Consider the following 57,671-nt stretch of genomic DNA (forward strand, 5'->3'; position numbering starts at 1 on the left):
CTCCAGGTCCTCACGGATCTGGTGGTAGACGACCTCGGACTCGTACTGGGCGGCGACGCCGGCGACGAGCCGGTCCTTCTCCGCCTCCGGGATGCCGAGCTTGTCGTAGGTGTTCTTGATGTCCTCGGGCAGGTCCTCCCAGGAGGCCGCCTGCTTCTCCGTGGACCGCACGAAGTACTTGATGTTGTCGAAGTCGATCCCGGAGAGGTCGGAACCCCACCGCGGCATCGGCTTCTTGGAGAAGATGTCGAGCGCCTTCTGGCGGAACTCGAGCATCCACTCGGGCTCGTCCTTCAGGCGGGAGATGTCGGCGACGACCTCCGAGGAGAGGCCGCGCTTCGCGCTCTCGCCCGCGGCGTCCGAGTCGGCCCAGCCGAACTCGTAACGGCCGAGGGCCGCGATCGTCTCCTCCTGGGTGAGCTCGTTGCGCACATCAGGAGTGGTCGTCATTCGGACTGCCTCCCTTTCGGGGACCGTGGTGGCGGGAGGGTCGCGGTGCGCGCCCCTCCCCTGTCCCGTGCCCGTGCGAGGAGTTCGGGATCCTCGAGCGGGACGTGTGTGGTGCACGCGGCGTCGCCGCGTGCGATGGTCGCCAGCCGCTGCACGTGGGTGCCCAGCAGCTCGGCGAAGGCCGTCGTCTCGGCCTCGCAGAGCTCCGGGAACTCGGCGGCGACGTGCGCCACCGGGCAGTGGTGCTGGCAGAGCTGCACACCGAACCCGCCGTTGCGGGTCTGCGCAGCGTAGCCACGGGCGCTGAGCACCCGGGCCAGCGCCTCGGCGCGGTCCTGCGGGGTCGCGGGCGAGGTCACCGTGGTGACATCCGCACCCAGCAGGTCGTGCACCCGGCGGCGCGCGAACGCGTCCACCGCCTGCTCCCCCGCCGTCTCGGCGAGGAAGCGCAGGGCCGAGGAGGCCAGGTCGTCGTAACCGTGCCCGAACCGGACCCGGCCGGAGTCGGTGAGCAGGTACTCCTTCGCCGGACGCCCGCGCCCGCGGGGCCGCGAGGACCGCGACGGTGCGCGGGCCTCGGCCTCGCCGTCGGCGATCAGGGCGTCCAGGTGCCGCCGGACGGCGGCCTCGGTGAGCGCCAGCTCGGCCGCCACGACGGCGGCCGTGACCGGGCCCTGCTCCATCAGTACCCGGGCCACCGCGGCCCGGGTGCCCGACCCGGAGGCGGGCAGGACGGACTCGGCCCCGTGCCCGCAGGCCGGGTCCGTGCGCGTCTGCGCTGTCCGCTCCGTTTTCACAACACCAGTGTTGCGGATATCGGCCGGCATCGCAAAAGGACCCCCCTCGCGACCGGGGACGCCGTGACCGGGCTCACCCACGCAGGCCCCGGGAGGGCCGAGCCGGGCCGGCACGCCGCGTACACGGGGCGTACCCGGCCGGGTGCGGGCCGGTGACGGGGAGCCGGGGACCACCCGACTAACCTCAACACCCATGGTGAGGCCCGAGGTCGCCCCGGCCGGGCGCGAGGACCGCGCGAGCGACGGCTCGGCGCACGACGGCGCGCCGGACGTCGCCCGGACGGACGCCGGCCCCGCGGCCGACGGGCCCGCCGGGCGGACCGGCGCCGTGGCCGCGGGACCGCCGCGCCGCCGCCGGGGAACCCGTCCCCGCCGCGGGCTGCGCGACCAGGCGCGGATCGCGCGCCGGCTCGGGCTGACCGGCTCGCTGCTGATGGCCTACAGCGCGCTCGGCTCGGGCGCGTTCCCGGTGCCGAACCCGCTCAACGGGCTGCGGCTGATCGGCCTGCCCGCCCGCAACGTCACCCTGGCCATCGCGGTCACCTACGCCGGCCTGCTGATGGTCGTGACGTCGTGGGTGTGGATCGCCCGGATGCTGACGTCGAAGGGCGCGCACCACCCGGCACCGGAGCGCCGCGAGCTGGGCCGCACCGCGATCCTGTGGGGCCTGCCGCTGGCCCTGGCGCCGCCGATGTTCACCAAGGACATCTACAGCTACCTGGCGCAGAGCGCGACCCTGGCCCGCGGCATCGACCCGTACACGATCGGCCCGGCACAGGCGCTGGGCATCAGCGACCCGCTGGTCGGCGGCATCCCGACGATCTGGCGGGACACCCCGGCGCCGTACGGGCCGCTGTTCCTGGGGCTGGGCCGGATCATCACCGCGTTCAGCGGGGAGAACGTCGTGCTCGGCATCTTCGAGCACCGGCTGCTGGCGCTGGTCGGGGTCGCGGCGATGGTGTGGGTGCTCCCCCGCCTGGCCCAGCGCTTCGGCGTCGACGAGGGTCTGGTCGTGTGGCTCGGCGCCGCGAACCCGCTGGTGCTGTTCCACCTGGTCAGCGGCATCCACAACGAGTCGATCATGCTGCCGCTGCTGCTGCTCGGCCTCTGGGTCGCCCTCGGCCGCGACGACACCCCGCTGCCCTGGTGGCGCATCTCCCTCGGTGCGGCGCTGATCGTCGGGGCCGCATCGGTGAAGCTGCCCGCCCTGCTGGCGCTGGGCTTCGTCGGCGTGCACCTGGTCCGCCGCGCCGGCGGGCGCTGGAAGGACTGGGTGGCGATCACCTCCTGGTTCTCGGTGATCGCCGTGGTCGTGCTGTCGGCGTTCAGCTTCGCCACCGGCCTGGGCTTCAACTGGCTCAAGGGCCTGTCGGCGCCGAGCGCGATCCGCAGCTGGTTCTCCGTCAGCACCGACCTCGGCATGATCGCCGGGCAGCTCGGGCGGGTGCTCGGGCTCGGCGACCACTCCGACGCCACGCTGGACCTGGCGCGCAACATCGGCTGGGCCGCCGTCGCCGTCCTGGTGGCCTACACACTGCTCAAGACCGCCCGCGGGAAGCTCGACCCGGTCACCGGCACCGCCGCCGGCCTCGGCGCCGTCGTGCTGCTCGGCCCAGTCGTGCACCCCTGGTACCTGTTCTGGGGTCTCATGCCGCTGATCACGACGAACAAGATGCCGCGCTACCGGCGGGCCATGCTCGCGTTCTCCGCGGTGATAGCGCTGCTCGTCCCGCCGACCGGCACCGACTTCATGTTCCGCGCGTTCCAGCTGCCGCTGTCGGTCATCGCCGGGCTGGTGATGTTCGCGCTGTCGCTGGTCGTCGTGCGGTACGCGCTGCGTGCCCCCACCGGCCCCGCAGGTTCGGCCGGTTCCGCCCCCGACCACACCGCGGCCGCGTGAGCGCCGCGCTGGAGGCCCGCGGCCTCGTCGTCCGCTACGGGACCACGACGGCCGTCGACGGCGTCGACCTGGACCTGGCCCGCGGCGAGGTGCTCGCCCTGCTCGGCCCGAACGGCGCCGGGAAGTCGAGCACCGTCGAGGTCTGCACCGGCCTGCTCCGCCCGGACGCCGGGACGGTGCGCGTCCTGGGCCGGGACCCGCGCGACGAGGCCGTCCGGCCCCGGCTCGGCGTCATGCCCCAGGGCGGCGGCGCCTACCCGGCCGTACGCACCGGGGAGATGCTGCACCTGGTCGCCGACTGCGCCGCCGACCCGATCGACCCGAACCTGCTCATCGACGTGCTCGGGCTGCGCCCGCACGCCCGCACGCCGTTCAAGCAGCTCTCCGGCGGCGAGCAGCAGCGCCTCGCGCTGGCCTGCGCGGTCGTCGGGCGCCCGGAGCTGGTGTTCCTCGACGAGCCGACCGCCGGGCTGGACGTGCAGGCCCGCCACCTGGTGTGGGAGCTGGTCGACGCGCTGCGCCGGGACGGCGTCGGGGTGCTGCTGACCACGCACCTGATGGAGGAGGCCGAGCGCCTCGCCGACGACGTCGTGATCATCGACCACGGCCGCGTCGTCGCGCACGGGTCGCCGGCTCAGCTCACCGCGGGCGACCAGACCGAGCTGCGGTTCCGGGCCCGGCCCGGGATGGACACCGGCGGGCTCACCGACCGGCTGCCCACCGGCTACGCCGCCGGCGAGACCGCACCCGGGCGCTACCGGGTGCAGGGCCGGATCGACCCGGGCGCGCTGGCCGCGATCACCGGCTGGTGTGCCGACCAGGGCGTCATGGCCGACGACGTGCAGGTCGTGCGGCGCAGTCTCGAGGACGTCTTCCTCGATCTGACCGGACGGGAGCTGCGGTCGTGACCACCTTCGCCGAGGGGACCTTCACCCCCGCACCCGGGCGCGGCTCACTGGTCGGGATGCTGCGCGCGCAGGCCGGGCTCGAGACCCGCCTCGCGCTGCGCAACGCCGAGCAGGTCCTGCTGACGCTGCTCATCCCGGCCGTGCTGCTGGTCGTGCTGGCCCTGGTGAACGTGCTGCCCACCCCGGAACCGCGGGTGAGCTGGGTGTTCGCGTCGATGCTGGCGCTGGCCGTGATGAGCTCGGCGTTCACCAGCCAGGCCATCGCGCTGGGCTTCGACCGCCGCTACGGGGCGCTGCGCCGGCTGGGCGCGACCGCGATCCCCCGCTGGCTACTGGTGTGCGGGCGGCTGACCGCCGTCGGCGTCGTCGTGGTGATCCAGGTGGTGCTGCTGGCGCTGCTCGCGCTGCTGCTCGGCTGGTCCCCGGCGGGCGCCCGGCTCGACGGCGTCGTGCTCGCCGTGCTGCTGGGCGCGGCCGCGTTCGGGGCGCTGGGGATCCTGCTGGGCGGCACGCTCCGCGCGGAGATCACCCTGGCCGTGGCGAACCTGGTGTGGTTCCTGCTGCTGCTGGCCGGCGGGATCGTCGTCCCGGTCGCGGAGCTGCCCGGGCCGCTGTCCGCGCTCGCCGGGTGGCTGCCGTCCGGGGCGCTGGCCGAGGCGCTGCGGGCCGCGCTCGGGGCCGGGCAGTTCCCGCCCGCCGGGTCGCTGCTCGTGCTCGCCGGATGGGCCGTGGCCGCCGGGCTGCTCGCGGCACGCACCGTGCGCTGGCGCTGAGGCCCCTCCACGGCGCACACCGTGCGCCGGCGCTGAGGCCCCTCCACGGCGCACACCGTGCGCCGGCGCCGATGACCGCCGCGGGACCCGCCGTGCGCCGGGGCCGGGACGCGGCCTCCTAGACTCGGGGGCGTGTCGTTCCTGGCCCGCATCCCCGCCACCCCGCCGACGCTGATGCGGGGCCTGGCGATCGCCAACCTGGTCGCCCAGATCGGCATCGGTGTCACCGGCTCGGTGGTGCGCGTGACCGGGTCCGGGCTGGGCTGCTCCACCTGGCCGCAGTGCGAGCCGGGCAGCATGGTGCCGGTCTCGCACGCCGAGATCGCACCGCTGCACATGTGGATCGAGTTCTCCAACCGGCTGCTCGGTGTCGTCGTCGCGCTGACGACGGCGGCGGTGCTGCTCGGCGCGTTCCGGACCGTCCCGCGGCGCCGCCGGCTGCGCGGGCTGGCGCTGGCCATGCCCGTCGGCGTCGTCGCGCAGGCGGTGATCGGCGGGGTCACCGTGCTCACCGGGCTGAGCTGGTGGACGGTGTCACTGCACTTCCTCGCCTCGATGGTGCTGGTCTGGTGCTCGGTGCTGCTGGTCGACGCCGCGGGCGAGGCCGACGGGCCGGTCACCCGCACCGTCCCGGCCGCCGGGCGCGGCCTGGTCCTGGTCTCGACGGTGGTCCTGGCCGTCCTGCTGCTGGCGGGCACCCTGGTCACCGCGGCCGGCCCGCACGGCGGTGACCCGGCCACCCCGCGGCTCGCGCTGAGCATCCCCGGGCTGGCCCAGGCGCACGCCGACGTGCTGTTCGCCTACCTCGGCACGCTCGTCGGCCTGGGGTTCCTGCTGCACGCCTGCGCCGCCCCGGCCCGGCTGGTCCGCCGGTTCCGCGTGCTGGTCGTCGTGGTCCTCGCCCAGGGTGCGCTGGGCGGGATCCAGTACGCCCTCGGCGTGCCCGAGCTGCTGGTCTCGCTGCACGTCCTCGGTGCCGGGCTGGTCGCCGCGGCCGCCGCGTCGGTGTGGAGCGCGACGTCCGCGCGGCCCGTCCCCGGCCAGGAGCCCGCCACCCCGGCCGACGACCTGCGGTCGCTCGCCGGGACCGCGGGCGACCGCGGCTGAGCACTCCCCCGGCACCGGGTGCATGATCGGCTCGTACCCGCAACGGACGAGCACGACAGGGAGGCGCCATGCGCGCGGTGCAGGTGCAGGAGACCGGCGGACCGGAGGTCCTGCAGGTCGTCGAGGTCGACGCCCCGGCGGCGCCCGGTCCCGGTGAGCTGCTCGTCGACGTCGGCGCGGCCGGGGTCAACTACATCGACACCTACCACCGCTCGGGCATCTACCCGATGGAGCTGCCCTACGTCGCCGGGCTGGAGGGCGCCGGGACCGTCGCCGCGGTCGGCGACGGTGTCGAGGGCGTCGCGGTGGGCGACCGGGTCGCCTGGGCCGAGACGCTGGGCAGCTACGCCGAGCAGCTCCTCGTGCCGTGGGACAAGGCCGTGCCCGTCCCCGACGGCGTCTCCGACGACGCCGCGGTCGGCGCGCTGCTGCAGGGCATGACCGCGCACTTCCTGGTCAACGACACCGCCGCGCTGACCGGTGGCGAGACCGTCCTGGTGCACGCCGCCGCCGGTGGGGTCGGGCTGCTGCTCACCCAGCTCGCGACCGCGAAGGGCGCCCGGGTGATCGCGACGGTGTCGACGCCGGAGAAGGAGGAGCTGGCCCGCGCCGCCGGGGCCGCCGAGGTCATCCGCTACACCGAGGTCGACGACCTGGCCGCCGCGGTCCACGAGCTCGCCCCGGACGGAGTCGACGTCGCGTTCGACAGCGTCGGGCGCACCACCTTCGACGCCAGCCTGGCCGTGCTCAAGCGGCGTGGCCTGCTGGTCCTCTACGGCGCCGCGTCCGGCCCGGTCGAGCCGGTGGACCCGCAGCGGCTCAACGCCGCGGGCTCGGTGTTCCTGACCCGCCCGAAGCTGTTCGACCACGTCGTCACCACCGAGGAGCTGCGCGAACGCGCACAGGCCGTCTACGACGACGTCGCCGCCGGCCGGCTCGACGTGCGGATCGGGCACCGCTACCCGCTCGAGCAGGCCCGGACCGCACACGAGGACCTGCAGGGGCGCCGGACAACCGGGAAGATCCTGCTCGTCCCCTGAGCCCTCGTCCCCCGGGCCCGGAGCCTCACCGGGACCGGCGCGGGGTTGCTATAACCGACCCCGTGTCGGACACCGCCTTCCATGATCTCTCCGCGTTCGTCGCGCTCCCCCGGACCGCCGGGCTCGCGCTGTCCCCCGACGGGTCCAGGCTGGTCACCGGCGTCGCCGCGCTCGATGCCGACGGCACCCGGTACCGCACCGCGCTGTGGGAGGTCGACCCGTCCGGCGGGCGGCCCGCGCGGCGGCTGACCCGCGGCGCGGCCGGTGAGTCGGGCCCGGAGTTCCTGCCGTCGGGTGACCTGCTGTTCACCTCCGCGCGCCCGGACCCGGACGCCGGCTCCGAGGCCGACTCCACGCCGCCGGCGTTGTGGCTGCTCCCGGCGGGCGGCGGGGAGGCGGCCCCGTTCGCGTCCCGGCCCGGCGGGATCTCCGGCGTCGCGGTCGCCGCCGAGGCGGGCAGCGTCGTCGCCCTGTCCCCGACGCTGCCGTCGGCGGTCACCACCGCCGACGACGAGGCCCGCCGCAGCGCCCGCACCGACGCGAAGGTCACCGCGATCCTGCACAGCGGCTACCCGGTGCGGCACTGGGACCACGATCTCGGACCGGCCGAGCCCCGGCTGCTGCTGCACACCGGCACCCCCGACGGCCTCGACGACTGGACCGACCTCACCCCCGCCCCCGGCCGCGCGCTCGACGAGGCCGCGTTCGACGTGTCCCCGGACGGCGCCACCGTCGTGACCGGCTGGTCGGTCCCGCTCCCGCACGGCCGGGAGGGGTCCCGGGTCGTCGCGATCGACACCGCAGGCGGCACCCGCCGCGACCTGCTCGCCGACGACGCCCACGAGTACGGCGCGCCCCGGATCAGCCCGGACGGCACGCGGGTCGTCGCCATCCGGGAGCGGATCTCCACCCCGGAGCAGGCCCCGCGGATGGACCTGGTCGTCGTGCCGCTGGCCGGCGGCGACGCCGAGCCGGTCGCACCGGACTGGGACCGCTGGCCCACCGCCGTCCGCTGGACCGCGGACGGGACCGCGCTGATCGTCACCGCCGACGAGGACGGCCGCGGCCCGCTGTTCCGCGTCGAGCTCGCCACCGGCGACGTCACCCGTCTCACCGGCGACCGCGGTGCCTACACCGACCCGTGCCCGTCACCGGACGGGGCGTGGGTGTACGCGCTGCGCAGCGCCGTCGACGCCCCGCCCGCCGTGGTCCGGGTCGACGCGCACGCCCCCGACTCCGGCCCGGAGCTGCTGCCCGGCCCGGTCCCGCCCCCGGCGCTGCCCGGCACGCTGTCCGAGGTCGAGACGACCACCGGGGACGGCGTCCGGGTGCGCGGCTGGCTCGTGCTGCCCGACGGAGCGTCGGCCGACGCCCCGGCCCCGCTGCTGCTGTGGATCCACGGCGGCCCGCTGGGCAGCTGGAACGCCTGGGCGTGGCGCTGGAACCCGTGGCTGATGGCCGCCCGCGGATGGGCGGTGCTGCTGCCGGACCCGGCGCTGTCCACCGGCTACGGCCAGGACTTCGTCCAGCGCGGCTGGGGCGACTGGGGCGCCGCGCCCTACACCGATCTGATGGCGGTCACCGACGCCGCCGAGGCCCGCCCGGAGGTCGACGCGTCGCGCACCGCGGCGATGGGCGGCTCGTTCGGCGGGTACATGGCGAACTGGGTGGCCGGGCACACCGACCGGTTCGCCGCGATCGTCACGCACGCGAGCCTGTGGGCGCTCGACCAGTTCGGCCGCACCACCGACCACTCCGGCTACTGGATGACCGAGATGACCCCGGAGATGGCCGAGGCGAACAGCCCGCACCGGCACGCCGACGCGATCGTCACGCCGATGCTGGTCATCCACGGCGACAAGGACTACCGCGTCCCGATCGGCGAGGGGCTGCGGCTGTGGTGGGATCTGGTGTCCCGGCAGGCCGACCCGGACGCGAACCCGCACCGGTTCCTGTACTTCCCGGACGAGAACCACTGGGTGCTGACGCCGAACCACTCCAGGCTCTGGTACGAGACGGTGTTCGCGTTCCTCGGCCACCACGTGCTGGGCGAGGGCTGGGAGACCCCGGACCTGCTGCGCTGAGCGCCGTGATCACGGGTTCGGAGGCGAGGCGGCCACAGCCGGCCGGAATCCCTCCGAACCCGTGATCACCGGGTGCGGTGACCCGGGGGTCAGAACAGGACCGGCAGCCCCACCGCGGCGTCGACGGCGATGGCCGCGAACAGCACGCACAGGTACAGGTTCGACAGGTGGAACAACGGCATCGGCGAGATCTCCTCGCCTGCCTTCACCGCGGTGTGCAGCCGGTGCGCCTTGAACACGAAGTAGGCGCCCCCGGCCAGCGCCACGGCCAGGTAGATCCACGACGTGGCGGGCAGCAGGAGCAGGCTCCACGCCACCATCACCCAGCTGTAGACCACGATCCGCACCGAGACCGCGGCCGGGGCGGCGATCACCGGGAGCATCGGGACACCGGCGGCGGCGTAGTCCTCGCGGTAGCGCATGGCCAGCGCCCAGAAGTGCGGCGGCGTCCAGAAGAAGATCACGCCGAACATGACCAGCGCGGGCCAGCCGACGCCGCCGGTCACCGCGGCCCAGCCGATCACCACGGGCATGCAGCCCGCGGCGCCGCCCCAGACGATGTTCTGCGAGGTCCGCCGCTTGAGCAGCAGCGTGTAGACCAGCACGTAGAACGCGATGGCGGCCAGCGAGAGCACCGCGGCCAGCCAGTTCGTCGTCAGCGCCAGCCAGACCGAGCTCAGCGCGGACAGCACCAGGCCGAAGATCAGCGCGTTGCGGGTCGGCACCTGGCCGCGGGCCAGCGGGCGGCGCGCGGTGCGCTTCATCTTCTGGTCGATGTCGGCGTCGACGACGCAGTTCAGCGCGTGCGCCGCGGCGGCGGCCATGGCCCCGCCGAGCAGGGTCGCGACGATCAGCCCGACCGAGGGGATCCCGCGCTGGGCCAGGAACATCGCCGGCACGGTGACGACGAGCAGCTGCTCGATGATCCGGGTCTTGGTGAGCCCGAGGTAGGCCTGCACGGTCGCCCGCATCCGCGCCCAGCGGCCCCGCGGCGGCGCCTCGGCGGCGACGGCGGTGACCTCCTCGCCTGCGACGCTCTCGGTCGCCGCGGACGGGCCCGGCTCGGAGGTACCGGCGGCCCGGCTCCGCCCGGATGCGGGTGCGCTCACCTGTTCGTACCTCGCTCGGCTCGGCGGTGATGGCGTGCTGCAAGCGAGGCCCGTGCGCGGTCCGACGTTCTACAGCGCGTCGATGCTAACCCCTGGCATGCCGTCCGGGCCTGTCGGGTACACCGTGTCCGGCGCCCCCACGCACGGCCACGAACCCCCAGGCCGAGGGGGCGAGCAGTAGGGTGTGCGGCGCCGGGACGGCGAGGGCGTCGCGGGGTGTGCGGCCACGCGCTGCTCACCCACACGTACGAGCCGGGAGCGTGCCCGTCGCGCCCCCGGCCGGTCACCGTCGCCGGCCGACGTCTTCGCACGTCACCGCACGCATCCGCCGACCTGACCACAGGAGCGATCGCCTTGTCCGAGACCGCCACGTCCCCCCACGCCGGGGACGACGCCGTCGCCGAGCTCACCAGGGCCCACGTCCCCGACGACTGGACCGACCTCGACCGCAAGGCCGTCGACACCGTGCGCGTGCTCGCCGCCGACGCGGTGCAGGCGTGCGGCAGCGGTCATCCCGGTACCGCGATGAGCCTGGCGCCACTGGCCTACACGCTGTTCCAGCGCGTCATGCGGCACGACCCGGCCGACCCGGAGTGGATGGGCCGCGACCGGTTCGTCCTGTCCTGCGGGCACTCCAGCCTCACCCAGTACATCCAGCTCTACCTCGCCGGCTACGGCCTGGAGCTGGAGGACCTCAAGCAGCTCCGCAAGTGGGGCTCGCTGACCCCGGGCCACCCGGAGTACGGCCACACCGCGGGCGTCGAGATGACCACCGGCCCGCTGGGCCAGGGGCTCGCCTCCGCCGTCGGGATGGCGATGGCCGCCCGCCGTGAGCGCGGCCTGTTCGACCCGGACGCCCCCGAGGGCACCAGCCCGTTCGACCACCAGATCTACGTGGTCGCCTCCGACGGCGACATCGAGGAGGGCGTCACCTCCGAGGCGTCGTCGCTGGCCGGGCGCCAGGAGCTCGGCAACCTCACGGTGATCTATGACGCCAACGAGATCTCCATCGAGGACGACACCGCCATCGCGCTGTCCGAGGACACCGCGGCGCGCTACGAGTCCTACGGCTGGCACGTCCGCACCGTCGACGGCGGTGAGAACGTCTCCGGGATCCTGGAGGCCCTCGAGGACGCCCGCGGCGAGACCGGCAGGCCGTCGCTGATCGTGCTCAAGACCGTCATCGGCTACCCGTCGCCGAAGAAGATGAACACCGGTGCCGCGCACGGCGCCGCGCTGGGCGACGAGGAGGTCCGCGGGATCAAGGAGGCCCTGGACTTCGACCCGGGCCAGACCTTCCAGGTCGACCCGGAGGTCCTGGAGCACACCCGCTCGGTCGGCGAGCGCTCCAAGGCCGCGCACGAGAAGTGGCAGGGCACCTTCGACGAGTGGGCCGCCCGCGAGCCGGAGCGCAAGCAGCTGCTCGACCGCCTGGTCGCCGGGCGCCTGCCCGAGGGCTGGGAGGACAGCCTCCCGTCCTTCGACGTCGACGAGAAGGGCCTCGCCACCCGCAAGGCCTCCGGTGCGGTGCTGGCCGGCGTCGCCGAGGTCCTGCCCGAGCTGTGGGGCGGCTCGGCCGACCTGGCCGAGTCCAACAACACCACCATGAAGGGCGTCGACTCGTTCGGCCCCAAGTCGGCCTCGACCGGCATGTGGGCCGCCCAGCCCTACGGCCGCACGCTGCACTTCGGTGTCCGCGAGCACGCCATGGGCGCGGCGCTCAACGGCATCGCCCTGCACGGCCCGACCCGGGCCTACGGCGGCACCTTCATGGTGTTCTCCGACTACATGCGCCCGTCGGTCCGGCTGGCAGCGCTGATGAAGACCAACCCGGTCTTCGTGTGGACCCACGACTCGATCGGACTCGGCGAGGACGGCCCGACCCACCAGCCCATCGAGCACCTGGCCGCGCTGCGCGCGATCCCGGGCCTGTCGGTGGTCCGCCCGGGTGACGCCAACGAGACCGTCTACGCCTGGAAGACCACGCTGGAGAACGTCGACGGCGGCCCGGTCGGCCTGGCACTGACCCGGCAGAACGTGCCGACCGTCGCAGGCACCACCGCCGAGGGCGTCGCCAAGGGCGGCTACGTCATCGCCGAGGCGTCGAGCGGCGTGCCGCAGCTGGTGATCATCGCCACGGGCTCCGAGCTGCACCTCGCGCTCGAGGCGCGGAAGAAGCTGGAGGCCGAGGGCGTCGGTACCCGTGTGGTGTCCATGCCGTGTGTCGAGTGGTTCGAGGCGCAGGACGAGGAGTACCGCGAGTCGGTGCTGCCGGCCGCGGTGAAGGCCCGTGTCTCGGTCGAGGCCGGCATCGCGATGCCCTGGTACCGCTACGTCGGCGACGCAGGCCGCTGTGTCTCGATCGAGCACTTCGGCGCCAGCGCCGACCAGGCCACCCTGTTCAGCGAGTTCGGGTTCACCCCGGAACACGTCGTCTCCGCCGCGCGGGAGAGCCTCGCCGCGGCCGAGAAGTCCTCCTGAGACGCGATCCGATCTGTGAGGAGAACGAGAGAATGAGCAACGACCGTCTGGCCGCCCTCGCCGCGGCCGGAGTGTCCATCTGGCTCGACGACCTGTCCCGGGAGCGCCTCACCAGCGGCAACCTCGCGGACCTGATCGAGAACAAGTCGGTCACCGGTGTGACGACGAACCCGACGATCTTCGCGGGTGCGCTGTCCGACGGAGCCGCCTACGACGCGCAGGTGCACGAGCTCGCCGAGCGCGGCGCCGACGTCGACGCGGCGATCCGCGAGATCACCGTCGCCGACGTGCAGCAGGCCTGCGACCTGTTCTCGGGCACCTGGGAGCGCACCGGCGGCGTCGACGGCCGGGTCTCGCTCGAGGTCGACCCGCGCCTGGCGCACGACACCGAGAAGACCACCGCCCAGGCGCTGGACCTGTGGAAGGCCGTCGACCGGCCCAACCTGCTGGTCAAGATCCCCGCCACCGAGGAGGGGCTGCCTGCGATCACCCGCGCGATCTCCGAGGGCATCAGCGTCAACGTCACGCTGATCTTCTCGGTGGCCCGCTACAAGGAGGTCATGGACGCGTACCTGACCGGGCTCGAGCAGGCGCTCGCGAACGGCCAGGACCTCTCGCGCATCCACTCCGTGGCGTCGTTCTTCGTGTCGCGCGTCGACTCCGAGATCGACAAGCGGCTCGAGGCGCTCGGCAGCGACGACGCGCTCGCGTTGCGCGGCAAGGCCGCCGTCGCCAACTCCCGGCTGGCCTACGCGGCGTTCCGCGACGCGTTCTCCGGCGAGCGCTGGGAGGCGCTGAAGGCCAAGGGCGCGCACGCGCAGCGGCCGCTGTGGGCGTCGACCGGGGTGAAGAACCCGGACTTCTCCGACACCCTCTACGTCACCGAGCTCGTCGTGCCGGAGACCGTGAACACCATGCCGGAGAAGACCCTCGAGGCCTTCGCCGACCACGGCGAGGTCGAGGGCGACAAGGTCACCGACACCGCCGGTGCCGCCCAGCAGGTCTTCACCGACCTGGAGGGTGTCGGCATCGACCTCGACGAGGTCTACCTCGCACTCGAGGACGAGGGCGTCGACAAGTTCGAGAAGTCGTGGACCGAGCTGCAGGACACCGTCCGCGACCAGCTCGGCGCGGCGACGAAGTAGGACCGGCCGGTGCCCGGTGACAACACCGGATCCGCCGCGGCCCCGGTGCGCGTGCTCCTCGACGGGGAGCCGTTCACCGGGGCCGCCCGGCGGATCGCCGCCGAGCTGGCGGAGGACACCGTCGCCTCCCGGCTGGCCGAGCAGGACCCGAGCGTGTGGGGTTCCGGCGCGGCCGGCCGGGTGGGCTGGCCCGGGCTGGCGCGCTCGTCGCGGCCGCTGACCGGGCAGATCACCGCGCTGCGGGACCGGTTCGCCGCGGCGGGCGCGCACCGGGTGCTGCTGGTCGGCACCCCGGACGCGGTGCTCGCGGCCCGGCTGCTCGCCGGCACCGACCCGGTGCGGTCGCGGCTGGCCGCGCTGGACTCCGCGGACCCGGTCCAGGTCGCCGAGGCGCTGTCCGGGGAGACCCAGGAGACCGTGCTGGTGGTCGCGGACGCGGGCGGGGACGACCCGGTCGTCGCCGCGGTCGCCGACGTCGCGCGGACGATCATCGCCGACGAGATCGGTACCGAGGCGCTCGCGGCCCGCACCGTGCACGTCACCGAGCCGGGGTCGCGCCTGGACACCCCGGACCCGGACGGCGTCACCGTCGTCACCCTCGACGCCGACGTCCCCGGCCTGTTCGCCGCGCTCGGCCCGCTCGGGCTGGTGCCGGCCGGGCTGGCCGGTGTCGACGTCGGTGGCGTGCTCGCCGCGGCCTGTGCGGCCGGTGAGCGGCTGTCCTCCGACGACCCGGACAACCCCGCGCTGCTGCTGGCCGGGGCGCTGGTCGCCGCCCGCGGCTCGGTGCTCGCCCTGCGCGACGCCGAGCGCAACCCCGGCCTGACCGGCTGGCTGGTCCCGCTGCTCACCGCGGCCGGGCTGGTCCCGGTCCCGGCGGGCCCGGACGAGCCGCTCGATCCGGCCGCTCCGGCACTGGACCGGATCGGCGACGGCCCGTCGCTGGTCGAGGTGCACGCCGACGGCGACGGACCCGCACCCGCCCCGGACGGGGGTGCGATCCGCACCACCGCCGATCCGGGTGCACTGGTGGTGCTGTGGCAGAACGCCGCCGCGCTCGCCGCCCGGGCGCTGGGCACCGACCCGTTCGTCCCGGCCCCGCCGGTGGCCCGGGCAGAGCTGTCGGCGGAGACGGCGGCGGCATCCACGCAGCCGGAGCCGGAGAAGCCGGCGTTCGTCGACGAAGGCGTCGCCGTGTACGCCGACCCGCCGCTGCCCGACGGCGTCACCACCGTCGCCGGGGCCCTCGAGGCCCTGGCCGGGCGGGCCGGACCGGACGGCTACCTGGCGCTGTCGGCGTGGCTGGACCCGGAGTCCGACGCGTCGCTGGCGGTGCTCGCCGGCCCCCTCGCCGACCGGACCGGGCTGCCGGTCGCGTTCGGCTGGGCCCCGGGCCGCTGCGCCGGGGACACCGGCGCCGACGACCGCGCCGTCCACTGTCATCTGACCGGGGACGCCGCCGACCCCCGCGACGAGCCGGACCACGACCACGACCATCCCCCGGCCACCACGAACGGCAACGGCCACGGCCCGGTCGACATCGAGATCGGCAGCGGGCTGCGGTTCGACCCGTTCCCCGGCACCGGATCCGACATCCCGGCCGCGGAAGGTGAGCCGGAACCGTCCGGACTGGATAGCCTGCATGCGGCACAGGCCGACGCGGTCGTCGCGGAGCAGCGGCGGCGGGGACGCCCGGTGCTGCGTCTGCATCTCGCGGACCGGCTCTCGGGCCTGATCACCCTGGCCAGGGCCGCCCAGGGCGGCTGAGGGCGCGGCCGCGCCGCGCAGGACCGAGTGCACGCAGGACAGCCACGACAGAGTTCGAGCCGACACACCCAGCCGCGCCCGCCGGCGCGGACCGATCGGAGAGGCGGACCATCGCGATGCCCACCGCAGACGGCGGCCGGGTCAACCCGCTGCGCGACCCCCGGGACAAGCGGCTCCCCCGTATCGCGGGCCCCTGCGGCCTCGTGATCTTCGGGGTGACCGGTGACCTGTCCCGCAAGAAGCTCATGCCCGCGATCTACGACCTGGCCAACCGCGGCCTGCTCCCGCCGGGCTTCGCGCTCGTCGGGTTCGCCCGCCGCTCCTGGGCCACCGAGGACTTCGAACAGATCGTCTACGACGCCGTCCGCGAGCACGCGCGGACGCCGTTCCGCCAGGAGGTCTGGGACCGGCTCGCCGAGGGCCTGCGGTTCGTCCAGGGCTCCTTCGACGACGACGCCGCCTTCGACGAGCTGGAGCGCACCGTCCGCGAGCTGGACGAGGAGCGCGGCACCGGCGGCAACCACGCGTTCTACCTGTCGATCCCGCCGAGCGCGTTCCCGGTGGTGTGCAAGCAGCTGGCCCGCTCGGGGCTGTCGGCGCAGGACGACCCGGACGTGTGGCGCCGGGTGGTGATCGAGAAGCCGTTCGGCCACGACCTGAAGTCGGCCGAGGAGCTCAACGCGATCGTCAACGAGGTCTTCCCCGAGGACTCGGTGTTCCGCATCGACCACTACCTCGGCAAGGAGACCGTGCAGAACGTGCTGGCGCTGCGGTTCGCCAACCAGCTGTTCGAGCCGATCTGGAACGCCAACTACGTCGACCACGTGCAGATCACGATGGCCGAGGACATCGGCCTGGGCGGCCGCGCCGGCTACTACGACGGCATCGGCGCCGCCCGCGACGTCATCCAGAACCACCTGCTGCAGCTGCTGGCGTTCACCGCGATGGAGGAGCCGACGTCGTTCTCCTCCGACGAGCTGCGCGCCGAGAAGATCAAGGTGCTGAAGGCGGTGAAGCTGGCGCTGCCGCTGGACGAGACCACCGCCCGCGGCCAGTACGAGGGCGGCTGGCAGGGCGGCGAGGAGGTCCTCGCGCTGAAGGAGGAGGAGGGGTTCAACCCCGAGTCCACCACCGAGACCTTCGCCGCGATCACCTGCGAGGTGGAGAACCGCCGCTGGGCGGGTGTGCCGTTCTACCTGCGCACCGGCAAGCGCCTGGGCCGCCGCGTCACCGAGATCGCGGTGGTGTTCAAGCGGGCTCCGCACCTGCCGTTCGACGAGACGATGACCGAGGAGCTGGGGCAGAACGCCCTGGTCATCCGGGTCCAGCCGGACGAAGGGGTGACGATGCGGTTCGGCTCCAAGGTTCCCGGCAACCAGATGGAGGTCCGCGACGTCACGATGGACTTCGGTTACGGCTCGGCGTTCACCGAGTCCTCCCCGGAGGCCTACGAGCGGCTCATCCTCGACGTCCTGCTCGGCGAGCCGTCGCTGTTCCCGGTGAACGAGGAGGTCGACCTGTCCTGGGAGATCCTCGACCCGGTCATCGAGTACTGGGCGTCGCTGGACTCCGGGCCGGACGGCTACCCGGCCGGCTCCTGGGGCCCGGACTCGGCGGAGGAGATGCTGGCCAGGTCGGGCCGGAAGTGGCGCCGGCCATGAATTCCCCCACCCCGACTGCTTCCGAGGAGCACTGACGTGATCATCGATCTGCCGTCGAGCAACACCTCGGCGGTCAACCGCAAGCTCGTCGAGCTGCGCGAGTCCGGGGGCGTGTTCGCGCTCGGGCGGGTGCTGACCCTGGTCGTCGTCACCGACGACGGGCCGTTGCTCGAACGCTCCATCGACGCCGCCAACGAGGCCAGCCGCGAGCACCCCTGCCGGGTGATCGTGCTGGCCCGCGGTCAGCGCAAGGCCTCCCCGCGGCTCGACGCGCAGATCCGGGTCGGTGGCGACGCGGGCGCGTCGGAGGTGATCGTGCTGCGCGGCTACGGTCCGCTGGCCGCCGAGGAGGCGGGCGCGGGCATGGTGATGCCGCTGCTGCTGCCCGACGCCCCGGTCGTCGCGTGGTGGCCGGGTGACGCTCCGGCGTCGGTGGCCGACGACCCGGTCGGGAAGCTCGCCCAGCGCCGGATCACCGACGCGCTGGCGGCGAAGAACCCGTCGAAGGCGTTCGAGCAGCGTCGCAAGAACTACGCCGACGGCGACACCGACCTGACCTGGACGCGGCTGACGAACTGGCGTTCCCAGCTGGCGGCGGCGATGGACGTGCCGCCGTGGGAGGCGGTGACCTCCGCGGTCGTCGCCGGGGAGGCGGTCAGCCCGTCGACCGAGCTGATGGCCGGCTGGCTGGCCGCGGAGCTGGACGTGAAGGTGCGGCGCTCGCCGTCGGAGACCGAGAACGGGTTGTCGCTGGTGCGCCTGTCCCGGCCGTCGGGTCCGATCGAGCTGGCCCGCCCGGACGGCAGGACCGCGAAGCTGACCCAGCCGGGGCAGCCGGAGCGGCTGATCGCGCTGGCCCGGCGTGCGGTGTCGGACTGCCTGGCCGAGGAGCTGCGGCGCCTCGACCCGGACGAGGTCTACCGCGACGCCCTGGCCGGGGTGTCGCTGGTGACCCGTGGCCGTACTCCCGTGAAGGTGTGAGATGAGCGAGAACGAGACCGTGCAGGTGGCGGTCCATCCCGACGCCGGAACCCTGGCCGCGGCGACCGCGGCCCGGCTGATCACCGCACTGGTGGACCGGCAGGCAGGCGGCGGGGTCCCGTCGCTGGTGCTGACCGGTGGCGGGGTCGGGATCGCGCTGCTGCGCGACGTCGCCGCGTCCCCGGCCCGCGACGCCGTCGACTGGTCCCGGGTGGAGATCTACTGGGGCGACGAGCGGTTCGTGCCGGCCGACGACCCGGAGCGCAACGACCGGCAGGCCCGCGAGGCGCTGCTGGACCACGTGGGCGTCGACCCTGCCCGGGTGCACCCGATGCCGGCGGCGCCGGCCGGGGGCGGCACCCGCGCCGACGCCGAGGCGGCCGCCCGGGACTACGCCGCGCTGCTCGGCGACCCGACGCCGGAGTTCGACATCACGCTGGTCGGGATGGGCGAGGAGGGGCACACGCTGTCGGTGTTCCCCGACTCCCCCGCCGTCGCCGAGACCGCGGCGACGGTCGTGCCGGTGTTCGACTGCCCGAAGCCCCCGCCGACCCGGGTCTCGCTGACGCTGCCCGCGGCGCGGCGCTCGGCGGAGGTGTGGGTCGTGGCGGCCGGGGCCGGGAAGGCGCCCGCGGTCGCCGGGGCGCTCGGCGGGACACCCGAGGAGAAGCTGCCGGTCGGCGGGGCGCGGGGCACCGTCGTGACCCGTTGGCTGCTGGACGCCGCGGCGGCGTCGGAGCTGACCCCCGAGCGCGGTGGGGGCTCCTGACCAGCCTGTGAACTGCGTGACCCGTCGCACCCCGTCCGGTTCCCGGGCGGGGTGCGCGCGTTAGGGTCCCGCGTCATGCGCATCGGCACCCCGCTCGGCCCCGATCCGACCCGTGTCCTGCTGCTCGGCTCGGGTGAGCTGGGCAAGGAGGTGGCGATCGCGTTCCAGCGGCTCGGTGTCGAGGTCGTCGCGGTGGACCGCTACCCGCACGCGCCCGCACACCAGGTCGCGCATCGCTGGCACGCGATCGACATGACCGACCACGTCACCCTCGCCACGCTGGTCGAGCAGGAGGCGCCAGACCTGGTCGTCCCGGAGATCGAGGCGATCGCCACCGACGCGCTGCTCGGCATCGAGGCCGGTGGCACCACCGTCGTCCCGACCGCCCGGGCGACGAAGCTGACGATGGACCGTGAGGGGATCCGGCGCCTGGCCGCGGAGGAGCTCGGGGTGCCGACCTCGCCGTACGGGTTCGCCGACACCCTCGACGAGGTCCGGGACGCCGTCGCGCAGGTGGGCGTGCCGTGCGTGCTGAAACCGGTGATGTCGTCGTCGGGCAAGGGGCAGTCGGTGCTGAAGTCCGCCGACAGCGCCGAGATCGACGCGGCCTGGGAGCACGCCCGCACCGGTGCCCGGGTCGCGAACCCCCGGGTGATCGTCGAGGGCTTCGTCGACTTCGACTACGAGATCACCCAGCTGACCGTCCGGCACGCAGGCGGTACCGCGTTCTGCGAGCCGATCGGGCACCGCCAGGAGAACGGCGACTACGTCGAGTCCTGGCAGCCACAGCCCATGTCCGACGCCGCCCGCGCCGCCGCCCAGGACGTCTCCGCGCGGGTCACCGACGCGCTCGGCGGCTGGGGCGTGTTCGGCGTCGAGCTGTTCGTGCGCGGTGACGAGGTGCTGTTCTCCGAGGTCAGCCCCCGTCCGCACGACACCGGGCTGGTCACGATCGCCACCCAGCGCCTGACGGAGTTCGAGCTGCACGCCCGCGCCGTGCTCGGCCTGCCGGTGGACACCGCGCTGCGCTCACCGGGCGCGTCGGCGGTCGTCTACGGCGGCGCCGACCTCACCGCCCCCGCCTACGAGGGCGTCGCCGAGGCCCTCGCGGTGCCGGAGACCGACCTGCGGCTGTTCGGCAAGCCGACCGCGGGTGCACGGCGCCGGATGGGGGTCGCCGTCGCCGGAGCCGGGGACGTCGGGACCGCGCGGGCACGGGCGACCGAGGCCGCCGGGCACGTCCGCGTCGTCCCCGGTGCGTGAACCGATGAGTGCTGTACCGATGAGTGCTGTACCGATGAGTGCTGTACCGATGAGTGCTGTACCGATGACTTCGGGGACCTGACCCGGTCTCCCCCTGCGACGGGCACCACCGCCCGCCCACGGAGGGAGAACGATCATGCGACCGATCCGCACCTGCTTCTGGTTCGACGGCGTGGCCGAGGAGGCCGCGAAGCACTACACCTCGATCTTCCCGGACTCCTCGGTCGACGGCGTCCTGCACCACGGCCCCGAGTCCGACCGCTCCGGTGAGGTCCTCACCGTGTCCTTCACGATCAACGGGCAGCCGTGCACCGGCCTCAACGGTGGCCCGGAGTTCACGTTCAGCGAGGCGATCTCGCTGGAGGTGCCTTGCGACACGGCCGAGGAGGTCGACCGCTTCTACGACGCCCTGGTCGAGGGCGGCAGCCCGCAGCCGTGCGGCTGGCTGACCGACCGCTTCGGGGTGTCCTGGCAGGTCATCCCGCCGCGGCTGCTCGAGTACCTGGGCTCCGACGACGCGCAGGCCCGCGGCCGCGTCGCCGAGGTCCTGTTCGCCACGCACGGCAAGCTCGACACGGCGGCCCTGGACGCGGCCTGGCGCGGGTAACGTCCCGCGGATGGCACGGACGGGACTCGTGGTGGCCGGCGCCGGGGCGCGCGGCGCGTACGAGGCGGGTGCGCTCACCGAGCTGCTCCCCCGCCTGACGAGGCGCTGGTCGGCGCCGCGGGTGCTGCTCGGCACCAGCGCCGGCGCGCTGAACGTCGCGGGCCTGGCCGGGCTGACCGGCCACGACCCCGGCGCGGCCGCCGCCGAGCTCGTCGCCCGCTGGGAGTCCGTGCACACCGACGAGGTGATCGGGCTGACGTCGTCGGCGGTGTACGGGGCGAGCGCGTACGCCGGCGACGTGCTCGGCGTCCCGCCCGCGCTGCGCCGCGCGGTGGGGCTGCCGGACCGGCTCACCCGGCTGCTCGACGCCGACCGGCTTCGGCCGGTCGTCGACCGGGTCGTGGACTGGGAGCGGCTGCACGACGCCGTCGACCGGGGCGACCTCGACGCCGTCGGGGTGGCCACCACGTCGGCCGACACCGGCGGCACGGTGGTGTTCACCGAGGTCGCGCCGGGGGTGGCGCTGCCGCCGTACGACCCGGGCCGCGACATCCACTACGTCGCCACCCGGCTCACCGCCGAACACCTGCTCGCCTCCGCCGCGGTGCCGGTGCTGTTCGCGCCGGTGCACGTGTCCGGGCCCGGCGAGGGCTGGTACCTCGACGGCGGCGTCCGGCTCAACACCCCGCTCAAGCCGGCGCTGCGGCTGGGCTGCGACCGGGTCGGCGTCGTCGCGACCACCCCGGCCGAGCCGGACCGGCCCGGTCCCGGGGACCCGGCCGAGCCGGTCCCGGACGTGTACTCGGTGGCCGCGCTGGCGCTGCGGATCGTGCTCGGGGCCGGGGTCACCGAGGACCTGCGGACGCTGCGCGCGGTGAACGCGCTGGTCGAGGAGGGTGCCGACACCCGCCACGGCCGGGTCGGGACCTGGTTCGCCGGGCCGCCGGCGGGACGTTCCACCGAGCTGGCGGAGCTGGCCGCGCGGGTGCGGCGCACCGAGTACGGCGGGCTGCGGGCGCTGCGGAACCCGTCGCTGTTCGTGCTGGAGCGCCTGCTCGGCGGCGCGCTGCCCGACGGGCGCCCTGGCGACCACGCCGAGCTGCTCAGCTTCCTGTTCTTCGACCCGGCGTTCGCCCGGGCCGCGGCCGGTCTGGGTGCGACGCACGCGGCCGCGGCGACCCGGCCGGACGGGAAGCGGGAGCACCGGGCGGCGGCCCGCGCCTCCCGCTGAACCGGCTCAGGTGCCGTCGGCCAACCGGCCGTGGTTGTAGTCGTCGTAGGCGGCGAGGTCGAGGAACCCGTGCCCGGAGTAGTCGAAGAGGATCACCTTCTCCTCGCCGGTCTCCTTCGCGGCGAGGGCCTCGTCGATCGTCGCGGCGATGGCGTGCCCGGTCTCCGGGGCGGGGATCCTGCCCTCGGTGCGGGCGAATCGGACCGCGGCGTCGAACACCTGCGTCTGCGGGTAGGCGCTCGCCTCGATCCGCCCGTCCTTGACCAGCGACGACACCAGCGGCGAGCCGCCGTGGTAGCGCAGCCCGCCTGCGTGGATCGCGGGCGGGGCGAAGTCGTGGCCGAGGGTGTACATCGGCATCAGCGGGGTCAGCCCGGCGGTGTCGCCGAAGTCGTAGTCGTAGCGGCCCTGGGTCAGGGTCGGGCAGGACAGCGGCTCGACGGCGAGCAGCCGCACCCCGGGCTCGGGCACGTAGGGGAACGCGATGCCGCCCAGGTTGGAGCCGCCGCCGCAGGAGGCGATGACGACGTCCGGGTTGCCCTCCCCCGCCGCGGCCATCTGGTCACGGGCCTCCAGCCCGATCACCGTCTGGTGCAGGAGCACGTGGTTGAGCACCGAGCCCAGCGCGTAGCGGGTGTCGGGGCGCGACAGGCAGTCGCGCACGGCGTCGGAGATCGCGTCGCCGAGCGAGCCCGGGTCGTCGGGGCGGGCGACCGGGCTGGGGACGACCGCGCCGCCCCAGGTCTCGACCGCCATCCGCCGGTAGGGCTTCTGCTCGTAGGACGCCCGCACCATGTAGACCTTGAGATCCAGCTCGAACTGGGCCGCGGCGAACGCCAGCGACGCGCCCCACTGCCCGGCGCCGGTCTCGGTGGTCAGCCGCGCGACCCCGGCCTTCGCGTTGTAGTACGCCTGCGGGACGGCGGTGTTGGCCTTGTGGCTGCCGGCCGGGGACACCGACTCGTCCTTGTAGTAGATCCGCGCCGGGGTGCCGAGCGCCTGCTCCAGGCGGCGTGCGCGCTGCAGCGGCGTCGGGCGCCACAGCGTCAGGATCTCCCGCACCTCACCGGGGATCTCGACCCACGGCTCGGTGCTCGCCTCCTGCTCGATCAGCGCCTCGGGGAACAGCGCGGCGAGGTCGTCGGGGCCGATCGGCTCGCGGGTGCCCGGGTGCAGCGGCGGCTGCGGCGGCGACGGCAGGTGCGGCACCACGTTGAACCAGGCCGTGGGGATCTGCTCGGGCGCCGAAGTCCAGCGGGTCATGACGGTCGGATCCAGTCCTCGTGCGGGGTCAGCACCCGGGCTCGTCGATGCGCACCGCGACCTGCTCGTGGTCGGCGGTGCAGCACACGTAGGACCAGCGGACGCCGTGCTTGTCGGCGTACTCCCACCAGGCGCGGGCCTCGTGCTGCTCCCAGTCCGGGAAGTTGAAGAACTCGTCGAACAGCACGACGCTGCCGGCGCGCAGCCGCGGCCCGACCGCGTCGAGCACGGTGACCGCGGAGGAGTACAGGTCGGAGTCGACGTGCAGGAAGTCCACCGGGCCGGGGTGCTCGGCGAGAAACCCGGGCAGCGTGTCGTCGAACAGGCCGACGACGAGCTCGGCGCCGGGCACCTCCGGCAGCGCCTCCAGGTCGTCGAACGCACCGGCGCGGAAGCCCTGCCGCCACGTCTCGGGCAGCCCGGTGAAGGTGTCGAAGCCGTACACCCCGCCGGTCGTGCGGTGCTCGGCGATGATCGTCAGCGTGGTGCCGACGTAGACGCCGAACTCCAGCGCCATCCCGCCGGACGGCGCCTGCCCGAGGGCGTGGCGCAGCGTGTCGTGCGGGTGCGGCAGCATCGCGGCGTCGATCAGGTGCTCGCGGGCGAACCGGGCGCTGGACGCGACGGCCTCCCGCTCCCCCGCGGCGACCAGGTCGCGGCGCTCCCGGACCTCGACGCCGCGGATCTCGTCGACGACGCGGTCGATCTCGGCGCGCAGCCGGGCCTCGTACTCGGCGCGGAGGTCGCCGTGCAGCTCGGCGCGCAGCTCCTCGCGGACGTCGTCGCGGACCTCGGCTCGCAGCTGCTCACGCAGCGCGGCGAGCTCGGTGCGCAAGGTCGCGGCCTGCCCGACGGTCTGGCGGTCCAGCGCCTGGTCCACGACGTTCTCGAACATCCGGCCTGCGCGGCGGCGGGCTCCCAGGAACAGGGAGTACGGGCCCCGGATCACAGCTCCCGCGCAGCGCGGAGGCGGCCGAGGGCCTCCTCGAGGATGGCCTCGCCGTCGGCGTCGCTGCGCCGCTCCTTCACATACGCCAGGTGCGTCTTGTACGGCTCGGTGCGCGGCGCGGCCGGCGGGTTCTTCTGGTCGCGGCCACCGGGCAGCCCGCAGCGCGGGCAGTCCCAGGTCTCCGGCACGTCGGCGTCGGCGGCGAACCAGGTGTCGTTCACGTGGCCGTTCGCGCAGTAGAACGGGATGCGCTCGCGCGGCGCGGACTCGCCGCGCTCGGACTCGCCCATCGGTCCGGCACCGATTCGGGTGCCACGGATCGCGTTGCCGCCTGCCATCGTCGGAGTCCCTTCTCGCGGCCGGCCGTCAGCCGGCCAGCAGCAGCCCGTTGCCGATCACGGCGATGAACCAGATCAGCCCGATGAAGATCGTGTAGCGGGCGACGTTGCGGTCCGCGGCCGCCGAGCCGGACAGGCTCGACTGGACACCGCCACCGAACAGGCTGGTGAGACCACCACCCTTGCTGCGCTGCAGCAGGACCAGCGCGATCAGCAGCAGGCTGGTCACGATGAGGATGATCTGCAGGGTCAGAACCACGCGCTTGTTCCCAATCTGCGGTCGCTCGCCGGAGTGGCCGAGAGTACTCGCCCCACCACACCCACCGCCGCCCGCCCCCGCTCTCGATCTCGGACGGACACAGGAAGGCCCCGGTCACGGCGGTGCCGGGCCGGGGCCTCCTGGTCGTTGCAGAGCGTCACGATCTCGCGTGCCGCCCGGGCGGGGGTGCTACGGCAACGGGCCGCCCGCCGCGATCGCCGAGAGCTTCGCGAACTCCTCGGCGTCGAGGCTGGCGCCGCCGACCAGCGCACCGTCCACGTCGTCCTTGCCGACGATCTCGCCGACGTTGGACGACTTCACCGAGCCGCCGTAGAGGATGCGGACCTTCTGGGCCACCTCGTCGGAGTAGAGCTCCGCGAGCGTGGCGCGCAGGGCCGCGCACACCTCCTGGGCGTCGGCGGGCGTCGCCACCTTGCCGGTGCCGATCGCCCAGACCGGCTCGTAGGCGAGCACGATCGTCGCGGCCTGCTCGGCGGTGACCTTCTGCAGGGCGCCGCGGAGCTGGTCGGTGCAGTACTGCACCTGGTCGCCGGCCTCGCGGACGTCGAGCCCCTCGCCCACGCACAGGATCGGCACGATCCCGTGGGTGAACGCGGCCCGGACCTTGGCGTTGACGGTCGCGTCGTCCTCGCCGTGGACCTCGCGCCGCTCCGAGTGCCCGACGACGACGTATCGGCACCCGAGCTTGGCCAGCATCGGGCCCGACACGTCACCGGTATAGGCGCCGGAGTCGTGCGGGGACAGGTCCTGCGCGCCGTGCACGACCCGCAGCCGGTCCCCGTCGATCAGCGTCTGGACGCTGCGGATGTCGGTGAACGGCGGCAGGACGGCGACCTCGACCTTGTCGAAGTACTTGTCCGGCAGCGCGAACGCCAGCTTCTGGACCACCGCGATCGCCTCGAGGTGGTTCAGGTTCATCTTCCAGTTGCCCGCGATCAGCGGGGTGCGTGCGCTCACGAGTCCTCCTCCAGCACGGCGACGCCCGGCAGCGTGGCGCCCTCGAGGAACTCCAGCGACGCACCGCCCCCGGTGGAGATGTGGGAGAACCCGTCCTCGGCGATGCCCAGCTCGCGCACCGCGGCGGCGGAGTCCCCGCCGCCGACGACGGAGAACGCCCCCTTCGACGTCGCGTCGACGATCGCCTGCGCGACCCCGCGGGTGCCCTCGGCGAACGGCGCCATCTCGAACACACCCATCGGGCCGTTCCAGAAGATCGTCTTCGCGCCCTCGAGGGTCTCGGCGAACACGCGCACCGACTCGGGGCCGATGTCGAGCCCGAGCCAGCCGTCGGCGATCTCGTCGACCGGCACCGTGCGGGTGTTCGCGTCGGCGGAGAACGCGTCGGCGACCACCACGTCGGACGGCAGGACGATCTTGCCGGTCTCCAGGAGCTTGCGGCAGTTGCCGACCTGCTCGGACTCCAGCAGCGACGAGCCGACGCCGTAGCCCTGCGCGGCCAGGAACGTGAAGCACATCCCGCCGCCGACCAGCAGGGCGTCGACGGTCGGGAGCAGCGCCTCGATCACGGCGAGCTTGTCCGACACCTTCGACCCGCCGAGCACGACCGCGTACGGCCGCTCGGGGTCGCCGGTCAGCGTGCGCAGCACCTCGACCTCGCTGAGCACGAGCCCGCCGGCGTACGCCGGGAGCGCGCCGGCGAGGTCGTAGACCGAGGCCTGCTTGCGGTGCACGACACCGAACCCGTCGGAGACGAACGCGCCGTTCTCCCCGGCCAGAGCGGCCAGCTCACCGGCGAACGCCTCGCGCTCGGCGGCGTCCTTGCTGGTCTCGCGCGGGTCGAACCGGACGTTCTCCAGCAGCACGACGCCGCCGTCGGACAGGCCCGCGACGGCCTGCTGTGCGGAGTCGCCGTGCTCGGCCAGCGCGACCTCGGTGCCCAGCAGCTCCCCGAGGCGGGTCGCGACCGGGGCCAGGGAGTACTTGGCGTTGTCCTGGTCCGGCTTCGGGCGGCCGAGGTGGGCCATGACCACAACGCGGGCGCCGGCGTCGCGCAGCCGCTCGATCGTGGGCACCGAGGCGCGGATGCGGCCGTCGTCGGTGATCCGCTCGCCGTCGAGGGGGACGTTGAGGTCGGACCGCACGAGCACGGTCCGGCCCGCGACGCCCTCGGTCACGAGGTCGTCGAGCGTCCTCACGACTTCGACGCCACCAGACCGGTGATGTCGACGAGGCGGTTGGAGTAGCCCCACTCGTTGTCGTACCAGCCGACGATCTTGACCTGGTTGCCGGTGACCTTGGTCAGCGGCGCGTCGAAGATCGTCGAGTGCGGGTCGGTGACGATGTCGGAGGAGACGATGGGGTCCTCGGAGTACTTGAGGATGCCCTTGAGCGGGCCCTCGGCAGCCGCCTTCATCGCGGCGTTGACCTCCTCGACGGTGACCTCGCGGGAGACCTCGGCGGTCAGGTCGGTGACCGAGCCGGTCGGCACCGGGACCCGCAGCGCGTAGCCGTCGAGCTTGCCCTTCAGGTGCGGGAGCACCAGGGAGATCGCCTTCGCCGCACCGGTCGAGGTGGGCACGACGTTCAGCGCGGCGGCCCGGGCGCGGCGCGGGTCCTTGTGCGGCCCGTCCTGCAGGTTCTGGTCCGCGGTGTAGGCGTGGATCGTGGTCATCAGGCCACGCTCGACACCGGCCAGGTCGTCGAGGACCTTCGTCATCGGCGCGAGGCAGTTCGTGGTGCAGGACGCGTTCGACACGATGGTCTGGCTGCCGTCGTAGTCGCCGTCGTTCACGCCCATGACGACGGTGATGTCCTCGTCGGTCGCCGGGGCGGAGATGACGACCTTCTTGGCACCGGCGTCGAGGTGCTTGGCCGCCGCGTCGCGCTTGGTGAACAGGCCCGTGGACTCGACGACGACGTCGACACCGAGGTCCTTCCAGGGCAGCTCGGCCGGGTCCTTGACCGCGAGGGCCTTGAAGCCCTTGCCGTCGACCAGGATCTCGTCGCCGGAGGTGGTGACCTCGTACGGCAGGCGGCCCAGGATCGAGTCGTACTTCAGCAGATGCGCCAGCGTGGCGTTGTCGGTGATGTCGTTCACCGCGACGATCTCGATGTCGGTGTTGCCGGCGGCGCGCTGGGCGTCCACGGCCCGCCAGAAGTTCCGGCCGATCCGGCCGAAACCGTTGACTCCTACGCGGACAGTCACTGTGCCTCCAGGGCTCGTCGTGCGTGTCGTCTCGACCCCGCACGCCGGGTCCCCGGCGGCGGGGTTGGCCGGTCGATCGTGGTGTCCCCGGGGCTGATCCGGAGAGCGCCACACGCCGTGCTCGCGAGCACCCTATCGGCGCAGCGCGTGACGGGAAGGCGTCGTGGGGCGTGAGCTGTACCGCGCCGGGGTCCGCGGCCTGGGTGCGGTCCTGGGTTCCCGGGGAGGTCCGGGTTCCCGGGGCGGTTCGGGTTCCCGTGTGGCGCGGTTCCCGCGTGGTGCGGGGTCCTGCGTGGTCTGGGGTCCGGGGTGGTCCGGGTTCCTGCGTGGTGCGGGTTCCCGCGTGGTGCGGGTTCCCGCGTGGTGCGGGTTCCGGGGCGGTGCGGCGCCCGCTCCGCCCCGGACGGCCGCGGTCAGGCCATGCGGAACAGGCGGCGCCAGCCGGGACGGGCGTCGGGCACGTCGGCTGCGGCGCGGTCGTCGGCGGAGAAGCCCTCGACCGGGACGTACGGCGCGGTGCCGCGGGCCCGGCGGACGAAGCCGGACGCGGCGGCCAGTGCGGCCGCGACGCCGTCGGCGCCGGGGCCTGCGGTGAGCACGGCGGTGGGCGGGATGCCGTAGCGGTCGGCCTGCTCGGGGCGCTCCGGGCGCTCGGCGACGGCGACGGCCGATCCGCCCTCGTCGTCGGTCGCCGGCGCGGGGGCCGCCGTGGGCGCCGGGACCGGGCCGGTCGCGACGTCGACCAGCGCGAACTCCCAGCCGTAGGTGGCGCGCTGGTGCTCGATGCGCTCGCGCAACCCCTCGGCGTCGCCCGCGCCGGCGGCCCCGACCAGCAGGACGACGACCCGGTCCGGGCGCTCTGCGGCGGCGCGGGCCGCGAGCTCGTCACCGACGGCGTCGAGCAGCCTGCCCGCGGCGGTGGGCACGTCCGGGCCGGTCAGCGGGCGCAGCCGCGACGGCAGCGCGGCGCGGGCGGCCTCGGCGTCGACCGGCGTCAGCGGCGGGTGCGAGCCGTCGCGACGGGTGCGGACGAGATCGTCACCTGTGGAGACGACGACCTCCAGCTCACCGGGGCCGTAGGCCTGGTCGGCGAGCAGGTCGGCCAGCCCGGCGCGCATGCCCGGGAACACCGGGCGCAGCAGGCTGGATCGATCGAGATGAACGGCGAGAAGGGTACGCCCGGCGAGAGTCACGGCGGCATCATGCCGCACCCCGCGCACCGGCCTCGTCACGGGGTGTGATCAACATTTCGGGGCGCGCGAGGGACATCCGGTGGTCACGCGGGCGTCACCGGACGGGGTGCCCCGCAGCCCGGCAGCCCCGCAGCCCGGCAGCCCGGCAGCCCGGCAGCCCGGCAGCCCGGCAGCCCGGCAGCCCCGCAGCCCGGCAGCCCCGCAGCCCGGCAGCCCCGCAGCCCGGCAGCCCCGCAGCCCCGCAGCCCCGCAGCCCCGCAGCCCCGCAGCCCCGCAGCCCCGCAGCCCCGCAGCCGATGATCAGCACGATCGTGACGAGGCGTTCGCGCAGCGGCCGCGTCGTCACATACGCACCGATCATCGATCGGCCGTCCCCCTGCGCCACCGCATGATCGCCGGAATCGTGACAGAGCGGCCGCTCCACGACCGGCTGGTCACGAACGTACCGATCTTGCGCCTCCGGCTGGGCCTCGATCGCCCAGCACAACATGATCGCCGGAATCGTGACAGGGCGGCCGCTCCACGAACGCCTCGTCACGAACGTACCGATCGTCCGCCGCAGCGGGGAGCACCCATTACCCGAGCGCGCCGTGATCGCCGGAGTCGTGACCAGACGTTCGCCCGGCAGCCGCCTGATCACGAACGTGCCGATCATCGGCGCGGTCCGGCGGGCCCGGCCGTTCGCGATCGCGACGGCACTCGTCCGGTCCGGTCCGCCGCGCCCCGCGGCCGCGGACCCTGCCGGCATGTCGCTCACCGAGATCGTCCGCACGCAGGCGGGACTGGTCAGCCGGGAACAGGCTCGGTCCTGCGGGCTCTCCCCGCACGCCGTCCGCCGCCGGGTCCGGGCCGGGGTGTGGAGCGAGCTGCGGCCCGGGGTGTACCTCGTGGGCGGTCACCGGATCACCGACGAGGTCCGGGTCCGGGCCGCCGCGCTGTGGGGCGCCTCGTCGTCGTGCCTGGTCTCCGGGCCGGCGGCGGCGTTCTGGTACGGGTTCACCCCGGGTCTGGCCGGCCCTCCGGAGATCGTCGTCCCGCCGGACCGCAGCCCGCGCAGGCAACCGGGTCTGACGATCCGGCGCAGCACCCTCGACGCCGCCGACCGGTCCCGCCACCGGGGGCTGCCCACGGTGGGCGTGGCACGGACGGTGCTCGACGTCGCCGCCCGTCCGTCCGGCGGATCGGCCTTCCTGGACCGGGCGTTGCAGCGATTCGTGTCGTTCGACGAGGTGTATGCCGCCTTCTGCCGGATGCTCGGTCACCCGGGTGCCGCCGAGGCGGGCAGGCTGCTCGTCGCGTCGGCCGGCCGTGCGCACTCCGCGGCCGAGCGGCTCCTGGCCCGGCGGCTGCGCGAGTCCGGGACCGACGGCTGGGTCGCGCAGTACCCGTTCGGCCCCTGGCACGTGGACGTCGCCTTTCCCGGACAGCGGGTGGCGGTCGAGGTGGACGGGTGGGCGTGGCATGTCGACGCCGACCGGTTCCAGAACGACCGGTCCAAGGGCAACGCACTCGTCGCCGCGGGCTGGCACCTGCTGCGGTTCACCTGGCACGACCTCGACCGGGCACCGGGCCGGGTGATCGGACAGGTCCGGGCCGCGCTCGCCGCGGCGACCGGCCTGCCCGACGCGTCGTGATCGGCACGTTCGTGACCGGAAGGCCGCCCGGCGCCCGCCTGGTCACGATCCCGCCGATCTCCGCCGGAGGCGGGTCCGCAGGCACGTCCCGGACGAGGGCGGCCCCGTGCTCGTGCCGGGCCTCAGGCGCGCTCCTGCTCCTCCAGCATGTCCGCGGTCACGGCGCTCTCGGTGTCCGGGATGCCCAGCTCGGCGGCCTTCTTGTCCGCCGTCTGGAGCAGGCGGCGGATCCGGCCGGCGACGGCGTCCTTGGTCATCGGCGGGTCCGCCAGCTGGCCCAGCTCCTCCAGCGACGCCTGGGTGTGCTCGGCACGTAACCGGCCCGCGGCCTGCAGGTGGTCCGGGACGTCGTCGCCGAGGATCTCCAGCGCCCGCGACACCCGGGCGGCCGCGGCGACGGCGGCCCGCGCCGAGCGGCGCAGGTTGGCGTCGTCGAAGTTCGCGAGCCGGTTCGCGGTGGCCCGGACCTCGCGGCGCATCCGCCGTTCCTCCCAGGCCAGGACGCTCTGGTGCGCACCCATCCGGGTCAGCAGTGCACCGATCGCGTCCCCGTCCCGGACGACGACGCGGTCGGCGCCGCGCACCTCACGGGCCTTGGCCGACACCCCGAGCCGCCGGGCCGCACCGACCAGCGCCAGCGCCGCCTCCGGGCCCGGACAGGTGACCTCCAGCGCCGAGCTGCGGCCGGGCTCGGTGAGCGAGCCGTGCGCGAGGAACGCGCCGCGCCAGGCGGCCTCGGCGTCGGCGAGGTCCCCGGACACGACGGGCGGCGGCAGCCCACGGACCGGGCGGCCGCGATTGTCGAGCAGCCCGGTCTGGCGGGCGAGGCCCTCGCCGTCGCGGATCACCCGGATCACGTAGCGGGCACCGCGGCGCAGGCCACCGGCGGTGATCACGTGCGCGTCGGCGGTGTGCCCGTAGAGCTCGTGGATCTCGCGGCGGAGCCGGCGGGCCACCGAGCCGGTGTCGACCTCGGCCTCGATCACGACGCGGCCCCCGACGATGTGGAGCCCGCCCGCGAACCGCAGCAACGAGGCGACCTCGGCACGACGGGACGACTGCTTGGTGACGGAGAGCCGGCTGAGCTCGTCCTTCACCGCGGCGGTCATGGCCATTCCGGGCTCCTTCCGTACGGCGGGCCGTTGCTGGGGAGCACGGCGCCGGTGAGGTCACCGAACACGTCCTGCAGTGCGGCGGCCAGGGCGTCCGGATCGTGCCGCGGCGTCGCCGCGCCGGCATCGGCGACATCCGCCAGCCGCAACAGACCTCCCGGGACGAGCAGCTCCGCCGCGGCGGCCTGCAGCCGGTCCGGCAGCGGAACCGACGCGCTGTCGGCGAGGACTGCGTGCGCGCGCAACGACGGCGCGTGCGAGGACAGTACTTCAAGGTGCTGTTCGGGGGAGAAACCGGCGGTCTCCCCCGGCTCCGGCTCCAGGTTGAGCAGGACGACCAGCGACGCGGCCGTCTCCAGCAGCGCGTCGCGCAGCCCCGGCACCAGCAGGTGCGGGAGCACGCTGGTGAACCAGGAACCGGGCCCGAGCAGCACGACGTCGGCCTCGCGCACGGCGCGGACCGCCTCGTCGCAGGCGGGCGGCTCGTCGGGGCGCAGCCACACGCGTCGCACCCGGCCCGGGGTGGAGGCGACGGCGACCTGGCCGCGGATACGGTGCTGCCCGGACACCCCGTCCAGCTCGACCTCGGCCTCGATGTCCAGCGGCACCCGGGCCATCGGCAGCACCCGCCCGGCACAGCCGAGCAGCCGCCCGAGCGCGTCGAGCGCGCGCACCGGGTCGTCGTCGCGTTCGAGCAGGCCGGCCAGCATCAGGTTCCCGACGGCGTGCCCGGCCAGCGCACCCGTCCCGCCGAAGCGGTGCTGGATCAGCCCGGACCAGAAGTGGCCGTCGGCGTCGTCGGCGGCCAGTGCGGACAGCGCCATCCGCAGGTCACCGGGCGGGAGCAGACCGAGCTCCCGGCGCAGCCGCCCGGACGACCCGCCGTCGTCGGCGACGGTGACCACCGCGGTGATCTCTCCGACGGGCGTGCAGCGGCGCAGCGCGGTCAGCGTCGCGTGCAGCCCGTGGCCACCGCCGAGCGCGACGACCCTGAGCCCGGTGTCCTCGTGTCCCGTGTCCTCGTGTCCCGTCACCGGGGCCGCCGTCACTCGCGACCCATGTCGCGGTGCTCGACCTGCACGTGCAGGCCGTCACGCTCGGCGAGCCGGCGGCCGATCTCCTCGGAGATCGCCACCGAGCGGTGCTTCCCGCCGGTGCAGCCGACGGCGACGGTCAGGTAGCGCTTGCCCTCACGCCGGTAGCCGGCGCCGACGAGGTCGAGCAGCGCCAGGTAGCGGTCGACGAACTCCTCCGCCCCCTCCTGGGAGAGCACGTAGTCGCGGACCTCGCGGTCGCGCCCGGTGTGCTCGCGCAGCTCGGGGATCCAGTGCGGGTTGGGCAGGAACCGCACGTCGACGACGAGGTCGGCGTCGAGCGGCAGGCCGTACTTGTAGCCGAAGGACAGCACCGTGACCCGGGTGTCGGAGTGCGCGCTCTCCCCCGCGAACGACGACTCGATCCGGGCACGCAGGTCGTGCACCGACAGGTTCGAGGTGTCGACGACGAGATCGGCGTCCTCGCGCAGCGGCCGCAGGATCTCCCGCTCCGCGGCCAGACCGTCGGTGATCCGGCCCGCACCCTGCAGGGGGTGCGAGCGGCGGTTCTGCTCGAACCGGCGCACCAGTGCCGCGTCCGAGGCCTCCAGGAAGATCAGCTTCGGACGGTAGCCGCGGCCGTCGAGGTCCCTGATCACCGAGTCGAGGTTCTCGGTGAACGCCCGCGACCGCACGTCCATCACGACCGCGATCCGGGTCACCTCGCCGCGGGCCCGCGAGCCCAGCTCGACCATCGTGGCGAGCAGCTCCGGCGGCAGGTTGTCCACCACGAACCAGCCCAGGTCCTCCAGCACCTTGGCCGCGGTGCTGCGCCCGGCCCCGGACAGCCCGCTGACCACACAGACCTCGATGCCGCCGGCGTCGTGCTCGTCGGGTTCGCCCGGACCGGCGCCCGTCGTCGCAGTGGTCCCCGTCATGCCAGATCCCCCTCGCCCGTCGCGCCACCGTGCAGCGCCGTCACCACGGTCTCGGCGGTGCGCCGCCCGAACCCGGGGACGCCCGCGATGTCGTCCACCCCGGCGCTCCGCAGCTTGCGGACCGATCCGAAGTGCTTGAGCAGTGCCTGTTTGCGTGCCGGACCGAGCCCCGGCACCCCGTCGAGCTCGGACACCGTCATGCCCTGCGAACGACGCTGACGGTGGTAGGTGATGGCGAACCGGTGTGCCTCGTCGCGCACGCGTTGCAGCAGGTAGAGGCCCTCGCTGGTGCGCGAGAGGATCACCGGGTCGGTGTCGTCGGGCAGCCAGACCTCCTCGAGGCGCTTGGCCAGCCCGCACACCGCGACGTCGGTGACGCCCAGCTCGGCGAGCTCGGCCGCGGCCGCGTCGACCTGCGGTTTCGCGCCGTCGACCACGAGCAGGTTGGGCGGGTACGCGAACTTCTTCGGCCGCCCGGTCTCCGGGTCGATACCGGTACGGACCGAGTCGCCGGGGGCCACCTCACCGGACTCCCCACCGGGCTCGGGCTCGTCGGCGGTCTCGGCCAGGTAGCGCTTGAACCGGCGCCGGACGACCTCGGCGATCGAGGCCACGTCACCCTGCTCTGCGGCATCGCGGATCTCGAAGCGGCGGTACTCGGACTTGCGCGCGATCCCGTCCTCGAAGACCACGAGCGAGGCGACGACGTTCGTACCCTGGACGTGGCTGATGTCGATGCACTCGATCCGCAACGGCGCCTGGTCGAGCTCGAGGTTCTCCTGGATCTCCTGCAGCGCCGCCGAACGCGCGGTCAGGTCCCCGGCCCGACGCAGCTTGTGCTGGGCGAACGCCTCCTTCGCGTTGCGCGCCACCGTGTCCATCAGGGCCTTCTTGTCCCCGCGCTGCGGCACCCGCAGCTCGACCCGGGAGCCGCGCAGCCCGCCGAGCCAGCGCTCCAGGTCCTCGGCGCAGTACGGCAGGACCGGGACGAGGATCTCGCGCGGCACCGGCTGGATCGCGTCGTCCGCGGCGCCGGCCAGGGCGTGCTGCTCGCCGTAGAACTGGGACACGAACCGCTCGACGAGCTGCTCGGTGTCGGTCGGCTCGACCTTGTCGATCACCCAGCCGCGCTGGCCGCGGACCCGGCCGCCACGCACGTGGAAGACCTGGACCGCGGCCTCCAGCTCGTCCTCGGCGAAGGCGACGACGTCGGCGTCGGTCCCGTCGCCGAGGACGACGGCCTGCTTCTCCAGGGCCCGGCGCAGTGCACCCAGGTCGTCGCGCATCCGGGCCGCACGCTCGAACTCCAGGTTCTCCGAGGCCTCGGCCATCTGCCGCTCGAGGTGTTTGACCATGCGGTCGGTGCGCCCGGACAGGAAGTCGCAGAAGCTGTCGACGATCTCGCGGTGCTCGGCGGCCGACACGTTGCCGACACACGGCGCGGAGCACTTGTCGATGTAGCCGAGCAGGCAGGGCCGCCCGATCTGGCCGTGCCGCTTGAACACCCCGGACGAGCAGGTGCGCGCCGGGAACACCCGCAGCAGCAGGTCGAGGGTCTCGCGGATCGCCCAGGCGTGGGCGTACGGGCCGAAGTAGCGCACGCCCTTGCGGCGCGGCCCCCGGTAGACGTGCAGCCGCGGGTACTCCTCGTTCATCGTGACCGCGAGGACCGGGTAGGACTTGTCGTCGCGGTAGCGGACGTTGAACCGCGGGTCGAACTCCTTGATCCAGTTGTACTCGAGCTGGAGGGCCTCGACCTCGGTTCCGACGACGGTCCACTGCACCTTCGCCGCGGTGGTGACCATCCGCCGGGTGCGCGGGTGCAGCCCCGACAGGTCGGCGAAGTAGGAGTTCAGGCGCTGCCGCAGGTTCTTCGCCTTGCCGACATAGATCACCTGGCCGCGGGGGTCGGAGAAGCGGTAGACCCCGGGCGACTCGGGGATCGTCCCGGTCGCCGGACGGTAGGTGCTCGGGTCGGCCATGGTGGGTCCAGGGTAGGCCCGCCCACCGACACTTCCGCCCGGCACCCGGGGCCGCTGCGCCCGGCGCACCGGGTGGTAGGACGGCCGGGTGGCCGGGGCGTGGGCCGTGCCGTACGCGAAACTGTCGGTGCCCTGCGATAGACCTGTCGTCGAACACGAGTTCGACCCCGAGGAGGCCCTCGTGAGCACCGATCACGGCATCCGGATGGGCACCGCGCCCGGTGAGGCCGTCCAGCAGGACCGGCTGGACCGCATCCGCAAGCTGCTGGCCAAGGCCGAGCGCGCCGGCACGCCGGAGGAGGCGGAGATCTACACGGCGAAAGCCGTGGACCTGATGGCCCGGCACGGTGTGGACGAGGCGCTGCTGGCCGCACGCGGGTCCGGCCCGCCGGCCACCGACCCGATCGCGGGTGTGCGGATCGAGATCGACGACCCGTACAGCGGCGGGAAGGCACGCCTGCTGGGCTGGACGGCGGCGGCGCTGCGCTGCCGCTGGGTGATGCACGACGCGCGGGCCGGGAAGGTCGCCGCGGTCACCGTGTTCGGGTTCGCCTCGGACCGGGAGCGGGTCGAGCTGCTCTACACCTCGCTTCTGCTGCAGGCGGCGAGGCAGCTGGCGCGGGTGCGCCCGGCGGACCCGGCGGAGTCGGTGGCGGCCTACCGGCGGTCCTGGCTCTACGGCTTCGCGGCGCGGGTGCACGAGCGGCTGCGCGAGGCCGAGGCGGCCGCGGTCGGCGAGTCCGGGAGCTGGGCCGGTGCGTCCGGGGACGGCGGGCCGTCGGCGGAGCTGGTGCTGGCCGACCGCGGGGACCGGGTGGACCGCGCCTACGCCGAGGAGTTCGGGGACCTGCGCCGGGCGCGGCGCCCGCAGGTGTCGGGCACGGGGTTCGGACACGGTGCGGCGGCCGCGGACCGGGCCGACCTGGGTGGCCCGCGGCTGGGCGCACGCCCGGTCCCGGCGCTGGAGGGGTGAGCCGCCGTGGCGGCGTACCCGGCCGCCGGGAGCTCAGTCGCCGAGGACGGCGCGCCGATGCAGGTCCCGCAGGGTCCGGACGGCACGCACGGCACGTCCACGGTCGACGGCCTGGACCGCGAGGATCGTGAAGTACTCGTCGTCGGGCAGCTCCAGGCGGGCCGAGGAGGCACCGTCGGGGAAGGAGACGCCGTAGATCTCGCCCCAGTCGAACCAGCGGGTGAAGATCACGTTCCGGACCTCGACGCCGGTGTCGTCCGCGCGGACCCGGGGCCGTGCCATGAGCAGGATCCCGCCGGCGACGAACGCGCCGATCAGTGCCATCGAGACCTGGTCGACCGGACGGAAGATGACGCCGGTGTTCTCCGACGGCATCAGGAACGCGACGATCACGAAGAACACGACGACGACGACCGCGCACGCCCAGGCGGTCACGACCATGACCAGCGGGCGGAACACGACGGCGTCCGGGCCGGGCCGGCGGCGGTCCCCCGCCGGGGCGCTCCCCGGGTTCTGCGGGCCGGGGTTCTGCGGAGCGCTGCTCACCGGGGGCTCCCGGCAGCGGCGCGCAGCCCGCGCAGGACCAGGGCGGACTCCAGCGCGGCGGTGGTGGCCTCGGCGCCCTTGTCCTCGGCCGAGCCGGGACCGCCGGAGCGGTCGACGGCCTGCTGCACGGTCTCGACGGTGAGCACGCCGTTGCCGACCGGGGTGGACTCGTCGAGCGCGATGCGGGTCAGCCCGGCGGTGACCGAGTCGCACACGTACTCGAAGTGCGGGGTGCCGCCGCGGACGACGACACCGAGCGCGACGACGGCGTCGTGTGTGCGGGCCAGCTCCTGGGCGACGACCGGCAGCTCGACGGTGCCCGGCACCCGCACGACGGTCGGCTCGGCGCCGGCCTCGCGGGCGGTGGCGACGGCCCGGTCGAGCAGGGCGTCGACGATCTCGGCGTGCCACCGGGCGGCGACGACACCGACCCGCACACCGCTCGCGTCCAGCTGCGTGGCCCCGGTGGGCCGGCCCTCACCGCTCATGACCCGATTCTCGCCGGTCCGGCCGCGGCGCGCCGCGGCGGGGTCGGGCGGGACGAGCGCGGACAGGACGGTCCGGTCACCGCGGTGTGCACCGGGCTCAGCGGCCCGGGTCCGCCGTGCCGCCGAGGTCGGGCAGGTCGTGTCCCATCCGGTCCCGCTTGGTGCGCAGGTAGCGCAGGTTCTGCGGGGTTGCGCGCACCGGCATCGGCTCGCGGCCGATGACCCGCAGGCCGTAGCCCTCCAGCCCGGCGCGCTTGTCCGGGTTGTTGGTGAGCAGCCGCATCGACTTCACGCCGAGGTCGGCCAGAATCTGGGCGCCGATGCCGTAGTCGCGGGCGTCGGCGGGCAGCCCCATCGCGAGGTTCGCATCGACGGTGTCGGCCCCGGCCTCCTGCAGCTGATAGGCCTGCAGCTTGTGCAACAGGCCGATCCCCCGGCCCTCGTGCCCGCGCATGTAGAGCACGACTCCGCGGCCCTCGTTCGCGACGGCCTCCAGGGCGGCCTCGAGCTGCGGCCCGCAGTCGCAGCGCAGCGAGCCGAGCACGTCGCCGGTGAGGCACTCGGAATGCACCCGCACGAGCACGTCCTCGCCGTCGTCGGCCGGGGTGGCGACGTCGCCCATGACCAGGGCGAGGTGCTCGACGCCGTCGAGCAGGGAGTCGTAACCGTAGGCGAGGAAGTCCCCGTGCACCGTGGGGATCCGGGCGGTGGCGACCCGCTCGACGTGCTTCTCGAAGCGCCGCCGGTAGGCGATCAGGTCGGCGATGGTGATCAGTGCGATGTCGTGGTCGGCGGCGAAGACGCCCAGCTCGTCGCCGCGGGCCATGTCGCCCTCGTTCTTCTCCGAGACGATCTCGCAGAGCGCGCCGGCGGCGGGCAGCCCGGCCATCCGGGCGAGGTCGACGGCGGCCTCGGTGTGCCCGGGGCGGCGCAGCACGCCGCCGTCGCGGGCCTGCAGCGGCACGACGTGCCCGGGCCGGGTCAGCTCGCCGGCGGTGGTGGCCGGGTCGGCCAGCAGCTGGATCGTGCGGGCCCGGTCGGCGCCGGAGATGCCGGTGGTGATGCCCTCCTTGGCGTCCACGGTGACCGTGTACGCCGTCCGGTAGGAGTCCCGGTTGGTGTGGTGCATGGGCGGCAGGTCGAGCCGCTCGCAGGCCTCGGTGGTGACCGCGACGCAGACGTAGCCCGAGGTGTAGCGGATGGTGAACGCCAGCAGCTCGGGGGTGGCCTTGGCCGCTGCGAAGATGAGGTCGCCCTCGTTCTCGCGGTCCTCGTCGTCCATCACGACGACCGGGCGGCCCTCGGCGATGTCGGCGATCGCCTTCTCCACCTGGGCGAACCGTTCGGCCCGCTCCGCAGGGGTCATCGCGGTGTGCGGGTTCTCCGGGAGCTTCCCGGAACGGTCGATACCGGGGACGGTCGGCTCGCTCACCGCGTGGCCCCTTCCTGTCCGGACCCGGGCGCCTGCAGGTACCCCGCGGTCATGCGTTCCACGTACTTGGCGATCACGTCGACCTCCAGGTTGACCGGGTCGCCGGGCGACCGCGACCCCAGGGTGGTGTCGGCGAGCGTGGTCGGGATGAGCGCCACACCGAAGCCGTCCGGGTACACCGCGGCCACGGTGAGGGAGACGCCGTCGACGGCGATGGAGCCCTTCTCGACGACGTACCGGGAGAGCTCGGCGGGCAGCGAGAAGCGGATCTCGTCGCTGCGCTCGCCCGGGGTACGCGACACCAGGGTCGCGACCCCGTCGACGTGGCCCTGCACGATGTGGCCGTCGAGCCGGCCACCGGCGGGGACGGCGCGTTCGAGGTTGACCCCGGACCCGGTGGTCGCCGCGCCCAGCGAGGTGCGTTTGAGCGTCTCGGGGACCAGCTCCAGGGTGAGGGTCGCCCCCGCGGTGCCGCCGTCGGGGACGACGGCGGTGAGACAGCAGCCGTTCACCGCGACGGACTCGCCGTGCCGTACCTCCGCGGCCAGCGCCGCGCGCACGGTGAGCACCACGACGTCGTCGTCGGTGCGGACGTCGACGACCTCGCCGACCTCCTCCACGATGCCGGTGAACATCGGTGTTCCCTCCTACTGGGCCGGTCGTGCGTCGAGCACGAGATCGACACCGGCGTGCCGGACCTCGTCCACCTGCAACCGGATGATGTCCGCGATCGTTCCCACCCCGGCGTCGCCGAGTGCCGGTGGCCCGGCGCCGAGGAACGCGGGGGCCAGGTGCACCAGCACCCGGTCCACGGCTCCGGCCGCGACGAAGGCACCGGCCAGGGTGGGCCCGCCCTCGAGCAGCACGTCCACCACGTCGCGGGCGGCGAGCGCGTCGAGCACCTCACCCGGATCGCGGGTGCGCAGGTGCAGCACGTCGGGGCCCGCGAGCCGGGCGTCGTCCGGGACGTCACGCCGGCCGGCCACCACGCGCAGCGGCTGGTGGTCGTGCAGGGTGCCGTCCGGACGACGGGCGGTCAGCGCCGGGTCGTCGGCCAGGACGGTACCCGTGCCGGCGACGATCGCGTCCATGGTGCGGCGCAGGTCATGCACCTCGGCGCGGGCCTGCGGGCCGGTGATCCAGCGGCTGCTGCCGTCGGCGGCGGCGACGCGGCCGTCGAGGGTGGTGGCGACCTTCCAGGTCACGTGCGGGCGCCCGGTGCGCTGGCGGTGCAGCCAGCCGCGCAGCGGGCCGGCCGCGACCTCGCCGGCCAGTGTGCCCAGCGTCACCTCGACGCCGGCGGCACGCAGCCGGTCGATCCCACCGGCTGCGACCGGGTTGGGGTCGGCCACCGCGGCGAACACCCGGGCGATGCCTGCGTCGAGCAGGCCGTCCACGCACGGCGGGGTGCGGCCGGTGTGGTCGCACGGCTCCAGGGTGACCACGGCGGTGCCGCCCGCGGCCCGCTCCCCCGCATCGGCGAGGGCGACGCGCTCGGCGTGCGGGCCACCGGGCGGGCGGGTACCGCCCACCCCGGCGACGCGGCCGTCGCGGTCCAGGACCACGCAGCCGACGGGCGGGTTGGGGCTGGTGGTGCCGTGCACCCGCGCCGACGCGGCGACGGCGAGCCGCATGGCAGTGTCGACGTCGACCGGGCCGTCCGGGACCTCGAGCCCGTCCGCTGTGGCCGGGCCGCCGAGCGCAGCGGATCCGTCCGGGGCGCCGGGCGTGCCCGTGCTGCCCGAGCGGTCGGCAGCGCCCGGGCCGGGTGCCGTGCTCATGAAACCGTCAGCCCTCCCAGCGCTGCGGGGCGCTGTGGCGCACGGTGTCCCGCAGGGCCTCGACGGCGCGGCCGGGGTCGTCGGCGTTGTAGACCGCGGAGCCGGCGACGAAGCAGTCGACACCCGCCTCGGCGGCCTCGGCGATGGTGTCGGCGTTGATGCCGCCGTCGATCTCGACGATCAGCTTCAGGTGCCCGGTGTCGACGAGCCGGCGGGCCTCGCGGACCTTGTCGAGGACCTCGGGGATGAAGCTCTGTCCGCCGAAGCCGGGCTCCACGCTCATCACCAGCAGGGTGTCGTAGTGCCGGAGCACCTCGAGGTACGGGTCGAGCGGCGTGTTCGGCTTGATCGCCAGCCCGGCCAGCGCGCCGGCCGCGCGCAGGTTCTTCGCCAGCATGACCGGTTCGTGGGCGGCCTCAACGTGCACGGTGACGTTGGTGGCGCCGGCCTCGGCGTACGGCGGGGCCCAGCGGTCCGGGTCGTCGATCATGAGGTGGCAGTCGAGCGGGATGTCGGTGGCGGCGCGCAGGCTCTTGACCACCGGCAGGCCGAGGGTCAGGTTCGGCACGAAGTGCGCGTCCATGACGTCCACGTGCAGCCAGTCCGAGCCGGGGCGGTCGGCGGCGGGCCCGACGGCGACGGCCTCGTCCGCCAGGCGCGCGAAGTCGGCCGACAGGATGCTGGGAGCGATCATCGGGTCCACGCGGTGCAGGCTACTGCCCGCACATGCGTGGTCCTGCACCCAGCTGCACCCGCCGCCGTTGCCGGCGGCCCCGTGCCGACGGCCCCGTGCCGCCGGGCCCATGGCTCCCGGCGCCGTGGTCGCCGGAGCCCGGCGGGCCCGGTCAGTCCAGTGGCTTGCGGATCAGCGCCAGGAACATGGCGTCGGTGCCGTGCCGGTGCGGCCAGAGCTGCACGGTGGGGCCGTCGCCGAGGCCGGGGACGTCGTCGGGGAGCGCGGTGCGGGCGTCGAGCTGCTCGACCTCGCCCGCCGGTCCGGGCCGTCCGGGGCGCCCGACGATCCGGGACACGACGCCCACGGTCTCGGCCAGGTGCGGCGAGCACGTCACGTACGCGACGACGCCGCCGGGGCGCACGAGCCGGAGCCCGGCGACCAGCAGCTCGCGCTGCAACCGGGTCAGCTCGGCGGTGTCCTCCGGACGGCGGCGCCAGCGGGCCTCGGGACGGCGCCGGAGCGCGCCCAGTCCGGTGCAGGGGGCGTCGACGAGCACGCGGTCGAACCCGCCCTCGGGCAGGCCGGAGTCGCGGCCGTCGGCGACGGTCACGGTGACCGGGAGGTCAGCGGTTGCCCGGCGCACCAGCTCGGCACGGTGCTCGCTGGACTCGACGGCGTCGAGGGACCCGCCCTCGGCCGCGACGAGCCCGCCGAGCAGGACGGCCTTGCCGCCGGGCCCGGCGCACAGGTCGAGCCAGCGTCCGGTGTCCTCGCCCAGCAGCTCGGCCTTCGCGAGCGCGGCGGCAACGAGCTGGCTGCCCTCGTCCTGGACGACGGCGAGGCCCTCGGTGACCGGCTCGAGCTCGCCGACGTCACCGCCACCGGCCTCCAGGTGCACGCCGTAGGGCGAGTACGGCGCCTCCTCGCCACCGGTCGCGAGCGCCAGCTCATCGGCGGTGATCTCACCGGGGCGGGCGAGCAGGTGGACCTGCGGGCGGGTGTCGTCGGCGGCGAGTGCGGCCTGCAGCTCGTCGCCGGTGTCGCCGAGCGCGTCGGCGAAGGCCTGGGCGATCCAGCGCGGGTGGGCGTGGCGCAGCGCGGCGTCGCCGACCGGGTCCTCGGCCGGGTCGGGGGCGAGCCGGTCGAGCCAGCCGGCCTCGTCGTGCTCGCCGATGCGGCGCAGGACGGCGTTGACGAACCCGGCCGAGCGGGAGCCGTGGTCGCCGCGGACCAGCTCGACGCAGGTGTCGACGGCGGCGTGGTCCGGCACCCGGGTGCGCAGGATCTGGTAGGCGCCCAGGCGCAGCGCGTCGAGCAGCGGGTGCTCGATCTTGCTCAGCGCCCGGTCGGTGCAGGCGTCGATGACGGCGTCGAGCAGGCCCTGGGCCCGCAGGGTGCCGTAGCCGAGCTCGGTAGCCAGGGCTGCGTCGCGGTCGCGCAGACCGTGCCGGCGCAGGATCGAGGGCAGCGCGAGGTTGGCGTAGGCGTCGCGGTCGCGGACCGCGGTCAGCAGCTCGTAGGCGGCCTGGCGCGACGGGTCGACCGCAGGCGGACGGCCCGGGCCGACCCGGCCGCGGGGCGGGCCGGAGTTGCGCGGGCCCGCCGACGCGTGCCGGTCGCGGTCGCGCGGCGGGCGCGGCTCACGGTCGCGGCGCGGACCGCCCTCGCCTGGGCCGGAGTCACGGGGACCCGAGCTCCGGGATCCGGAGTCGCGGGGACCCGAGCCCCGGGAGCCGCCGGTGCGGGGGCCGTGTCCACGAGCGCCGCGGTCGCGGTCGCCGCGATCCCCGGGGCCACCCTGTCCGGCGCCGTCCCGGCGAGGACCGTCCTGCCGTGCGCCCCGACGACGGTCGTCGGAACGGCGGTCGTCGGAACGGCGGTCGTCGCGCGGGCCGCGGCTGCCACCGGACCGGTCGTCGGAACGGCGACCGTGCGGCCGGTCGTCCCAGCCGCTCCCCCGCCGACCGGCGCCGCCGGAGCGTTCCGGCCCACCGGAACGGCCGTGACCACCGGGGCCACCGGACCGTCCCTGCCCACCGGCGCCACCGGAGCCACCGGAGCGGCTGTGTCCGCCGGAGCCGCCGGAGCGGCCCTGCCCACCGGAGCCGCCGGAGCGGCCCTGCCCATCGGAGCCGCCGGAGCGGCCCTGCCCATCGGAGCCGCCGGAGCGGCCCTGTCCACCGGCGCCCCCGGAGCGGCCGCGGTCGCCCGGGCCTCCCCGCTCGCCGGAGTCGCCGGAGTGTCGGCCGGAACCGCCGAACCCGCTCGGACGTCCGGAACCACCCGAGCGGCCGAACCCGCCGGAGCGCCCGCCCGACCGGCCGTCACCGCCCCGGCCGCGACCGCCGGCGGACCGGCCTCCGCGGTCGTCGCGGTCGCGCCGGTCGCCTCGGTCGTCCCCGGAGGTGCTGGGGTCCTGCTCGCTCACGTCGTCTCCTCGGCGGTCGTCCCGCCCCGGCCGGGGGTGTCCCGGACGGTCTCGCTCGTCTCGTGCCCGCCCGGCTCGTGGCCGGACGGGTCGTGCACCGGCTGTGCGCGGCCGGCGCGGGTCGTGGCCGCCGTGCGCCGGCCCGGCCTGCGACCGGGTCGCCCGGCGACCAGGCCGGGTGCTCCGGACCGGGCAGCCGGGACGCCCACCCCGGGCGGCCAGGTGGCCCGGCCGGGCAGCCGGAAGCCGGGCAGCCGGGCCCGGCCCGCGCCGATCAGGCCAGCAGCTCCCCGGCCTCGATCCGCGCGCCCCGCGCCCAGTCCGCTGCCGCCATCATCCGCTTCCCGACCGGCTTCACCTCGCCGAGCTCGACGGGCACCGTCGCCGTCCCGAGCAGCACGCGGCGGCGCTCCACCCGCAGCTCTCCCGGCTTCAGCTCCACCTCGCCGGTCCGCAGCGGCCGCACCGGGCCGATCCCGAGGCGCTCGCCGCGGAACTCGCACCACGCCCCGGGCGCCGGGGTCACCGAGCGGATCAGCCGGTCGACCGCCGCGGCGGGGCCTGCCGGGTCGACACGGGCGTCGGCGGTGGTCACCTTCGGAGCCAGGGACACGCCGTCGGCGGGCTGCGGAACCGCGGTGACCGTGCCGTCGGCGATGCCGTCGAGCGTCGCGACCAGCAGGTTCGCCCCGGACGTGGCGAGCCGGTCCAGCAGCGCGCCCGCGGTGTCGGTCGGGCCGACGGTCTCGGTGACCACGCCGTAGGTCGGGCCGGTGTCCATGCCCTCCTCGAGCCGGAAGGTGGTGGCGCCGGTGACGTCGTCGCCGTGCCGGATCGCGGACTGTACCGGTGCGGCACCGCGCCAGGCGGGCAGCAGCGAGAAATGCAGGTTCACCCAGCCGTGGGCGGGCACGTCGAGCACCGGGCGCGGCAGCAGCGCCCCGTACGCGACGACCGGCGCGCAGTCCGGGGCCAGCTCGCGCAAGGTGTCCAGGAACTCCGGCTCGGACGGCTTCGCCGGGGTGAGCACCGGGATCCCGGCCTCGTCGGCGAGCGCCCCGACCGGGGAGCGACTGAGCCTGCGGCCGCGCCCGGACGGCGCGTCCGGCCGGGTCAGGACGGCGACGACCTCATGACGCGTGGACTCCAGCAGCGCCCGCAGCGACGGCACCGCCGGCTCGGGTGTGCCCGCGAACAGCAGTCTCATCGGGCCTTGCCGAACATCGGGTGCGGGCTGGTCTTCACCGTCGGCTCGGGCTCGCCGAACCAGGACGCCGCGCGGATCTCGCGCATCGCCTGCTTACGGGTCTCCGCGTCGAGCCGGTCGATGAACAGCACGCCGTCGAGGTGGTCGGTCTCGTGCTGGATGCAGCGGGCGAGCAGCTCGGAGCCCTCGACGGTCACCGGCTCGCCGTGCATGTTCCAGCCGTGTGCGACCACGGTGAGCTTGCGGCGGCAGTCCCAGCCGAAGCCCGGGATCGACAGGCAACCCTCCTTGCCGAACTGGTCCTCGTCGCCGACGGCCTCCCAGGTCGGATTGATCAGGTGCCCGGAGAAGCCGTCGCAGTCGTAGACGAACACCCGCTTCCCGACGCCGATCTGCGGCGCGGCGAGACCGGCGCCGCCCTCGTCGTGCAGCGTGTCGGTCATGTCGGCGACGAGCTTGCGGAGCTCCGCGTCGAAGTCGGTCACCTCGGTGGCGCGGGTGCGCAGCACCGGGTCGCCGAACAGCCGGACGGGCTGGATGGCCACGGCTCTCCTCACACGCTTCTCGTCGGACGGGATTCGCCATTGTGCCACCGGGCCCGGCACCGGCCCGGGGCCCGTCAGCCGCCCCGTCCGCCGGTCCCCCAGCCGATCTCTCAGTCGATCTCTCGGCCGATCTCTCAGTCGATCTCCTGGGGATCCAGCCGGATCCGCACCGCGTCGGTGGCCTTGCGGGCGGTCCGCAGCGCCTGGGCGTCGTGCAGGGCCGCCGCGAGCCGCCGCCCGGAGCCACGCGGGACGCGCAGCAGGCCGCGCTCGCGGACGTCGTCGTCGTGCGCAGGCGGGCCACCCGGGCGCTCCGGCGGGTCGATCTCGACCGGCCCGAGCAGCTCGACTCCCTCGGGCGGGTCACGGTCCGGGTCGAGCACCGCGTCACAGATCTCGGCGACCGCCGCGGGTGGCCCCTCGACGGCGGCCATCCGCACCGCGGGCGGGAACCCGACCTCCGCGCGTTCGGCCAGCTCGGCCTCGGCGTGCCCGACCGGGTCCCAGCGCACCAGCGTCTGCACCGTCGGGATCGAGGCCTCGGCGACGACCACCACCCGGCCGCCGTCACCGTGCGGCACGACCTGTGCGGCGGCGGCGAACCAGCGGCGCAGCGTCTCCTCGGCGACCCGCAGGTCGGGGCGGGCGAGCATCGCCCACGCGTCGAGCAGCAGCGCGGCGCCGTAGCCGCCCTCGGCGACCGGTTCCGCTCCCGGGGTGGCGACGACCAGGCCCGGCCCGGCACCGATGCCGTCGAGCACCGCCGCGCCGCCGCCGGAGGACTTCACGGGGACGCCGGGGAACGCCCGGCCCAGTTCCTCCGCGGTCCGCCCGGCGCCGATCACCCCGGCCCGCAGCCGCCGGGAGCCGCAGTTCGGGCAGCGGAACGCGGGCTCGACCCGGCCACACCACCGGCAGGCGGGCAGGCCCGCAGCGGCGTCCGGCGCGGCCCCGGGCGCGGGCCTGGGCAGCCCGAGCGGGCCGGCGCAATGCCGGCAACGCGCGGCCTCGCGGCACTGCGCGCACGCCAGGAACGGCAGGTAGCCGGCCCGCGGGACCTGGACGAGCACCGGGCGCCCGGCGGAGATCGCGGCGCGGGCCGCCTCGAACGCGACCGCGGGCACCCGGGCCGCACGTGCGGTCGGGTCCCGGACGAGCTGGGTGTCGGACTCCCCGATCGCGGTGATCCGCGGCATCCGGTCGCGCACGGTGCCGCGCTCGGCGACCACCGACCCGGCCCAGCCGGAGTCGACGAGCAGCTGTGCCTCGGCGGTGCGCGCGAACCCACCGACGATCAGGGCGGCGCCGTCCCGGTGTGCGCGCAGCACGAGCACGTCCCGGACCTGCGGATACGGGGCGCGCGGCTCGATGTGGGAGTCGTCGCCGTCGTCCCAGACGGCGAGCAGGCCGATCTCGGCGAGCGGGGCGAACGCCGCCGACCGGGTCCCGACGACGACCTGCACCGCGCCGCGCCGCACCGCGAGCCAGCGCCGGTAGCGCTCGGCCGGGCCGAGGTCCGCGGTCAGCGCGACGACCGCGTCCTCACCCAGCTGCGCGGCGCAGGCGGCGTGCAGCCGGTCGACGTCGCGCTGGTCCGGGACGACCAGCAGCGCCGAACGGCCTGCGGTGCGGGTCGCGGCGGCGGCCTCGGCGAGCCGCGCCGCCCAGTCCTCCCCCGGCAGCGCCTGCCACACCGCGTGCGCGACGCGGCCGCCGGCCAGCGCGTCGAGCAGGGCGCCACCGCGGGGGTAGGCACTCCAGCCGGTGCGGTCCGGCGGCTGCGGCGCCGCGATCTCGCGCTCGCGGGGCTTCTCCGACTCGACGCGGGCGTGCCGCGCCGGGACGGCCAGGCGCAGCACGTCGGCCAGCACCCCGGCGTAGCGGTCGGCGACGGCGCGGGCGAGCCCGGCGACCTCCGGGGTCAGCACCGGTTCCGGGGAGACGACCTTGTCGACCCAGGCCAGCTTCCCGCCGTGCCCGGAGGAGTCGGTGCGCTCCAGCAGGTAGCCGTCGACCATCCGCCCGGCGAACCGGACCCGCACCCGGGTGCCCGGGACGGCGGCCTCGTCGAGGTGGGCGGGGACGCGGTAGTCGAACGGCCGATCCAGGTGCGGGAGCGGGACGTCGACCAGCACCCGCGCGACCGGCAGCGACTCGGCGGGCTTCCACTCGCCGCGGTCGCGCGACGGGCGCCGCGGACGGCGGGGAGAGGCCTGCGTGGTCACGACCAGGGTCTACCAGACGGCACCGACACCACCCGACGGCACACGACGGCGCACCGCCGACGGCGGCACTGCACGCACCAGCGACGACGGCGCAGCACACACGAGCACAGCACACACGGACGGCCGGGTCGTGCTGTGCTGCTGTGGTGCAGCGGTGCCGTGCTGCCGGAGCCGATCAGCTCCCGGCGAGCGACTTGAGCGCCTCGGCGCGGGAGGTGTCCTCCCAGGGCAGCTCCACGTCGGTGCGGCCGAAGTGGCCGTACGCGGCGGTGTCGCCGTAGATCGGGCGCAGCAGGTTCAGGTCGCGGATGATCGCGGCCGGACGCAGGTCGAAGACCTCCTCGATCGCCGACTGGATCTTCGCCGGGTCGACGTTCTCGGTGCCGAAGGTCTCGACGAACAGGCCGACCGGGGCCGCCTTGCCGATCGCGTAGGCGACCTGGACCTCGATACGGCGGGCCAGGCCTGCGGCGACGGCGTTCTTCGCCACCCAGCGCATGGCGTAGGCCGCGGAGCGGTCCACCTTCGACGGGTCCTTGCCGGAGAACGCGCCGCCACCGTGGCGGGCCATGCCGCCGTAGGTGTCGACGATGATCTTGCGGCCGGTCAGGCCCGCGTCACCCATCGGGCCGCCCAGCACGAAGCGGCCGGTCGGGTTGACCAGCAGCTTCGGCTGCGCCGGGTCCCAGCCGAGCGCCTCGACCTCGGGGGTCACGACGTGCTTGAGGATGTCCGGGGTGAGCATGCCGTCGAGGTCGACGTCCGCGGCGTGCTGCGAGGACACGACGACCGTGTCGAGCGCGACCGGCTTGTCCCCGTCGTAGTCGATGGTGACCTGAGTCTTCCCGTCGGCACGCAGGTAGGGAAGCGTGCCGTTCTTGCGGACCTCGGTCAGGCGGCGCGACAGCCGGTGCGCGAGCGCGATCGGCAGCGGCATGAGCTCGGGGGTGTCCTCGCAGGCGTACCCGAACATCAGGCCCTGGTCGCCTGCACCCTGCTTGGCGATCTCGTCCTCGGCGGACTCGACGCGCTTCTCGTAGGCGGTGTCGACGCCCTGGGCGATGTCCGGCGACTGGGCGCCGATCGCGACGTTCACGCCACAGGACGAGCCGTCGAAGCCCTTGGCCGACGAGTCGTACCCGATGTCCAGGATGCGCTCCCGGACGATCTTCGGGATCTCGACGTAGGCCTGGGTCGTCACCTCGCCGGCGACGTGCACCTGGCCGGTGGTCACCAGGGTCTCCACCGCGACACGGCTGCTCGGGTCCTGCTCGAGCATCGCGTCGAGGATCGAGTCGCTAATCGCGTCACAGATCTTGTCGGGATGACCCTCGGTCACCGACTCGCTCGTGAACAGGCGTCGGCTCGTGTTCGACACGCGCAGAATCTCCATCCGGTCGACAGGGCACGGCCGAACAGCCGTGCCGGGCCCGGCCGGATCCACGGTGCGATCCGGCCACTGACGGCCCACCCTAGTGCAGAACCAGGCCCTGTACGGGTCGCACATGACGCAACTCGAACACGTTCGGTACATACGGCCCGCGTAGACACCACGCAGGGTCACCGAACTGGCGGAACCGGACGTTCCGGTCGTCCCCCGGAGCGGTGTGGCGATGATCAGGTCGAGACGTGTCTCACCGGATGGCGCGTGTCCGGCGCCACGCAGCGTGCCCGCGCAACACCCTCGGTACCGGCGGAGCTGCGACCGCTCACTGCAGCCGGGCTGCGACCGCTCACTGCAGCCGGGCTGCGACCGCGTCCCACACGCGCGACGCCAGCAGCGCCTTGGATCCGTCGGTCAGCTCCACCTCGCCGCCGTCCGCGGCGAGCAGCCAGCCGGCGTTGTCCCCGACCTCGAAGGCCTTGCCGTCCCCGACGGCGTTGACGACGAGCAGGTCGCAGCCCTTGCGCCCGAGCTTGGCGCGGCCGTGGTGCAGGACGTCGCCGTCGGCGTCACCGGTCTCGGCGGCGAACCCGACGATCACCTGCTCGGCGCGCGGACGGTCCCGGACCAGCCCGGCGAGGATGTCGGGGTTCTGCGCCAGGCGCAGCGGGGGCGGCTCCGCGGAGCCGCGCTTGATCTTGTCGGCAGCGGCGTCGACCGGCCGGAAGTCGGCGACCGCGGCGGCCATCACCACGGCGTCGGCGTCGTCGGCTGAGGTGCGCACGGCGGCCTCCATGGCCGCGGCGGTCGGCGCGGACACGACGTCGACGCCGGCCGGGGCGGCGAGGTCGGCGGTGTGCCCGGCGACCAGGGTGACCTGCGCGCCGCGCTGCGCGGCGACGCGGGCCAGCGCGTAGCCCTGCCGCCCGGACGAGCGGTTGCCCAGGAAGCGCACCGGGTCCAGCGGCTCCCGGGTCCCCCCGGCGCTCACGACGACGTGCCGGCCCTCGAGGTCGCGGGGCAGCGCGCCGGGGCGCTCCAGCAGTAGCCGGGCGAGGTCGAAGATCTCCGCCGGGTCGGGCAGCCGTCCCTTACCGGTGTCGGCGCCGGTCAGGCGCCCGGAGGCGGGCTCGAGCACGACGGTCCCGCGCGAGCGCAGCAGCGCGACGTTGTCGCGGGTCGCGGGGTGCTCCCACATCTCGGTGTGCATCGCCGGGGCGAGCAGCACCGGACATCGGGCGGTGAGCAGCGAGGCGGTGAGCAGGTCGTCGGAGCGGCCGTGCGCGATCCGCGCCAGCACGTCCGCGGTCGCCGGGGCGACGACGACGAGGTCCGCGGCCCTGCCGAGCTGCACGTGCGGGACGTCCGGGACGTCGTCGAACACGCCGGTCGTGACCGGGCGGCCGGACAGGGCCTCGAAGGTGGCGGCGCCGACGAACCGCAGCGCCGCCTCGGTGGGCAGGACCCGCACGCCGTGCCCCGACTCGGTGAGCCTGCGGAGCAGCTCGGCGCTCTTGTAGGCGGCGATGCCGCCGGAGACGCCGAGCAGGACCTCAGGGGCGGGCGTGCGGTCCGGCATCGAAGGGACTTACTCGCCCTCGGTGTGCTCGAGCATCCCCGCCTGGATCTCCCGCATGGCGATCGACAGCGGCTTCTCGCGCGGGCCGGGCTCGACCAGCGGGCCGACGTACTCCAGCAGGCCCTCGCCGAGCTGGGAGTAGTAGTCGTTGATCTGGCGGGCGCGCTTGGCCGCGTAGATGACCAGCGCGTACTTGGAGCTGACCTGGCTGAGCAGGTCGTCGATCGGGGGGTAGGTGATGCCCTCGGGGACACTGGTGCCGGTCGGCGTGCTCACGTACTCACTCCTGGTGCCGAAGAAGGGGCCCGTCACGGGCGGAACTCGCGACCGTCACGCGGCGTCGCGGTCGACCGCCAATGCTACCAACCGGCCGACGACGGCCTGCAGGTCGTCGTTCACGACGACCTCGTCGAACTCGTCCTGGGCCGCCATCTCCTCGATCGCGGTCCGCAGCCGGCGGTCGCGCTGCTCGGGGGTGTCGGTGCCGCGGTCGGTGAGCCGGCGGGCCAGCTCCTCCATCGACGGCGGCGCCACGAACACCGTCACGGCCTCGGCCATGACCCGCTTCACCGAGCGGGCGCCCTGCAGGTCGACCTCGACCAGCACCGGGCGGCCGTCGGCGAGCGCGTGCTCGACCGGCTCGCGCGGGGTGCCGGAACGCTGCAGCCCACCGTGCACCTCGGCCCACTCGAGCAGCTCGCCGCGCTCGATCAGCGCGTCGAAGCCCTCGCGGGACACGAAGCGGTAGTCGCGGCCGTCCACCTCACCCGGACGGGCCGGGCGGGTGGTGGCCGAGACGGAGAAGTACAGCTCCGGCAGCGCCGAGCGCAGCCCCCGGACCACGCTGCTCTTCCCGACGCCGGACGGCCCGGCCAGCACCAGCAGGCGGCCGCGGGCCGGGCGTCCGGTCGCGTCGGGGGTCACGGCGTCAGAAGTGGTCACTCGGGGTCCGGTCGGCTCGCGGGTCGGCTCGGGGCTGGGCTCAGCTCGGGAACTTCTCGAGCAGCGCCTTGCGCTGGCGCTCGCCGAGTCCGCGCAGGCGGCGGCTCTGGGCGATCTCCAGCTCCTCCATGATCTGCTGGGCACGCACCTTGCCGACGTTCGGCAGGGCCTCGAGCAGTGCCGAGACCTTCATCTTGCCGAGCACCTCGTCGGAGTCGGACTGCTTGAGCACCTCCTCCAGGGTGGTGCCCCCGCGCTTGAGGCGGTCCTTCAGCTCGGCCCGGGCCCGGCGCGCGGCCGCGGCCTTCTCCAACGCGGCGGCGCGCTGTTCCTCGGTCAGCTGGGGAAGGGCCACGGTCGTTTCCTCCGTACTCACGTCGTCCACGCCACCGGTGTTGACGGGTGGCGGCCGGGCGGTGACATGCACCGACCCGTCCGGGGGAATCCCCGGATTCGCGACGAACGTACCCACGACCTCACGGGGAGCGCCAATGGGGGTCCCACCACCGGTTTCGTCCGTTCGGGCGGTGATCATCGGCACGTCGCGAGGGTCGTCACGCCCTCCCCCGGACGGGCGGGCGGCGGTCTCCGGGTACGGGTCGGACCGGCACGCCGGAGCGAGCCGGTGCCGGTGCCGTGGTGCCGGTGAGGGCCGGGTGCGCCGCAACGCGTCCGCGCCGGGCCGGTGGTCGACGCGAGCGGGGGATCCGGTGCCGGACCGGGCACCGGATCCCCCGGCCGTGGCGTCGGTGCGGTGGTGCGCCGGGGTCAGCCCCGGGTGGCTCCCAGAGCCGTCGTGAGCTCGCCGGAGAGCGCCACGGCGGCGTCGCGCAGCGCCGAGCGGTCGGGACCGGCCTGCAGCACCGACCGGGCCGCCGCGGGCAGCACCGGTCCCCCGGTGCCGGCGAAGCGGGCGGCGACGTCGTCCGGGGTCGCACCCTGGGCGCCCAGGCCGGGCACCAGGACGGGCCCGTTCAGCGTCGACAGGTCCAGCCCGTGCTCCCCGGTCGCCCCGACGACGACGCCCACGTCCCCGCAGGCCGCCGCGCCCGCGTTGCGGGCCGCTGCACCGTCCACCATCGACTGGGCGACCGACGACGCAGGGCCCTCCGCCCCGCCGAGGACGGCGGTCTGCACCGGCCCGCCCTCCGCGTTCGAGGTCCGGGCCAGCACGAACACCCCGCGCCCGGCCTCGGCGGCCGCGGACAGCGCCGGCTCCAGCGAGCCGAACCCGAGGTACGGCGACAGGGTCACCGCGTCCGCACCCAGCGGCGCCCCGGGGCGCAGGTAGGCGTCGGCATAACCATCCATCGTGGACCCGATGTCGCCGCGCTTGGCGTCGAGCAGGGTCAGCGTCGAGGTGCCGACGAAGCCGGCCAGCAGCCGCTCCAGCACCGCGACCCCGGCCGAGCCGTGCCGCTCGAAGAACGCCGACTGCGGCTTCACCACCGAGACCGCCCCGCCGAAGGCGGCGAGGCAGGTCTCGGCGAAGCGCTCGAGCCCGTCGGCGTCGTCGGGCAGGCCCCAGTCCGCGAGCAGCCCGGGATGCGGGTCGATGCCCACACAGAGCGGCCCGGCCGCGGCGACCGCGGTCAGCAGCCGGTCGCCGAACCGGCCGCTCACGCCGGCTCGCCCGCGGACCCGGCAGGCACCGGCTCACCGGCGGCGATCGCCGCGGCGGAGTCGGTCTCGGCGCGGATCGCCGCGTGCGCCTCCTGCAGCGACCGCACACCCAGCCCGCCGGAGGTGAGCGCCTCGATGCCCTGCACCGCGGCCGCCGCCCCCTGGACGGTGGTGATGCACGGGACACCGCGGGACACCGCGGCCGCGCGGATCTCGTAGCCGTCCACCCGCGGCCCGGCCTGGCCGACCGGGGTGTTGACGATCAGGTCCACGTCCCCGGCCAGGATCGTGTCGACGATCGTCGGCTCGTCCGGCGTCGACCCGGCCGAGTGCTTGCGCACCACGGTCGCGGCGATGCCGTTGCGGCGCAGCATCTCCGCCGTGCCGTCGGTGGCCAGCACCTGGAAGCCGAGGTCGGCGAGGCGGCGGATCGGGAAGACCATCGCCCGCTTGTCGCGGTCGGCGATCGACACGAACACCGTGCCCGAGGTCGGCAGCGAGCCGTACGCGGCGGCCTGGGACTTCGCGAACGCCGGCCCGAAGGCGGCGTCGAAGCCCATGACCTCACCGGTGGACTTCATCTCCGGCCCGAGCAGCGGGTCGACGCCCTGGCCCGCGGTGTTGCGGAACCGGTTGAACGGCAGCACCGCCTCCTTGACCGCGACCGGGGAGTCGGCCGGGAGCCGGCCGCCGTCGCCGGTGGCGGGCAGCACGCCCTCCGAGCGCAGCTCGGCGATCGTGGCGCCCAGCATGATCCGGGCGGCGGCCTTGGCCAGCGAGACCGATGTCGCCTTGGACACGAACGGCACGGTCCGCGACGCCCGCGGGTTGGCCTCCAGCACGTAGAGCACGTCGCCGTGCAGCGCGTACTGCACGTTCAGCAGCCCCCGCACCCCGACGCCGTGCGCGATCGCCGCGGTGGCCTCGCGCACCTTCTCCAGCACCGAGGAGCCCAGGGTGATCGGCGGCAGCGCGCACGACGAGTCACCGGAGTGCACACCGGCCTCCTCGATGTGCTCCATCACGCCGCCGAGGTAGACCTCCTCGCCGTCGCACAGGGCGTCGACGTCGATCTCGATGGCGTCGTCGAGGAACTTGTCGACCAGCACCGGGCGGTCCGGGGAGACGGTGGTGGCGCGGGCGATGTACCCGGCCAGCGAGGCCTCGTCGTAGACGATCTCCATGCCGCGCCCGCCGAGCACGTAGGACGGGCGGACCAGCACCGGGTAGCCGACCCGCGCGGCGATCTCGCGGGCGCCGTCGAAGCTGGTGGCGGTGCCGAAGTCCGGGGCGGGAAGCCCCGCGGTGTTCAGTACCTCGCCGAACGCGCCCCGGTCCTCGGCCAGGTCGATCGCCGCGGCGGAGGTCCCGACGACCGGCACGCCTGCGTCGGTGAGCCGCTGCGCCAGCCCCAGCGGGGTCTGCCCGCCGAGCTGCACGATCACGCCGGCGACCTCGCCGGACTGCTGCTCGGCGTGCACGACCTCGAGGACGTCCTCGAAGGTCAGCGGCTCGAAGTACAGGCGGTCGGCGGTGTCGTAGTCGGTGGACACCGTCTCCGGGTTGCAGTTGACCATGACGGTCTCGAACCCGGCCTCGCGCAGCGCCATCACCGCGTGCACGCAGGAGTAGTCGAACTCGATGCCCTGCCCGATGCGGTTCGGCCCGGAGCCGAGGATGAGCACCTTCGGCTTCTCGGTCTGCGGGGCGATCTCCGACTCCGCGGCGGGGTCGGTCTCGTAGGCCGAGTAGTGGTACGGCGTCCGCGCGGCGAACTCGGCGGCGCAGGTGTCGACGGTCTTGTAGACCGGCCGGATCCCGAGCCGGTGGCGCAGCGCGCGCACACCGTCCTCACCGGCGAACTCGGGCCGGATGGCCGCGAGCTGGCGGTCGGACAGGCCGTGGCGCTTGGCGCGGCGCAGCAGGTCGGCGTCGAGCACCGGGGCGGCCTCGATCTCGGAGCGGATCTCCCCGACCAGGGCGATCTGGTCGACGAACCAGGGGTCGATGCCGGAGGCCTTCGCGACGTCCTCGACGGACTGGCCCAGCCGCAGCGCGCGCTCGACCTCGTAGATGCGGCCATCGACCGGGACGGTGTACTCCGGCTCGCCCTCGGGGTCCGGGGCGGTCCAGAACCCGGCGCGGGCCCGCTCCATCGAGCGCAGCGCCTTGCCCAGCGCCTCCGGGAACGACCGGCCCAGCGCCATCGCCTCGCCGACCGACTTCATGGTCGTGGTCAGCTCGGGGTCGGCGCCGGGGAACTTCTCGAACGCGAACCGGGGGATCTTCACCACGACGTAGTCCAGGGTCGGCTCGAACGCCGCCGGGGTCTCGCCGGTGATGTCGTTGCGGATCTCGTCGAGGGAGTAGCCGACGGCCAGCCGCGCGGCGATCTTGGCGATCGGGAAGCCGGTGGCCTTCGACGCCAGCGCCGAGGACCGCGACACCCGCGGGTTCATCTCGATCACGACCAGGCGCCCGGTCTCCGGGTGGATCGCGAACTGGATGTTGCAGCCGCCGGTCTCGACACCGACCTCGCGCAGCACCGCGATGCCGACGTCGCGCATGTGCTGGTACTCGCGGTCGGTCAGCGTCATCGCCGGGGCGACGGTGATCGAGTCACCGGTGTGCACGCCCATCGGGTCGAGGTTCTCGATGGAGCAGACGACGACCACGTTGTCCATGTGGTCGCGCATCAGCTCGAGCTCGTACTCCTTCCAGCCGAGCACCGACTCCTCGATGAGGACCTCGGTGACCGGGGACGCCGACAGCCCGAGCCCGGCCAGGCGCTCCAGCTCCTCGGCGGAGTGCGCCATGCCCGAGCCGAGCCCGCCCATGGTGAACGAGGGCCGGATGACCACCGGGAGACCGAGCTCCTCGGTGGCGGCGCGCACCTCGTCCATGGAGTGGCAGACCTTCGAGCGCGGCACGTCCCCGCCCACGCTCGTCACGATGTCCTTGAACTTGAGCCGGTCCTCGCCGCGCTGGATCGCATCGACGTCGGCGCCGATGAGCTCGACGCCGTAGCGCTCGAGGACACCGTTGTCGTGCAGCGCGATCGCGGTGTTCAGCGCGGTCTGGCCACCGAGGGTCGCCAGGATCGCGTCCGGGCGCTCGGCGGCGATGACCTTCTCGACGAACTCCGGGGTGATCGGCTCGATGTAGGTGGCGTCGGCGAACTCCGGATCGGTCATGATCGTCGCCGGGTTGGAGTTCACCAGCGAGACGCGGATGCCCTCGGCCTGCAGCACCCGGCACGCCTGGGTGCCGGAGTAGTCGAACTCGCAGGCCTGGCCGATGACGATCGGGCCGGAGCCGATCACCATCACGTGCTTGATGTCGTCGCGGCGGGGCATCAGAGGTCCTCCTGCCCGGTCCGGGACTGCTGGGTGTCCTCGACGTGGGCGATCGGGGCGGTCAGGGGGTCGGGCTCCGGGTAGGGCCGCGGCTCGGCGCCCGGGGCGGGGCGGCCCGCGGCGCCTGCGTAGCCGACGGGGTTGTCGGCCATCAGCGACACGAAGCGGTCGAACAGGTCGGCGGCGTCGTGCGGGCCTGCGGCGGCCTCGGGGTGGTACTGCACCGAGAACGCCGGGAAGTCGAGCCCGGTGAGGCCCTCGACGGTGTCGTCGTTGGGGCAGAAGTGGCTGATCACGGCGCGGCCGTAGGGGGTGTCGAACTCCTCGCCGGGGGCGCCGGCGACGGCGAAGCCGTGGTTCTGCGAGGTGATCGCGACCTTGCCGGTCGCGTACTCGACGACCGGGATGTTGATACCGCGGTGGCCGTAGCGCATCTTGAAGGTCTCGCGGCCGAGCGCGCGGCCGAGGAGCTGGTTGCCGAAGCAGATCCCGAACAGCGGGATCCGCCGGGCCAGGACCTCCTT

51 protein-coding genes (2 of these 51 cut by a window edge) are annotated in these 57,671 nt (G+C 74.4%); 17 read left to right on the plus strand and 34 right to left on the minus strand.

Features of this window, described 5'->3' with window-relative positions:
* On the minus strand, positions 1-450 hold the 5' portion of the coding sequence (gene sufB, locus ACLE50_RS11270) for a Fe-S cluster assembly protein SufB (protein ID WP_410943413.1). 987 nt of this gene lie to the left of the window's left edge; only the first 450 of its 1,437 coding nucleotides appear in the window; its start codon is at positions 448-450; the stop codon falls past the left edge of the window.
* Positions 447-1,247: a helix-turn-helix transcriptional regulator gene (locus tag ACLE50_RS11275; protein WP_410943414.1), complete on the minus strand. Its 801-nt coding sequence runs from the start codon at positions 1,245-1,247 to the stop codon at positions 447-449. Before ACLE50_RS11275 ends, sufB begins: the two co-directional genes overlap by 4 nt.
* 193 nt (positions 1,248-1,440) lie before the next feature.
* Here ACLE50_RS11275 and mptB point away from each other — a divergent pair, with 193 nt between their 5' ends.
* The 6 genes from mptB to ACLE50_RS11305 all read left to right on the plus strand — a co-directional run bounded on the left by mptB (position 1,441) and on the right by ACLE50_RS11305 (position 9,059).
* Positions 1,441-3,147, plus strand: coding sequence for a polyprenol phosphomannose-dependent alpha 1,6 mannosyltransferase MptB (mptB, locus tag ACLE50_RS11280; RefSeq protein WP_410943415.1), 1,707 nt, complete (start codon positions 1,441-1,443; stop codon positions 3,145-3,147).
* Complete coding sequence (locus tag ACLE50_RS11285) at positions 3,144-4,055, plus strand: ABC transporter ATP-binding protein (protein ID WP_410943416.1); 912 nt, start codon at positions 3,144-3,146, stop codon at positions 4,053-4,055. Before mptB ends, ACLE50_RS11285 begins: the two co-directional genes overlap by 4 nt.
* On the plus strand, positions 4,052-4,828 hold the full coding sequence (locus tag ACLE50_RS11290; protein ID WP_410943417.1) for an ABC transporter permease: 777 nt from the start codon (positions 4,052-4,054) through the stop codon (positions 4,826-4,828). The genes ACLE50_RS11285 and ACLE50_RS11290 overlap by 4 nt, the downstream gene beginning before the upstream one ends.
* Before the next feature lie 132 nt (positions 4,829-4,960).
* On the plus strand, positions 4,961-5,935 hold the full coding sequence (locus ACLE50_RS11295) for a COX15/CtaA family protein (RefSeq protein WP_410943418.1): 975 nt from the start codon (positions 4,961-4,963) through the stop codon (positions 5,933-5,935).
* Between the two features lie 68 nt (positions 5,936-6,003).
* Positions 6,004-6,975 carry a quinone oxidoreductase family protein gene (locus ACLE50_RS11300; protein WP_410943419.1) on the plus strand — a complete coding sequence of 324 codons (972 nt, stop codon included), beginning with the start codon at positions 6,004-6,006 and terminating at the stop codon, positions 6,973-6,975.
* Positions 6,976-7,037: 62 nt separating this feature from the next.
* Positions 7,038-9,059, plus strand: coding sequence for a prolyl oligopeptidase family serine peptidase (locus ACLE50_RS11305; RefSeq protein WP_410943420.1), 2,022 nt, complete (start codon positions 7,038-7,040; stop codon positions 9,057-9,059).
* Between the two features lie 89 nt (positions 9,060-9,148).
* Here ACLE50_RS11305 and ACLE50_RS11310 read toward each other — a convergent pair whose 3' ends face one another.
* Complete coding sequence (locus ACLE50_RS11310; RefSeq protein WP_410943421.1) at positions 9,149-10,168, minus strand: heme o synthase; 1,020 nt, start codon at positions 10,166-10,168, stop codon at positions 9,149-9,151.
* Between the two features lie 354 nt (positions 10,169-10,522).
* Between ACLE50_RS11310 and tkt the strand changes: the two genes are divergently transcribed.
* From tkt to ACLE50_RS11355, 9 genes are all read left to right on the plus strand, one after another.
* Positions 10,523-12,649: a transketolase gene (gene tkt, locus ACLE50_RS11315; RefSeq protein WP_410943422.1), complete on the plus strand. Its 2,127-nt coding sequence runs from the start codon at positions 10,523-10,525 to the stop codon at positions 12,647-12,649.
* 32 nt (positions 12,650-12,681) lie between these two features.
* Positions 12,682-13,794: a transaldolase gene (tal, locus tag ACLE50_RS11320; protein WP_410943423.1), complete on the plus strand. Its 1,113-nt coding sequence runs from the start codon at positions 12,682-12,684 to the stop codon at positions 13,792-13,794.
* A gap of 9 nt (positions 13,795-13,803) precedes the next feature.
* On the plus strand, positions 13,804-15,561 hold the full coding sequence (locus ACLE50_RS11325; protein WP_410943424.1) for a hypothetical protein: 1,758 nt from the start codon (positions 13,804-13,806) through the stop codon (positions 15,559-15,561).
* A gap of 116 nt (positions 15,562-15,677) precedes the next feature.
* The gene (gene zwf / locus ACLE50_RS11330) at positions 15,678-17,222 is read left to right on the plus strand and encodes a glucose-6-phosphate dehydrogenase (protein ID WP_410943425.1); all 1,545 of its coding nucleotides are present in this window, start codon (positions 15,678-15,680) and stop codon (positions 17,220-17,222) included.
* 36 nt (positions 17,223-17,258) lie between these two features.
* Positions 17,259-18,203, plus strand: a complete 945-nt coding sequence (gene opcA / locus ACLE50_RS11335; RefSeq protein WP_410943426.1) for a glucose-6-phosphate dehydrogenase assembly protein OpcA — start codon at positions 17,259-17,261, stop codon at positions 18,201-18,203.
* Between the two features lies 1 nt (position 18,204).
* Positions 18,205-18,972, plus strand: a complete 768-nt coding sequence (gene pgl / locus ACLE50_RS11340; protein WP_410943427.1) for a 6-phosphogluconolactonase — start codon at positions 18,205-18,207, stop codon at positions 18,970-18,972.
* A 75-nt stretch (positions 18,973-19,047) separates the two neighbouring features.
* Positions 19,048-20,235 carry a formate-dependent phosphoribosylglycinamide formyltransferase gene (gene purT / locus ACLE50_RS11345; protein ID WP_410943428.1) on the plus strand — a complete coding sequence of 396 codons (1,188 nt, stop codon included), beginning with the start codon at positions 19,048-19,050 and terminating at the stop codon, positions 20,233-20,235.
* Between the two features lie 136 nt (positions 20,236-20,371).
* Positions 20,372-20,842 (plus strand): VOC family protein, encoded by a 471-nt coding sequence (locus tag ACLE50_RS11350; protein ID WP_410943429.1) that lies wholly within the window; start codon positions 20,372-20,374, stop codon positions 20,840-20,842.
* Between the two features lie 10 nt (positions 20,843-20,852).
* Positions 20,853-22,073 carry a patatin-like phospholipase family protein gene (locus ACLE50_RS11355; protein ID WP_410943430.1) on the plus strand — a complete coding sequence of 407 codons (1,221 nt, stop codon included), beginning with the start codon at positions 20,853-20,855 and terminating at the stop codon, positions 22,071-22,073.
* A gap of 6 nt (positions 22,074-22,079) precedes the next feature.
* Here the strand turns inward: ACLE50_RS11355 and ACLE50_RS11360 are convergent, their stop codons facing one another.
* The 9 genes from ACLE50_RS11360 to ACLE50_RS11400 all read right to left on the minus strand — a co-directional run bounded on the left by ACLE50_RS11360 (position 22,080) and on the right by ACLE50_RS11400 (position 30,019).
* The gene (locus ACLE50_RS11360; RefSeq protein WP_410943431.1) at positions 22,080-23,336 is read right to left on the minus strand and encodes a TrpB-like pyridoxal phosphate-dependent enzyme; all 1,257 of its coding nucleotides are present in this window, start codon (positions 23,334-23,336) and stop codon (positions 22,080-22,082) included.
* 28 nt (positions 23,337-23,364) lie between these two features.
* On the minus strand, positions 23,365-24,285 hold the full coding sequence (locus ACLE50_RS11365; RefSeq protein ID WP_410943432.1) for a class I SAM-dependent methyltransferase: 921 nt from the start codon (positions 24,283-24,285) through the stop codon (positions 23,365-23,367).
* The gene (locus tag ACLE50_RS11370; protein ID WP_410943433.1) at positions 24,282-24,623 is read right to left on the minus strand and encodes an RNA polymerase-binding protein RbpA; all 342 of its coding nucleotides are present in this window, start codon (positions 24,621-24,623) and stop codon (positions 24,282-24,284) included. Before ACLE50_RS11370 ends, ACLE50_RS11365 begins: the two co-directional genes overlap by 4 nt.
* A 28-nt stretch (positions 24,624-24,651) precedes the next feature.
* Positions 24,652-24,882 (minus strand): preprotein translocase subunit SecG, encoded by a 231-nt coding sequence (secG, locus tag ACLE50_RS11375; protein WP_410943434.1) that lies wholly within the window; start codon positions 24,880-24,882, stop codon positions 24,652-24,654.
* A gap of 189 nt (positions 24,883-25,071) precedes the next feature.
* Entirely contained in the window at positions 25,072-25,860 is a 789-nt protein-coding gene (tpiA, locus tag ACLE50_RS11380; protein ID WP_410943435.1) for a triose-phosphate isomerase, read from the minus strand.
* The gene (locus tag ACLE50_RS11385; protein ID WP_410943436.1) at positions 25,857-27,059 is read right to left on the minus strand and encodes a phosphoglycerate kinase; all 1,203 of its coding nucleotides are present in this window, start codon (positions 27,057-27,059) and stop codon (positions 25,857-25,859) included. The genes tpiA and ACLE50_RS11385 overlap by 4 nt, the downstream gene beginning before the upstream one ends.
* Complete coding sequence (gene gap / locus ACLE50_RS11390; RefSeq protein WP_410943437.1) at positions 27,056-28,069, minus strand: type I glyceraldehyde-3-phosphate dehydrogenase; 1,014 nt, start codon at positions 28,067-28,069, stop codon at positions 27,056-27,058. Before gap ends, ACLE50_RS11385 begins: the two co-directional genes overlap by 4 nt.
* Before the next feature lie 413 nt (positions 28,070-28,482).
* On the minus strand, positions 28,483-29,262 hold the full coding sequence (locus ACLE50_RS11395) for a hypothetical protein (RefSeq protein WP_410943438.1): 780 nt from the start codon (positions 29,260-29,262) through the stop codon (positions 28,483-28,485).
* A 94-nt stretch (positions 29,263-29,356) separates the two neighbouring features.
* Positions 29,357-30,019, minus strand: coding sequence for a hypothetical protein (locus ACLE50_RS11400; RefSeq protein WP_410943439.1), 663 nt, complete (start codon positions 30,017-30,019; stop codon positions 29,357-29,359).
* Here ACLE50_RS11400 and ACLE50_RS11405 point away from each other — a divergent pair.
* Positions 30,009-30,896, plus strand: coding sequence for a type IV toxin-antitoxin system AbiEi family antitoxin domain-containing protein (locus ACLE50_RS11405; protein WP_410943440.1), 888 nt, complete (start codon positions 30,009-30,011; stop codon positions 30,894-30,896). The genes ACLE50_RS11400 and ACLE50_RS11405 overlap by 11 nt on opposite strands.
* 122 nt (positions 30,897-31,018) lie before the next feature.
* On the opposite strand, the gene whiA is transcribed toward ACLE50_RS11405, so the two are convergent.
* Genes whiA through uvrC form a run of 4 tightly spaced genes read right to left on the minus strand, consistent with a single transcriptional unit; the run spans position 31,019 to position 35,962 of the window.
* Positions 31,019-32,011, minus strand: a complete 993-nt coding sequence (gene whiA, locus ACLE50_RS11410; protein WP_410943441.1) for a DNA-binding protein WhiA — start codon at positions 32,009-32,011, stop codon at positions 31,019-31,021.
* A complete protein-coding gene (locus ACLE50_RS11415) occupies positions 32,002-33,042 on the minus strand; it encodes a gluconeogenesis factor YvcK family protein (protein ID WP_410943442.1) in 1,041 nt (346 codons plus the stop codon). Before ACLE50_RS11415 ends, whiA begins: the two co-directional genes overlap by 10 nt.
* Positions 33,043-33,053: 11 nt before the next feature.
* The gene (gene rapZ, locus ACLE50_RS11420) at positions 33,054-33,980 is read right to left on the minus strand and encodes an RNase adapter RapZ (protein WP_410943443.1); all 927 of its coding nucleotides are present in this window, start codon (positions 33,978-33,980) and stop codon (positions 33,054-33,056) included.
* Positions 33,977-35,962 carry an excinuclease ABC subunit UvrC gene (gene uvrC / locus ACLE50_RS11425; protein ID WP_410943444.1) on the minus strand — a complete coding sequence of 662 codons (1,986 nt, stop codon included), beginning with the start codon at positions 35,960-35,962 and terminating at the stop codon, positions 33,977-33,979. Before uvrC ends, rapZ begins: the two co-directional genes overlap by 4 nt.
* Before the next feature lie 181 nt (positions 35,963-36,143).
* Here uvrC and ACLE50_RS11430 point away from each other — a divergent pair, with 181 nt between their 5' ends.
* Complete coding sequence (locus ACLE50_RS11430; protein WP_410943445.1) at positions 36,144-36,935, plus strand: DUF2786 domain-containing protein; 792 nt, start codon at positions 36,144-36,146, stop codon at positions 36,933-36,935.
* 33 nt (positions 36,936-36,968) lie between these two features.
* Here ACLE50_RS11430 and ACLE50_RS11435 read toward each other — a convergent pair whose 3' ends face one another.
* The 18 genes from ACLE50_RS11435 to carA form a co-directional block, all read right to left on the minus strand.
* Entirely contained in the window at positions 36,969-37,376 is a 408-nt protein-coding gene (locus ACLE50_RS11435) for a PH domain-containing protein (RefSeq protein ID WP_410943573.1), read from the minus strand.
* Positions 37,377-37,477: 101 nt separating this feature from the next.
* Positions 37,478-37,969 (minus strand): 6,7-dimethyl-8-ribityllumazine synthase, encoded by a 492-nt coding sequence (gene ribH / locus ACLE50_RS11440; RefSeq protein ID WP_410943446.1) that lies wholly within the window; start codon positions 37,967-37,969, stop codon positions 37,478-37,480.
* A gap of 97 nt (positions 37,970-38,066) precedes the next feature.
* Positions 38,067-39,335 carry a bifunctional 3,4-dihydroxy-2-butanone-4-phosphate synthase/GTP cyclohydrolase II gene (locus ACLE50_RS11445; protein ID WP_410943574.1) on the minus strand — a complete coding sequence of 423 codons (1,269 nt, stop codon included), beginning with the start codon at positions 39,333-39,335 and terminating at the stop codon, positions 38,067-38,069.
* 62 nt (positions 39,336-39,397) lie between these two features.
* Positions 39,398-40,036, minus strand: a complete 639-nt coding sequence (locus tag ACLE50_RS11450) for a riboflavin synthase (RefSeq protein WP_410943447.1) — start codon at positions 40,034-40,036, stop codon at positions 39,398-39,400.
* Positions 40,037-40,048: 12 nt separating this feature from the next.
* Entirely contained in the window at positions 40,049-41,035 is a 987-nt protein-coding gene (ribD, locus tag ACLE50_RS11455) for a bifunctional diaminohydroxyphosphoribosylaminopyrimidine deaminase/5-amino-6-(5-phosphoribosylamino)uracil reductase RibD (protein ID WP_410943575.1), read from the minus strand.
* Between the two features lie 154 nt (positions 41,036-41,189).
* Complete coding sequence (rpe, locus tag ACLE50_RS11460) at positions 41,190-41,876, minus strand: ribulose-phosphate 3-epimerase (protein ID WP_410943576.1); 687 nt, start codon at positions 41,874-41,876, stop codon at positions 41,190-41,192.
* Positions 41,877-42,027: 151 nt separating this feature from the next.
* Positions 42,028-43,371, minus strand: a complete 1,344-nt coding sequence (locus tag ACLE50_RS11465) for an RsmB/NOP family class I SAM-dependent RNA methyltransferase (RefSeq protein ID WP_410943577.1) — start codon at positions 43,369-43,371, stop codon at positions 42,028-42,030.
* A 1,189-nt stretch (positions 43,372-44,560) separates the two neighbouring features.
* Positions 44,561-45,493, minus strand: coding sequence for a methionyl-tRNA formyltransferase (fmt, locus tag ACLE50_RS11470; RefSeq protein WP_410943448.1), 933 nt, complete (start codon positions 45,491-45,493; stop codon positions 44,561-44,563).
* Positions 45,490-46,038, minus strand: a complete 549-nt coding sequence (gene def, locus ACLE50_RS11475) for a peptide deformylase (RefSeq protein ID WP_410943449.1) — start codon at positions 46,036-46,038, stop codon at positions 45,490-45,492. Before def ends, fmt begins: the two co-directional genes overlap by 4 nt.
* 134 nt (positions 46,039-46,172) lie before the next feature.
* Positions 46,173-48,263 (minus strand): primosomal protein N', encoded by a 2,091-nt coding sequence (locus ACLE50_RS11480; protein WP_410943450.1) that lies wholly within the window; start codon positions 48,261-48,263, stop codon positions 46,173-46,175.
* 175 nt (positions 48,264-48,438) lie between these two features.
* Positions 48,439-49,641: a methionine adenosyltransferase gene (gene metK, locus ACLE50_RS11485; protein ID WP_410943451.1), complete on the minus strand. Its 1,203-nt coding sequence runs from the start codon at positions 49,639-49,641 to the stop codon at positions 48,439-48,441.
* Positions 49,642-49,996: 355 nt separating this feature from the next.
* Positions 49,997-51,226, minus strand: coding sequence for a bifunctional phosphopantothenoylcysteine decarboxylase/phosphopantothenate--cysteine ligase CoaBC (gene coaBC, locus ACLE50_RS11490; protein WP_410943452.1), 1,230 nt, complete (start codon positions 51,224-51,226; stop codon positions 49,997-49,999).
* Positions 51,227-51,235: 9 nt separating this feature from the next.
* Entirely contained in the window at positions 51,236-51,502 is a 267-nt protein-coding gene (gene rpoZ, locus ACLE50_RS11495) for a DNA-directed RNA polymerase subunit omega (RefSeq protein ID WP_410943453.1), read from the minus strand.
* A gap of 54 nt (positions 51,503-51,556) precedes the next feature.
* A complete protein-coding gene (gmk, locus tag ACLE50_RS11500) occupies positions 51,557-52,168 on the minus strand; it encodes a guanylate kinase (RefSeq protein ID WP_410943454.1) in 612 nt (203 codons plus the stop codon).
* Positions 52,169-52,208: 40 nt separating this feature from the next.
* Complete coding sequence (gene mihF / locus ACLE50_RS11505) at positions 52,209-52,523, minus strand: integration host factor, actinobacterial type (RefSeq protein ID WP_410943455.1); 315 nt, start codon at positions 52,521-52,523, stop codon at positions 52,209-52,211.
* Positions 52,524-52,936: 413 nt separating this feature from the next.
* The gene (pyrF, locus tag ACLE50_RS11510; protein WP_410943456.1) at positions 52,937-53,791 is read right to left on the minus strand and encodes an orotidine-5'-phosphate decarboxylase; all 855 of its coding nucleotides are present in this window, start codon (positions 53,789-53,791) and stop codon (positions 52,937-52,939) included.
* Complete coding sequence (carB, locus tag ACLE50_RS11515) at positions 53,788-57,147, minus strand: carbamoyl-phosphate synthase large subunit (protein ID WP_410943457.1); 3,360 nt, start codon at positions 57,145-57,147, stop codon at positions 53,788-53,790. Before carB ends, pyrF begins: the two co-directional genes overlap by 4 nt.
* A protein-coding gene (gene carA / locus ACLE50_RS11520; protein ID WP_410943458.1) for a glutamine-hydrolyzing carbamoyl-phosphate synthase small subunit crosses the window boundary here: on the minus strand, positions 57,147-57,671 show its 3' end. 726 nt of this gene lie beyond the right edge of the window; 525 of the gene's 1,251 nt are visible here — the last part of the coding sequence; its start codon lies beyond the right edge, outside the window; its stop codon occupies positions 57,147-57,149. Before carA ends, carB begins: the two co-directional genes overlap by 1 nt.

The sequence above is a fragment of the Pseudonocardia phyllosphaerae genome, assembly GCF_046546475.1.
In the GTDB taxonomy this organism is placed as follows: domain Bacteria; phylum Actinomycetota; class Actinomycetes; order Mycobacteriales; family Pseudonocardiaceae; genus Pseudonocardia; species Pseudonocardia phyllosphaerae.

Excerpts from the sequence above, each read along its gene's own strand:
- tal (WP_410943423.1), top strand. The coding sequence starts at position 12,682 with ATGAGCAACGACCGTCTGGCCGCCCTCGCCGCGGCCGGAGTGTCCATC.
- ribD (WP_410943575.1), bottom strand. The coding sequence starts at position 41,035 with ATGCGGCTCGCCGTCGCCGCGTCGGCGCGGGTGCACGGCACCACCAGC.
- ribH (WP_410943446.1), bottom strand. The coding sequence starts at position 37,969 with ATGAGCGGTGAGGGCCGGCCCACCGGGGCCACGCAGCTGGACGCGAGC.
- purT (WP_410943428.1), top strand. The coding sequence starts at position 19,048 with ATGCGCATCGGCACCCCGCTCGGCCCCGATCCGACCCGTGTCCTGCTG.
- coaBC (WP_410943452.1), bottom strand. The coding sequence starts at position 51,226 with ATGCCGGACCGCACGCCCGCCCCTGAGGTCCTGCTCGGCGTCTCCGGC.
- rpe (WP_410943576.1), bottom strand. The coding sequence starts at position 41,876 with ATGATCGCTCCCAGCATCCTGTCGGCCGACTTCGCGCGCCTGGCGGAC.
- ACLE50_RS11355 (WP_410943430.1), top strand. The coding sequence starts at position 20,853 with ATGGCACGGACGGGACTCGTGGTGGCCGGCGCCGGGGCGCGCGGCGCG.
- ACLE50_RS11370 (WP_410943433.1), bottom strand. The coding sequence starts at position 24,623 with ATGGCAGGCGGCAACGCGATCCGTGGCACCCGAATCGGTGCCGGACCG.
- ACLE50_RS11435 (WP_410943573.1), bottom strand. The coding sequence starts at position 37,376 with ATGGTCGTGACCGCCTGGGCGTGCGCGGTCGTCGTCGTCGTGTTCTTC.
- uvrC (WP_410943444.1), bottom strand. The coding sequence starts at position 35,962 with ATGGCCGACCCGAGCACCTACCGTCCGGCGACCGGGACGATCCCCGAG.
- ACLE50_RS11445 (WP_410943574.1), bottom strand. The coding sequence starts at position 39,335 with ATGACCCCTGCGGAGCGGGCCGAACGGTTCGCCCAGGTGGAGAAGGCG.
- ACLE50_RS11360 (WP_410943431.1), bottom strand. The coding sequence starts at position 23,336 with ATGACCCGCTGGACTTCGGCGCCCGAGCAGATCCCCACGGCCTGGTTC.
- ACLE50_RS11350 (WP_410943429.1), top strand. The coding sequence starts at position 20,372 with ATGCGACCGATCCGCACCTGCTTCTGGTTCGACGGCGTGGCCGAGGAG.
- whiA (WP_410943441.1), bottom strand. The coding sequence starts at position 32,011 with ATGGCCATGACCGCCGCGGTGAAGGACGAGCTCAGCCGGCTCTCCGTC.
- fmt (WP_410943448.1), bottom strand. The coding sequence starts at position 45,493 with ATGAGACTGCTGTTCGCGGGCACACCCGAGCCGGCGGTGCCGTCGCTG.
- carB (WP_410943457.1), bottom strand. The coding sequence starts at position 57,147 with ATGCCCCGCCGCGACGACATCAAGCACGTGATGGTGATCGGCTCCGGC.
- zwf (WP_410943425.1), top strand. The coding sequence starts at position 15,678 with ATGCCCACCGCAGACGGCGGCCGGGTCAACCCGCTGCGCGACCCCCGG.
- pgl (WP_410943427.1), top strand. The coding sequence starts at position 18,205 with ATGAGCGAGAACGAGACCGTGCAGGTGGCGGTCCATCCCGACGCCGGA.
- ACLE50_RS11450 (WP_410943447.1), bottom strand. The coding sequence starts at position 40,036 with ATGTTCACCGGCATCGTGGAGGAGGTCGGCGAGGTCGTCGACGTCCGC.
- mptB (WP_410943415.1), top strand. The coding sequence starts at position 1,441 with ATGGTGAGGCCCGAGGTCGCCCCGGCCGGGCGCGAGGACCGCGCGAGC.
- ACLE50_RS11405 (WP_410943440.1), top strand. The coding sequence starts at position 30,009 with ATGTCGCTCACCGAGATCGTCCGCACGCAGGCGGGACTGGTCAGCCGG.
- rapZ (WP_410943443.1), bottom strand. The coding sequence starts at position 33,980 with ATGACGGGGACCACTGCGACGACGGGCGCCGGTCCGGGCGAACCCGAC.
- ACLE50_RS11300 (WP_410943419.1), top strand. The coding sequence starts at position 6,004 with ATGCGCGCGGTGCAGGTGCAGGAGACCGGCGGACCGGAGGTCCTGCAG.